Raw genomic sequence first — 56,392 nt, forward strand, 5'->3', positions numbered from 1 at the left:
TAAGGCCCCCTACAGACCATGGGGTTGATAGGCCAGAATTGGAAGCCAGGTAACTGGTGTAGGTGACTGGTACTAATAGGCCGAGGGCTTACTACAAAGGTGTTACGCGTCCACTGTGCGGTTTCTGAAACAACAGACACTGCAGCAAACCTGATCAACAGGTCCCATAGATAGATATGGGGTGTGTTGGTTGGGGAGCGCTGTCTAGTTTCATAGAGTTACGGTAGTTATAGCGGTGGGGAAACGCCCGGTCCCATTCCGAACCCGGAAGCTAAGGCCACCTGCGCCGATGGTACTGCACTCGACAGGGTGTGGGAGAGTAGGACACTGCCGGAACATCATTGCGAAAGGCCCTCCAACTTCGGTTGGAGGGCCTTTTTGCGTTCCCGGGAACCGCGAGGGACCACTCTGTGCGATTCCTGTGTGGGCCAGGTCACCCTGGAGTATGTTGTCGAGAACAACATTCGCTCCAGCTCAACCGCCTACAGGCGGTGGTTCCACGAAAGGCCCACGCTCATGCGTCAGGGGATCTTCGGCATCGCGGCCGTCTCGATCGCACTTCTCACTTCGCTCACCGCCTGCGGCGACGACACTTCGAACTCCTCGGGAGATGGCGGCGCCAAGATCGGCGTCATCCTGCCCGACAGCAAGACCTCGGCGCGGTGGGAGACGGCGGATCGCAAGTATCTTCAGCAGGCGTTCGACGCCGCGGGGATCAAGGCCGACATCCAGAATGCCCAGGGCGACAAGAACGCCTTCCAGACGATCGCCGATCAGATGATCACCAACGGCGCCTCCGTACTGATGATCACCAACCTCGACAGCGGTACCGGCAAGGCGGTCATCCAGAAGGCCAAAGCCCAGGGCGTGACCGTGATCGACTACGACCGGCTGACCCTCGGCGGCGGCGCGCCGTATTACGTGTCGTTCGACAACGTGAAAGTCGGACAGCTCATGGGCGAGGGCCTGGCGAAGTGCCTGGCCGACAAGCAGGCCGCCAAGCCGGTCGTCGCCTACCTCAACGGCGGTCCGACGGACAACAACGCCGCGCTGTTCAAGAGCGGGTACGACGGCGCGCTGAAGCCGAAGTTCGACGCGGGCGAGTACGTGAAGGGGCCGGATCAGGCTGTCCCGGAATGGGACAACACCAAGGCGGGCACCATCTTCGAACAGATGCTCACCGGCACGCCGAACCTCGGCGGCACCGTCGCGGCCAACGACGGGCTGGCCAACGCGGCCATCGCGGTGCTGAAGAAGCAGAAGCTGAACGGGCAGATCCCGGTGACAGGTCAGGACGCCACGGTCCAGGGTCTGCAGAACGTCCTGGCCGGTGATCAGTGCATGACCGTGTACAAGGCGATCAAGCTCGAGGCCGCCGCCGGCGCGAAGCTGGCGATCGCGCTGGCCAACGGGGAGAAGGGCGAGGCGCCGAGCACCGTCGACGATCCCGAGGCGAAGTCGAAGGTGCCTGCGGTGCTGCTCGAGCCGAAGGCGATCTTCAAGAACAACGTGAACGACGTCGTCGCGGACGGCTTCGTCGACAAGGCCGAGCTGTGCACCGGTGAGTTCACCACGCTCTGCGCGGACAACGGCGTCCGCTGATGACCGACACCCCGCTCATCGAATTACGCGGATTAGAGAAGAGTTTCGGTCCGGTCCATGTCCTGCACGATATCGACTTCTCCGCCTACCGCGGTGAGGTGACGGCTCTCGTCGGCGATAACGGCGCCGGCAAGTCGACTCTGGTCAAATGCATCGGCGGCACCCATGCGATCGATGCGGGCGAGGTGCTGTTCGACGGTGAGCCGGTGCAGATCGGCAATCCGAGAGATGCGGCCGAACTGGGGATCGAGATCGTCTACCAGGACCTCGCGCTCTGCGACAACCTCGACATCGTGCAGAACATGTTCCTCGGCCGGGAGAAGAAGCACGGCCTCGTGCTCGACGAATACGGCATGGAGGAGCTCGCGGGCGCGACCCTGGCCGGGCTGTCGGTGCGCACGGTGAAGTCCGTGCGTCAGAAGGTGGCCAGCCTGTCCGGCGGACAACGCCAGACCGTGGCCATCGCCAAGGCCGTGCTGTGGAACAGCAAGGTGGTGATTCTGGACGAGCCGACCGCGGCGCTCGGCGTCGCCCAGACTCAGCAGGTCCTCGAACTGGTGCGCCGCCTGGCCGACAAAGGTCTCGCGGTGGTGCTGATCTCGCACAACATGAACGACGTCTTCGCGGTCTCGGATCGGATCGCGGCGCTGTATCTGGGCCGGATGGCCGCACAGGTACGGACCGCCGATGTGACGCATTCGCAGGTCGTCGAACTGATCACCGCCGGCCGCAGCGGGAGTCTCGGAATCGGAGTGCAGGCATGAGCGCGGTTGTCACGGACAAGGCCACCGAGCCTGCCGCACCGGTGACCGAGCTGGTCACCGGCTATGTCGCGCGGATTCGTGGCGGCAACATGGGTGCGTTGCCCTCGGTCATCGCGCTGGTCGTGCTGTCGGTCGTCTTCTGGATCGCGCGGCCGGTGTTCATGACCCAGGGCAACATCGCGAACCTGCTCACCCAGGGCGCCGCCATCGCGGTGATCGCCATGGGCTTGATCTTCGTGCTGCTGCTCGGGGAAATCGATCTGTCGGCGGGCTTCACCAGCGGTGTGTGTGCCGCGGTGCTCGCGGTCCTGCTCACCGACAAGGGCTGGCCCTGGTACGCGGCGGTGTTCGTCTCGTTGCTCACCGGTGTGGTGATCGGGCTGACCATCGGCGCGATCGTGGTGAAGATCGGGGTGCCGTCGTTCGTCGTGACGCTGGCCGCGTTCCTGGCGCTGCAGGGCGTGGCACTGAAGATCATGGACAACGGCCGCAACATCTCCATCCACGACGAGACGATCCTGGCGATCGCCAACAAGAATGTCCCGCCGCTGCTCGGCTGGGTCATGTACCTGGTGCTGGTGGGCGGGTTCTCGTTGGTGCAGTACCGAAAGTTGCGGGCGCGCACGACGCTCGGGCTGACCGGTGAGACGGCACCGGTGGTCGCGTTGCGGATCGCCACTGTCGCGGTGGTCGCCGGGATAGCGGTGCTGGTGCTCAACGACGAGCGCAGCCGCAATCCGGAGGTCAACTCGCTACAGGGCATGCCGATCGTGGTGCCGATCATCATCGCGCTGTTGCTGTTGTGGACGTTCGTGCTCAATCGCACCTCGTTCGGCAGGCATGTCTACGCGGTCGGCGGCAGCGTGGAAGCGGCTCGGCGGGCGGGCATTCCGGTCGACCGGATCAAGATCAGCGCCTTCGTGCTGTGCTCGACGATGGCCGCTGTCGGCGGTTTGATCGCGGCCTCGCGGGCCAACTCGGTCGATCCGAACACCGGCGGTTCCGATGTCCTGCTCACCGCCGTCGGTGCGGCGGTGATCGGTGGGACCAGCCTGTTCGGTGGTCGTGGCCGGATGCTCGACGCGGTACTCGGTGCCGCGGTGGTCGCGGTGATCAACAACGGGATGGGCCTGATGGGCTACAGCGCGGGCACGAAATTCGTTGTGACAGGATTTGTCCTGCTGCTCGCGGCGGGGGTGGACGCGCTGTCGCGCAAGCGTTCGCTGCCAGGAAGTTGACCATCGACCGGGAAGGTAGGGCCGGATGAGGGCTGCACCCGCCCCGGACGAGATCCGAACACGCAATCTCGCCGTGCTGCTGCGCCACGTCCATCTGAGTGGCCCGGTCTCGCGAGCGGAGCTGGCCGAGCGAATGGGCCTGAACCGCAGCACAATTCTGGCGCTGACCACCGATCTGGCCGCCGCCGGGCTGGTGAGTGAGGAACTGCCACGCCAGACCGGGAAGGCCGGTCGGCCGTCGCTGGTGGTGCGGCCGGAGTCGGAGCGGGTGTTCGTGCTCGCGTTGGACGTCGGTGCGGACCGGCTCGCGGTAGCGCGGGTCGGTCTGGGCGGTGTGATTCTCGACCGGCGTGAAACACCGCGTGACAGCGCGGCTTTCGATCCCGACGAGGTGATCGAATCCCTGGCGGTGCTGGCCGAGACGATGATCGGCACGGCAGGACGCGACAGTGTCTGCGTGGGTGTGGGTCTCGCGTTCTGCGGGATGGTTCGGCAGGGCGACGGTGTGGTGCGGTACGGGCCGAACATCGGCTGGGTGGATGTGCCGGTGGGCGCGAAACTGTCCGAGCGGCTCGGCGTTCGGGTCGTGGTCGGCAACAACGCGAATCTGGGAGCCCTCGCCGAGCGTGAGCGCGGTGTCGGTGCGGGGGTGTCGGATCTGATCTACCTGCACGGTGAGGTCGGCATCGGTGGCGGCGTCATCATGGGTGGTGAGCTGCTCGGTGGTGAGGGCGGCTACGGCGGCGAGGTCGGGCACATGATCGTCAACCCCGGCGGGCGGACGTGCCGGTGTGGTTCACGTGGCTGCCTGGAGGCCGAGGCGGGGGAGCTGGCGTTGATCGCGCTGGCGGGGCGTGCCGGCCTCACCGGCCGGGCGGCGGTCGAGGCGATCGTCGACGCGGCGGCTCGCGGTGACGCGGTCGCCCGCGACGCGTTGCACCAGGTCGGGGACTGGCTCGGTTACGGGGTGGCCAATCTCGTCAATATCTTCAACCCCACGATGGTCGTGTTCGGTGGTGTCCTGCGCGAGATCTACCTCGCCTCGGCCGCGCAGGTCCGCAGCCGGTTGGCGGTGAACGGACTACTCGCCGTCCGCGAACGTGTTCGCCTGCGGACCTCCGCGCTGGCCGACGACGCTCCGCTGATCGGGGCCGCGGAACTGGCCTTCGCCGACGTGCTGACCGACCCGCTGCAGACACTGGCGCGTAGCTCCGGCAGGTGATCGATCGGCGCCGGTCTCGCGACTATCGTGAAGGAATGGCGACCACAAGGATCGGCACGCAGATCAATGCGCCGCGCTCGACCGTCTACCGCCTGATGCTGGACGCCGACGCGGTCGCGGCCTGGATGCCCCCGCCCGGGATAACGGCCGAAGTGCATCGGTTCGAGCCGAAGGAGGGCGGATCGTTCTCGATCACCCTCACCTATGACGAGCCCACGGCCACCGGCGAGACGCGGCCGCCGCACCGCGACGCCTGTTTCGGGACCTTCCGCACGCTGGTGCCGGACGAGCAGATCATCGAGGTGCTGGAATTCGTCACCGAGACCCCGGACATGACCGGTGCGCAGACGGTGACGTTCACCCTGACCGACGCCGACGGCGGCACCCACCTCGATACGGTGCACGAGGGGGTTCCGCCGGGACTGAGCCCCGCCGACAACGAGAGAACCTGGCACCAGTCGTTGTCGAAACTGACTGCACTGGCCGAGCGGGAATCGCGCGACTGACCGCGGACCGCGCGGAGACGTGCCCTTCAAATCATAGAAACGCTAATGGTGTTCGGGGGCGTTCGCGGTTGCTTGAATTCGTCTATGCACCGACCGAACACCTTTCGACCCGGCCTACGGGGCCGCGCCACCGCCGCACTCCTCGCGATGGCAACCGTTGCGACGCTCGGCCTGACCGGCTGCGCGCAGGGCAACGACGCACCGGTCGGCACCCCCGACGCGCCACTGCCGACCGAGGTTCCGCCGGGGACCACGCTCGTCGTCGCCGATCAGTCGGAACGCCTGCAATCGGCGCTGCGGCTGTCCGGCGAACTGGACAAGCTGCCGTTCAAGATCGAGTTCGCGAACTTCGTCGGCGGCCCGGCCATCCTCGAGGCCTTCCGGGCAGGCGCGGCCGACGTCGGTCAGGTCGGCGATGTGCCGCCGATCCATGCTCTGGCCGCGGGCCAGGACGTGCCGATCATCGGCTCCTATCAGACCAACCCCCAGGCACTGAAACTCGCTGTGGCGCCGGGCCGTTCGATCAGCAAGCTCACGGATCTGAAGGGCAGGAAGATCGCCTACGCCGAGGGCACCGCCCAGCAGGCGGCGGTGTTGAAGGCGCTCACCAAGGCGGGTCTGAAGCCCACCGATGTGGAGCTGGTCCGGCTGCAGCTGGCCGAGTTCCCTGACGCGGTCCGCACCGCTCAGGTCGACGTCGCGCCGCTGATCGAACCCAACGTGACCCGGTTCCTCCGCACCGAGGGCGCCTCGCTGATCCCGGACTCGGAGACCACGGGCATCTACAGCGGCCTCGCCTACCTGTACGCGCGCCGGGCGGTGGTCCAGGATCCGGCGAAGGCCGCCGCGACCCGTGCTCTGGTCGGCGCGTTCGTGCGGGCCTGGCAGTGGACCAACACCCATCGCGAGGAATGGGCCACCCGCTACTACGTCGGAAGCCAGAAGGTCAGCGCCGACGACGCCAAGCGGATCGTCGAATCGCTGGGCACCTACACCTTCCCGCACCTGGATCAGCAGTTGATCGCCCGGCAGCAGACCACCATCGACGCGATCGACGCCGTGGGCGAACTGCCGAAGAAGATCAAGGCCGTCGACGGGTTCGACCTGCGCTTCGACGCCGCGGTCACCGAGGCCGTCACCGCCAGCGGGGCCTCGTTCGCACCGGCGGCGAGCTGATGGCCACCATCGATGCCGGGGCACTGCGCAAACTCCGGACCAGCACGGCCCCGGTCGAAGCGCTCGCCCCGCGTGGCCGAGGCCGGCGCACACTGGGACCGGGCAAGCCGATCCCGTTCGGGTTCGCCCTCGGGCCGGTTCTGCTCATCGGCACCTGGGTTGTCGGCTCCGCGATCGGGGCCATCGACCCGGAGACCCTGCCCGCGCCGTGGACGGTCGCGCAGACCGCGGGTGAGCTGATCGCCGACGGCCGGTTGCAGTCCAACCTGCTGACCTCGTTGCAGCGTGCCGTGATCGGCCTCGTGCTCGGTGTGGCGATCGGCGTGGTGCTCGCGCTGGTCGCGGGGCTGAGCCGGATCGGTGAGGCCGTCGTCGACGGTCCGGTGCAGATCAAGCGGGCGATCCCGACGCTGGCACTCATCCCGCTGTTCATCGTCTGGTTCGGGATCGGCGAGCAGATGAAGCTGATCGTGATCACCACCAGCGTGCTCATTCCGATCTACATCAATACCCACGCCTACCTGCGCAGCGTCGACGCGCGCTACGTGGAACTGGCCGAGACCGTCGGGCTGTCGCGGTGGGGATTCCTGCGTCGCATCGCGTTGCCGGGCTCGTTGCCGGGCTTTTTCCTCGGACTGCGGCTGGCGGTGACCATCTCCTGGTTGGCGCTGGTGGTGGTGGAACAGGTCAACGCGACCAGCGGCATCGGCTACCTGATGACCCAGGCGCGCACCTACGGCCAGATCGACGTGATCGTCGTCGGCCTGGTGATCTACGGGCTGCTCGGACTGTTCGGCGACCTCGCCGTGCGGGCAACGGAACGAAAGGTGCTGGCATGGCGACAGACTCTGGGCGACTGAGCTCCGACGAGCGGGTCGTCGTACGCACCCGTGCCCTGACGCGCGGCTTCGGCGAGCGAATCGTCCTGAACGGCATCAGCATCGAGATCCGGCGCGGTGAGTTCGTCGCGCTGCTCGGGCGCAGTGGTTCCGGCAAGAGCACGCTGCTGCGGGCACTGGCCGAACTCGATTCCGAGGTGCCCGGATCCGGTGACCTGACGGTGCCGACGCAGCGCGCGGTGGTGTTCCAGGATTCGCGGCTGCTGCCATGGGCGCGGGTACTCGACAATGTGGTACTCGGGCTGACCGGGCGCGACGCGCAGCAGCGCGGGCGCTCCGCACTGGCCGAGGTCGGGCTGGCCGGACGCGAGAAGGCTTGGCCACGTGAACTTTCCGGCGGTGAACAGCAGCGGGTGGCCTTGGCCAGGTCGCTGGTGCGTGAGCCGGAACTGCTCCTGGCCGACGAACCGTTCGGCGCGCTCGACGCGCTGACTCGGATTCGGATGCACGCCCTGCTCCAGGCCCTGTGCGAGCGGCACCGGCCCGCCGTGCTGCTGGTGACCCACGACGTGGACGAGGCCGTGCTGCTCGCCGATCGGGTGCTGGTCCTCGACGAGGGCCGGATCACGATCGACCAACGCATCGAGACCCCGCGCCCACGCAGGCACGCGCACCCGGAGTTCGTCCGGCTGCGCGAGGTGCTGCTGAGCGGACTCGGTGTCGACACAACAGATTCAGAGAAAGTGAAACAGGCGTCATGAGTGCACCGCGTCAACTGAGTCTGAACGCGTTCATCTACCCGTCCGGGCACCATGAGGCCGCCTGGCGGCATCCCGACAGCAGGCCCGACCGCATCTACGACGTCTCCTACTACCAGGAGATCGGGCGCACCGCGGAGGTGGCGAAGCTCGACGCGGTGTTCTTCGCCGACGGTCCCGCCCTGCGCACCGATGTTCGTCACAATGCCGCGCCCGGCCTCGAGCCGATCACACTGCTCACCGCGATCGCCGCGGCGACAACACATCTCGGCCTGATCGCCACCGCCTCGACCACTTACTACGAGCCCTACAACCTGGCGCGGCTGTTCTCCTCGCTCGACCACATCTCCGGTGGACGCGCGGGCTGGAACATCGTGACCACCGGCACCGATCTGGCCGCGGCCAACTTCGGGCTGGAACGGCATCCGGATCACGCCGCGCGCTATGCCCGCGCACGCGAATTCGTCGACGCGGTGGTCGGGCTGTGGGACTCCTGGGAGGACGACGCGATCGTGCTCGACCGTGCCGCCGGTGTGTACGCCGATCCGGACAAGATCCATCCGATCGACTTCGTCGGCGAACACCTCAGTGTGCGTGGACCGTTCAACTCCGCGCGGACACCACAGGGGCGTCCGGTGCTGGTGCAGGCGGGTGCCTCGAACGAGGGGCGCGCCTTCGCCGGCAAGTACGCGGAGGCCATCTTCACCGCGCATCAACGGCTTTCGGATGCGCAATCCTTCTACGCCGACATCAAGTCCAAGGCCGCCGAGTTCGGGCGCACCGCCGATGAGGTGAAGATCCTGCCGGGCATCAGCCCGTTCATCGCCGACACCGAAGCCGCCGCGCTGCGTTTGGAACGCGAGTTCAACGAGCTGACAGTGCCCGAATACGGGCTCAAGCAGCTGGAATCGATCACCGGCACGTCGCTGCGCGGCCTCGCGCTCGACGAGCCGGTGCCGGTGGAAGTGTTCGCGGGGGCGGGCGATGTCACCGACAACGCGCGCAGCAGATTGCAGGTGGTGGCGGGAATCGTCGAGCGGGAACGGCCGACCTTGCGTGGGCTGCTGCACCGGCTGGCCGGCGCGCGCGGGCACCGGGTGTTCGCGGGAACGCCCGAGCAAGTGGCCGACACCATCGAAGAGTGGTTCACCCAGGGCGCGGCGGACGGCTTCAACGTGATGCCGCCGTACTACCCCGGTGGGCTCGAGGTATTCGCCGAAACGGTGGTGCCGATCCTGCAGGAGCGCGGGCTGTTCCGCACCGAATACACCGGCACCACGCTGCGCGATCACTTCGGGCTCGCGCGCCCGGAGAGCCAGTTCACCCGTAACGCCGCGCTCGCCGGATGACCGAGGGCTGTCGCGACCGGCACGTCGTTCGCCGGTCGGTGGTCACGTCGTGACTCAGCTGCGGTCGATGGCGCTGGCGGTGTTCGTGCCGTCCGCCATCTACGGAATCGGCTCAGGCGCAGCGGCTCCCATGTTGCCGCTGCACGCGCTCGAACTCGGCGCTTCGGTCGGCACCGCGGGTGTGGTGGTCGCCATGATGGGCTTCGGGCTCATTCTGGGCGATCTGCCCGCGGGCTGGCTGGTGGCGCGTACCGGGGAGCGCAAGGCCATCGCTCTCGGCTCGTTCACCTGTGCTCTCGGGCTGCTCGTGGCCATCCTCGCGCCGAATATCGCCGTGTTCGCGGTCGGGCTGCTGATCAACGGGGCGTCGGGGGCGGTGTGGGGTCTGGCCAGGCAGACCTACATCGTGGCCGTCGTGCCGAGTGTCGATCGGGGACGGGCCTTTTCGGCGCTGGCCGGGTGGATGCGGTTCGGGTTCTTCGCCGGACCCTTCCTCGGCGCGGGCGCGGTGCACTGGCTCGGCCCGGTCGGCGGGCTGTGGATCCAGCTCGTCGCCATGCTCGTCGCGGGTGCTCTGGTGTTCGCCATGCCCGAGACCGAAGGTTCGCCGACAGTGGTGAGCGACAACACGATTCGTTCCGTGGTGGTCGAACATCGCAGGCTGCTCAGCACGCTCGGACTCGGCGCCCTGCTCATGGGTGCGGCACGGGCGGCACGGCAATCGCTGCTGCCGTTGTGGGCGGTGCACATCGGCGCCGACGCGGCGACCACCAGCATCGTGTTCGGCATCGCGGGCGCGGTGGACGTGCTGATGTCGTATCCGGCCGGGATCTGGCTGGATCGCTACGGCCGCAAGGCGATCGGCGTTCCCGCGATGATCGCCTTCGCCGGGGGGTACGCCACGTTGCCGTTCGCGGGGTCGGTGGCCGGACTCACGGCGGTCGCCGTGCTACTCGGCTTCGCCAACGGGCTGAGCAACGGCGTGATCATGACCGTCGGCGCCGATGTGGCGCCGCCCGGCCAGCGCGCGGAGTTCCTCGGTGCCTGGCGGCTCACCCACGACATCGGGATGTTCGCGGGCCCGATCGCGGTCGGCGCGATCAGCGCGGTAACGGTGCTCGGCGCGGCGGCGGGAGCGCTCGCGGTGGCGGGGCTCGGCGGAGCGGCCGCGATGTATCGCTGGTTCCCCGGACGCCCGGTCGCCGCGGTGACCGGGTCGAGTCAGCCGGCCGCGAGTCCGAACGAAACCAGGGAATCGGTGGAGAGCAGTTGACGATGCCGCCGGGGTGGCCGGCGGTGCCAGGACAGAGCCTAGGGCCAGGCGGGGTCGCGTCCGGTGAGGCCGAGGTTGCGGTCGATCAGCGGGGCGGTGGCCGCGGGCCGCGGCCCAGTCGTCCGCGGTGAGATCGACAGCGGATCCGGCGGGTGCCACCGCTTCCTTGCGCGCGGCGCCGACCAGCGACGGTCCTCAGAACAGCAGGTGAGCGAGCAGTGCTGCGAGGTCGAACTCGGCACAGGGCGTCCGGTAGCGGCCTGCGGGATCGGGTAGTCGACGCGACAACAGTTGCAGGGAGTCACCGAGCGCCTCGCCGACGGCGTCGAGATCGACTGGGCCGTGTTCGCGGCAGATCTCGGCTACGCCGACCAACCGCACCTCAGCCGCGATTTCCGCAAGATCTTCGGCGAACCACCGACGCACTACGCGCAACGGTACGAGTCCTCGGAGCAGTGACAACCCGATCACGGGCCCGGCGTCGGTAGTGCACCGAGGTGGCTACTGCGCGGCGGTGCTCGCGACGGCGGCCGGAAGCGTTCGGATTCGACTGTCCCTACAGTGGAAGTATGTCGTCATTCGATCGGCATCCGTCCACCGTCGCGGACTTCGACGATGCGCGTCGGCGGGATCGGTTGCGCGAAACCCAGCTCGGACACACGTGGGGCGGTTGGCGCCGGACCAGACTGGTGCTGCTGCGAATTCTCGGGATCCTGCTGGTCGCGATGATCGTGTTCGGGCAGTACTGGGTTCACGATGTGGTTCCCGAACGTGAGCGGCTGGCACAGACCTCACCGGAGTTGCTGCCCGCGAATCTGCCTGCCGATGCCCGGGATTGGGATACCGCCGTCGTCGACATGGTCGGGCTCGGGGGAGTCAACGCGACGTCGACCGCCAAAGCCCTGCCCGCGCTCAGTCGCCTCGGGGTGGTGTGGGCCGTGCGCTACGACAACGCCGGTATCGACACCAAGGTCATCGCCGACATGATCGTGCGGGCCGCACGCTACGGCAATGTGCGCAATATCGTGCTGGTCGGGCACAGCATGGGCGGAATCATCGCGCTGGAGGTGGCGCGGCACATCCACCTGGGCAGCGATCGGCGATTGGTGGCCGTTCTGCTCGACTGCACGCCGATGAATCTGGACGCGGTGCGCCCGGAGAGTCGTAGTCGCGGCGCCGATCTGGTGCGGTGGCTGGGCTGGTTGCCCGGTGCCAGGGAGAGCCGGATCCTGCGGTTCGTAGTCGAGATGTCGGCTCGGCGTGAACGTTTCGCGCAGCGCGACGGGCTGTTCCTCGACATCGACTGGCGCGCGATGCGTGAGGCGTCGGCGCAGGTGTTGCGCGACAAGATCTTCTCGCGCGATGCCGCCGGCAACGGGTTGATCGAGGCGCAGTTCCTGGCGATCGTCGCCGGTGGTGGTACCGCGGATCTGCGGGCGCTCGGCAAGCCGAACCCGGACAAGCGGAACCCGGCGATCGTGTTCATCCGGCCGCGTGACGCGGCCCGCGACGGCGTGGTGGACGTGGAGTATTCGCACGAGGTATTGATCGAACAGTCCGGCGGTGTCGACGGCACCCTGCTGGTGGTGCGGCCGAACCAGATCGAGCACGCGAATCCGATTCAGCGACCCGCCGAGTACAACGCGGTCATCGAAGCGCAGGTACTGCCGTTCGTGCGGCGCTACCAGGAAGCCAATCGCAACGACCCGCCCTGATCAGCGCACCCGGGTCCCGAGGATGGTGCGCACGCCCGCGATGAACAGCTGCAAGCCGAAGTCGAAGCGCGCGGTGGGGTCGGGAGTGTCGAGCAACGGCGTGTTGTCCTCGGGCAGCGCGCCGACGGAATCCATCTGCATGCGCGACTGCTCGTCGACGGTCTGGCCGAGCACGTAGTAGAGCAGGGTGTAGGCCGTGAGATCGGCTTCCTCCCTGGTCATTCCGGCACGGATCACAATGCCCGCCAGGCGTTCACGCGCCTTGCTGGTGGTCAGGCGCGAGGCGTAGGTGGCCGAGACCAGCTCGGCGCCGTCGCGATAGGCGAGCAGACAGTCGCGCAGTCGATGCGCCAGCTCGGTGAGCTGCGCGGGCCATTCGGTGGCTGAGATCGGCTCGTCCATCGGTGCCAGAATCCGGTCGGCCACCGCGCCGAGCAGGGTCTGCTTGTCCTTGACGTGCCAGTACAACGCCCCCGGCTGCACCTGCAGCGAGCCCGCGAGCCGGCGCATCGTCAGATCGGCGAGCCCGTACTGATCGAGAATCGCGACGGCGGCATCGACCACATCCGTCTTCCGCAGTTGCACGCGCGTCCTTCCGACGATTTTGCGACCCGAGTGTCGTGGTTCACTCGTAGCCGCTACCCTATCCTGAACACCGTTCAAGTTGCACGGCCACGCCGGGTGGACCACACCCACGGCACGTGCGCACACCCCCGTCGAAGGGACATCACGTCGTGACGCAGGCACCCGTCCAGACCGATATTCTGGCTATCGCCCGTGAGCAGGTGCTCGAGCGCGGCGAGGGCCTCACCGAGCAGCAGGCCGTCGAGGTGCTCCGCCTGGGTGACGAACACCTGGAAGCGCTGCTCGAGCTTGCCCACGACGTGCGGATGAAGTGGTGTGGCCCCGAGGTCGAGGTCGAGGGCATCATCAGCCTCAAGACCGGCGGCTGCCCCGAGGACTGCCACTTCTGCTCGCAGTCGGGCCTGTTCCAGTCGCCCGTGCGCGCGGCCTGGCTCGACATCCCCAGCCTGGTCGAGGCGGCCAAGCAGACCGCCAAGACCGGCGCCACCGAGTTCTGCATCGTCGCCGCGGTGCGCGGCCCCGACGAGCGCCTGATGGCGCAGGTCGCCGCCGGTGTGGAGGCCATCCGCAACGAGGTCGACATCCAGGTCGCGTGCTCGCTGGGCATGCTCAACCAGGAGCAGGTCGACCAGCTCGCCGCGATGGGCGTGCACCGCTACAACCACAATCTCGAGACCGCCAAGTCGCACTTCCCCAAGGTGGTCACCACCCACTCCTACGAGGAGCGCTTCGAAACCCTGCGGATGGTGCGCGAAGCGGGCATGGAGGTGTGCTGCGGCGGCATCCTCGGCATGGGCGAGACCATCGAGCAGCGCGCCGAGTTCGCCGCGCAGCTGGCGTCGCTGAACCCCGACGAGGTCCCGTTGAACTTCCTCAACCCGCGTCCCGGCACCCCGTTCGGTGACCTGGAGGTGCTGCCCGCCGCCGACGCGCTGCGCGCGATCGCCACGTTCCGGCTCGCGATGCCGCGCACCATCCTGCGTTTCGCCGGTGGTCGCGAGATCACCCTCGGCGACCTGGGCGCCAAGCAGGGCATGCTCGGCGGCATCAACGCCGTTATCGTCGGCAACTACCTCACCACCCTCGGCCGTCCCGCCGAGTCCGACCTCGATCTGCTCGGTGAGCTGAGCATGCCGATCAAGGCGCTCAACGAAACCCTGTAAAACGCTGTGTACGATCGAGTATCGACCCAGGTCGGCAGGGATGGCGCGACCGTCGAGTCACACTTCACGGAGGCGGTAACCGCATTGGACGAGCGCTACAACCCGTTCACCGGCAAGCGGATCGTGGCCGGGATCGACGATGTCACGCCCGCGTCGGCGACGCTCGGTCTGGAACCACCGCGATTCTGCGAGCAGTGCGGCCGCCGGATGATCGTGCAGATCAGCCCGGATGGCTGGTGGGCCAAGTGCTCACGGCACGGCGTCATCGAATCGGCACAGTTGGAACGCCGGTAGTGCTCGGCGGCGGGGAGCGCCCCGAGGTGTTGCGGCGCGAGATCGTCGGCGTCGGGATCGTCATGGCCGTGGTGCTGGTGGCGAGTGCGGCGGCCGGAGTAGTGTGGGGTCTGCTCGCACCGACCGAGCGGTTGCGGGTGACTCAGCCGGGGCGCGCCGCGGTGCTCACCGGCGAGAGTCTGCACCTGTTCGACGCGGTCGGGATGTTCCTGTGCTTCGGCGCGGTGGTTGCGGTACTGAGTGCGGTCGGGGCGTGGCGGGTGCGGACCACGCGCGGGCCCGCGCTCGTGCTCGGCATGCTGCTCGCCTCGGGGCTGGGCGCCGCGCTGATGATGTGGATCGGGGAATGGGTTGCGGGCGTGCGTCATCCGCGTCCCGACGATCCGGCGATCGGACAGATCGTCGCGCTGCCGGCGGAAGTCGGGACCGATCTCGCGCTGCTGATCCAGCCGTTCCTGGCCGCCCTGGTGCTGTTGTTCCTCGCCGCGTTGCACCCGGCCGTCGATCTGCATTCCGGCGCGGCCGGGCTGCTCGGCGACCTGCGCCCGGCCGATTTCGGCGACGAGTCCGACGACTACCGCCTGCCCTACGGTGCCGAACAGTATCGGCCGAGCGGCGATTTCGATCCGAGTTCGCAACCACGCGGCTGAGCGGCCATACAGCGATACCATTTTCGCATAACAGCAGGTAGATACCGGCTGTCGCGCGAGAGGAACGGTCGTGGGATTCATCGGTGGTGGTCCGGTCGTCGAGGAACTGGACGCGAAATTCTGGCGGCTCACCGAACCGCTCACCTACCAGGGCGCGGTCGAAACCTTCACCGTGCCTGCCGGATTCCGCACCGACTTCGCCTCGGTGCCGCGCGCTCTGGTGTGGCTCATCCCGCGCTACGGTGCCTACACCAGAGCCGCGATCCTGCACGACTATCTGTGCCGCACAGGCGAAGTCGGCCCCGCCGACGCCGACGGGATCTTCCGGCGCAGCCTGCACGAGGCCGGGGTTTCGGTGCCGCGACGCTGGATGATGTGGACGGCTGTGCGACTCGGCAGCCGGCTTCGTGGGGCGCGTGCGGTCGATGTGCTCGGGTGGGTGTTGATCGCGGTGCCGTCCCTGGTCTTTCTCGCGATCCCGGTGCTGGTGGTGACCGCGGCGCTGCTGGTGTTCTGGGTGGTCGAGCTGGGGTTCTGGGCCCTGGGGCGGATCACCCGCCGCACCGCGGCGCCCCCGCCGAAACCGCAGATGAAGACCGCCTGATCGCGGATCTCACCCGGAATGGGGGAGGTGGCGGCGTCTTCGCGTGGTTACCGTTCGGCGCATGTCCGAGCCGAGCACCGACACCGCACCTCCGGTCCAATGGTCGATTCCACGCGGTCTGATCGTGCTCCTGTCGCTCGGAGCGGGAGTGGTCACCATCGGCGGTCTGAAGGCGTTCTCCGGCATCGTGGGACCGGTCTTCCTCGCCCTCATGCTCACCATCGCGGTGCAACCGATCCAGAGTTGGGCGCGCCGCAAGGGCTGGCCTGCCTGGCTCGGCATGGCCGCGGCGCTGGTGGCGGTGATCGCGATCCTGTTCGGCATCGGTGGCGCACTGGCACTGTCGGCGGTGCAGCTGGCCTCGCTGCTGCCCGAATACGCCGACAAGCTCAACGAATTGCTCGACCACGGGCGCAATTGGCTGTCGGATCTCGGGGTGAGCTCCGACCAGATCCACAAGGCGCTCAGCGGCATCGACGTGGGTAAGGCCGCGAGTGTCATCGAGGAGCTGGTCGGCGGGGTGCTCGGAGTCTTCTCGAATCTGTTCTTCGTCGTGGCGCTGCTGCTGTTCATGGCCGTCGACGGGATGACGATGGACCGCCGGCTGGCGATCGTGGCTCGCGAGCGGCCCGCGATCGCGCAGGCACTGGAGAATTTCGTCACCGGGACACGCAAATACCTCATCGTGTCCACGGTGTTCGGCGCCATCGTGGCCGTGATCGATGGTGGGGCGCTGTGGTTGATGGGGGTACCGCTGCCGATCCTGTGGGCGCTGCTGTCGTTCATCACCAACTACATCCCGAACATCGGGTTCGTCATCGGCGTCATCCCGCCCGCGCTGCTGGCCCTGCTCGACAGCGGTCCGGTGCTGATGATCTGGGTGATCGTGGTCTATTCGGTGATCAACTTCGTGATCCAGTCGATCATTCAGCCCAAGTTCGTCGGTGACGCCGTGGGCCTCGGCGTCACCATCACGTTCCTGTCGCTGGTGTTCTGGGCGTGGGTGATCGGTGCGCTCGGCGCACTGCTGGCGATTCCGCTGACGCTGCTGGTGAAGGCGCTGCTGTTCGACATCGACCCGACAACGCGATGGGCGGATGTGCTGATCGGTGCGCCGATCGACCAGAAACCGCCGCGCAAGGAATCAGGCAAGCCGACCGGGGCCCAGACGGCGGTGGACAAGGAATAGCGGGCGCCACGGATCGGTTCACCGAAAACCAGTGGAATGCGGTCGGACCCGCTCCCTATCCTGGCAGCATCGTATTTTCGGGGGAGGACCTTGACCATGAAGACCGCAGCCGGGCAATCCACCGAGCCGCCCGCCGAGCGACCCGATCTGGTCGCCTGGCGCCGCCGCCACGCCCTGCGCAGCTCGTCCGCTGCCACCGCGGTGCCCAGCGGACGAACCTACCGGCGTTCGCCGAAGCACCGCGATCGCCGCCAGGACGGCTGAACAGGACTTGTCAGGAATCGGTGGAATACCGGCGAATCGCGATGGGGACCGCGACCGCGAACAATGCGATCATCCAGGCGGTCGCCGCCGCGACGGGATGTTGCATCGGCCATGCGCTGCCGGCCGGGTCGGGCAGGCCGGCGCCGAGTAGCTCGCGCAGCGCCGCCACGAGACTGCTCACCGGATTCCATTCGGCGATCGCCGCGATCACCGTCGGCATCGACGACGTCGGCACGAAGACATTCGAGAACATCAACGTGCCGAAGATCAACGGCGCGGTCTGTTGCAGCATCTGCTCGTCGCGGACCGCCGCGCCGAGCGCGATGCCGAGCCAGGACAGCGCGCAGCGGAATGCGAGCAGTAGCACCAGCGCCGCCACGATCTCGCTCGGCGTCGCATCGATCCGCCAGCCCATCAGATAGCCGGCTCCCGCCATGAGTGCGATTGCCAAGGTACCGACGACGGTCTCGGCCAGCGCGAATCCTGCCGGTGCCGCCGCGGCCGACAGCGGCAGGGCTCGGATCCGATCGGTGAAGCCGCTGTGCAGGTCGGCATTCGCGGTCATCGCGGTCGATGTCAGGCCCATGGCCGCGACCAGGACGAGCACCCCCGGCACCAGGTAGGAACGGTATTCGCTCGCATCGCCGCCGCTGGCCAGCGCACCGCCGAAGACGAAGCCGAACAGGAGCATCATGCCCAGTGGCGCGGCCAGCGTGATCGCGAACAGACCAGGGGAATTGCGGTAATTCGTCAGAACCCGCCGAAACAGCACCCACGCGCCCGTGAACAGGGACACCGCACGAGTGTCGGTGGCGCTCATGCCGTGATCCGATCACGACCGGTGAGCGCGAGGAACGCGTCGTCGAGCGTGGTGACGCGGGCACCGATATCGCGGACGGCGATGCCCGCGGCGTCGAGCGCGCGCAGGACCGGCAGCAGGCCGGGAGCTTCGCCGGAGAACATGAACGACAATCCGATCGGCGAATGCTGTTGGTCCGGTGGGGGATCCGTCGGTGAGCCGCCGAATCCGTCGAGCACCGACAGCACTTCGTGGTATCGGAGTGGATCTTCGATGACGACGTCGAGACCGGCGGGTACGGTCGCCAGAATCTGTTCTGGTGTGCCGGCCGCGATCACCCGACCCGCTTGCAGGATGGTGATGGCGTCAGCCAGGCGCTGCGCCTCGTCGAGATACTGGGTGGTGAGCAGCACCGTGGTGCCTTCGGCGACGAAATCCCGGACGTAGCCGTAGATCTCGTTGCGGCTGTGCGGGTCGAGACCGGTTGTGGGCTCGTCCAGAAACAGGACCGCGGGACGCACGATCATGCCCGCGATGATGTCGAGCCTGCGGCGCATGCCGCCGGAATAGGTGCTCACCACGCGATCGGCTGCCTCGGCCAGTTCGAATCGGTCGAGCAGCTCGTTCGCGTGCTTGCGCGCCTTCGCGGCGTGGAAGCCGTTGAGGCGGGCGAGCATCACGAGATTCTGACGTCCGGTCAGGCGCGGGTCGACGGCGTGGAACTGGCCGACCAGGCCGAGTTGTCGCTTCGCGTCGTTCGCCTGACGGACGGTGTCGAATCCCCGGATCGCGGCGCGGCCAGAGGTGGGACTCGACAGGGTCGCCAGCATGCGCACAGTGGTGGTCTTGCCCGAGCCGTTCGGGCCGAGCAGCGCGTGTACCTGGCCGGGGGGTACCTGCAGGTCTACGTGGTCGACGACGGTGTTCTTGCCGTAGGTCTTGGTCAGTGCGGCCGATTCGATGGCGTGCACGGCGATCTCCCTCCATTGGGAACAGTGTTCGCAATGGAGCATACGCATCTGCTAACAGTGTTCGCAACTATTGTTCTGCGGCATGCTGGCAGGTATGACGAAGACCGGAGCCTCGTTGTGGTCGCGCGCCGCGGCGCCACGGCCGGGACCGCGCCCGGCGTACACGCTCGATCAGCTCGCCGACGCCTGTGTGCGGCGGGCCGATGACGGCGGATTGCGCGCGGTCTCGATGCGCGGCGTGGCCGACGAGCTCGGCACCGCCGCCGCGTCGTTGTATCGCTACGTCGACGGGAAGGACGACCTGATCGCGCTGATGGTGGACCGTGTCGCCGGCGAGTACGACTACCCGGAGCCGACCGGTGATGTGCGCACCGACGTGCTCACGCTGGCCGGACAATCCCGCACGCTGCACCGCCGGCACTCCTGGCTGGTGCAGGCCAAGCCGTCTGCCATGGGCCCGAACTCGGTGCGTTACCTCGATCGGATGGTCGGCGCGCTCGCACCGGCGGGGCTCGATGCGGGTGCGACCATGATGGGCGTGGCGATGCTGTCGGGCTGGGGTGCGAATTTCGGCGCGCAGGAAGCGGCGGGGCTGACGACCGGTGGCCTCGGTGCCGATCTCGCGTCCATGACCGGCGACTACCCGAATCTGCTCGCGCTGTTCGGTGCGGCGCCGACCGGGGAGACACCGCCTGACAACGACGCGGTGTTCGCCGCGGGTATCGACGCGCTGCTGCTCGGAATTCTGCCTCGCGCGTGAAGGGTGAGCCGTGAGCGGTCTAGCTCGGCGAGGTAGTTCTCGTCAGCACCACCAGCGGTAGCGGCTTGTCGACCTTGGCCTGGTATTCGGCCAGCAAGGAGTTCTCCGCCAGTGCCCATGCCGCGAACTCGTCGTAGCGCTCGCCGGTGAGCACGTCGGCCGTCGCCGCGAACTTCTCGCCGCCCAGTTCGATCGTCACCCGTGGGTCGGCCTTGGCGTTGTGATACCAGGCCGGGTACCGATCCTCGATGAACGAGCTCACATACATCAGGTCACCGCGATACAGCGCGCCGAGCGGAACCACATGCGGCTTACCGCTTTTGGCGCCCGTCGTCGTCAGCAACAGCAGGGTGGCACCCGCGTAGTCGCCCCCGACCCGACCCCGGTTCTCCCGGAACTCCGTGATCACCCCGTCGTTCCAGCCCGCCATCTCCTCCTCGGAGAACTCCTTGTTCCAGGGAGCATCCGGGTCGTCGTAGGAGGTGGTCTGCTTCGCGCCCGCCGCGTCGTTGTCCATGCTCGCAGTGTGGCACCGGCCACCGACAACTTCCGTCCGCCGACCGGCTGTCACCCCTGCGTGGTCTGCACGGTGATCCGGTAGCCGAGGGTGAGTCCTTTGCCGATGTGCGCGGCTCCGCCCAGATGCAGCCATCGGTCGGTGCCGCCGCGTGGATCGGCCAGATAGGCCGCGCGCACGTAGTCGACACCGGCGGGAAACCCGCCGGCGGCCGAGGACACGGTGCTCATGACATACGCCTCGGCCCACACCTGGGGTTCGGGCTCGTTGCCCGGCAGGGGTGCGACGTGCGGGACGAACGCGCCGAACTCGTCGGCCGGTGCTCGATGGGACTGCAGGAACCGGCCCGTCATGGCGAGTCGCACGATGCCGCTGTAGACGGTGCAGATCGGGGTCAGCCGCAACGGCGGGGCGGGCTGGATATCGCACTGCAATTCGCTCATAGGTGCAGTGTGCACTTCGGTCAGGTCGGCGGACGGAGGGCGGCGAACTCGTCGGTCACTCGCAGGCCGGAGTCGGTGAAGCGGTAGAGCGCCGCGGGACGGCCGCCTGCCCGGCCGGACGGGGCGGTGTCGCCGGTGGGGGTGATCACCTTGCGGCGGGTGAGGACTCGCTGGAGGTTGGTGGTGTCCACGTCGTAGCCGAGTGCGGCGCAATAGATTTCGCGCAGGGTCGACATGGTGAAAGTGTCGGGGGCCAGGGCGTAGGCGATGTTGGTGTAGGACAGCTTGGCGGCCAGGCGGGTGCGGGCGTGGTCGACGACGGTGCGATGGTCGAAGGACATGTCGGGCAGATTCGAGACCGGGTGCCAGGTGGTGTCGGAGGGGAGTTCGGGTTCGGTCGTGAGGGGGACCAGGCCGAGGTAGGCCGAGGCGATGCGGCGCGGGGCGGGGACGCGGTCGGGATTGCTGAACACCGACACCTGCTCGAGGTGGTGGAGGTCGCGCACGTCGACCTTCTCGGCGAGCTGGCGCCGGGCGGAGGTGTCGAGGTCCTCGTCGTCGCGCAGGCGGCCGCCGGGTAGCGACCACGTGCCTTTCTGCGGATCGAGCGCGCGTTCCCACAGCAGAACCGCCAACTCCGGGTGCTTGGCGCCTCTACCTGCGGAAACGCTCGAGGGGAAGCGGCGAACCTGGAACACCGCGGTGAGCGATTCGTGGATGGTGTTACTATGGGGCACGTTTTCGATTGTAAGTCGAAAACCTGGTTTGGTGCGAATCGCGGCGATGGAGCCGCTCGCACGATGAAGGGAGCCACCATGGCGACGACGACTGCACAGCGGACGCTGATGGATTCGGTCTTCGACGGACCCACGGGCTACGCGGGTGTCGAAGCGACGCCGGAATGGGCGCAGGAGGTGCGCCGCCTGGCGCGCGAACGCAATGCGACCATCCTCGCGCACAACTACCAGCTGCCCGAGATCCAGGACGTGGCCGACCACGTCGGCGACTCGCTGGCCCTGTCGCGCATCGCGGCCGAGGCCGAAGAAGGCACCATCGTGTTCTGCGGCGTGCACTTCATGGCGGAGACGGCCAAGATCCTCAGCCCGGCCAAGACCGTGCTCATCCCGGACCAGCGCGCGGGCTGCTCGCTGGCCGACTCGATCTCCGCCGACGAACTGCGTGCCTGGAAAGCCGAGCACCCCGACGCGATGGTGGTGTCGTATGTGAACACCACCGCCGAGGTGAAGGCACTCACCGACATCTGCTGCACCTCCTCCAACGCCGTCGACGTGGTCGACTCGATCGACCCCGACCGCGAAGTGCTGTTTCTGCCGGACCAGTTCCTCGGCGCGCACGTCAAGCGTGAGACCAAGCGCGAGAACATGCACATCTGGGCGGGCGAATGCCACGTGCACGCCGGCATCAACGGCGACGAGCTCACCGAGCAGGCCCGCACCCACCCCGATGCCGAGCTGTTCGTGCACCCGGAGTGCGGTTGCGCCACCTCGGCGCTGTACCTGGCCGGCGAGGGCGCGTTCCCGGCCGAGCGGGTGCACATCCTGTCGACCGGCGGCATGATCGACGCGGCGAAGGCGTCGCACTCCAACCAGGTCCTGGTGGCGACCGAGATCGGCATGCTGCACCAGCTGCGCAAGGCGGCCCCCGGGATCGACTTCCAAGCCGTCAACGATCGCGCGTCCTGCAAGTACATGAAGATGATCACCCCGGCCGCGCTGCTGCGCTGCCTGGTCGAGGGCGCCGACGAGGTGCACGTCGACCTGGCGATGGCCGAGGCCGGTCGCGCCTCGGTGCAGCGGATGATCGCCATCGGCAACTCCGGCGGTGGCGAGTGACCGGCACAGCGCGGCCGAGTCGGTAACGACCATGACGGTTCCTGTTTCCTGGGAGGCCGAGGTCGACCTGGTCGTCATCGGCGGCGGCGTCGCCGGGCTCACCGCCGCGCGCACGGCCTCGTTGCGCGGGCTGCGGGTGCTCATCCTGAGCAAGGGAGGCCCGACCGACACGTCGACCCAGTACGCGCAGGGCGGCATCGCGGTCGTCGCTCCGCTCGGTGATTCGGTCGACTCGCACGTGCGCGACACGGTCGAAGCCGGTGCCGGGTTGTGCGAGGTCGACGCGGTGCGTTCGATCGTCGAGGGTGGACAGGCCGCGGTCGCGGCGCTGACCGACCTCGGTGCGGTATTCGACCTCGGTCGCGACGGGCAGATCTCGCGCACCCGCGAGGGCGGGCACAGCACGCGTCGCATCATCCACGCCGGTGGGGACGCGACCGGAGCCGAGGTGCAGCGCGCGCTCAACGCGGCGGGATTGCCTGTGCTGTTCGGTGCCGCCGCGCTACGCGTGGTGACCGGTGCCGAGGGCGTACAGGGTGTGATCGCGGTGTCGGACAACGGGTTCGGCATCGTGCACACGCCCGCCGTACTGCTGGCGACCGGTGGTTTGGGGCAGCTCTACGCGCTGAGTACGAATCCGCCGGGGGCGACCGGTGACGGTGTGGCGCTCGCACTGTGGGCCGGGGCCGCCGTGGCCGATCTCGAATTCGTGCAGTTCCATCCGACGGTGCTCTACACGCCCGGCGGGGTGGGCAGGCGACCGTTGATCAGCGAGGCGGTGCGTGGCGAAGGCGCGATACTCGTCGATTCCCAAGGGAACTCGGTGACGGCCGGGCACCCACGTGGCGATTTGGCGCCTCGTGATGTGGTGTCGCGGGCGATCGCGGAGCGGATGCGGACGCTCGGATCCGACCATGTCTTCCTCGACGCCCGCGCCATCGAAGGGTTCGCGCAGCGATTCCCGACCATCACCGCCTCGTGCCTGGCGGCGGGTATCGACCCTGTGGCGCAACTGATTCCGGTCGCGCCTGCCGCGCACTACCAGTGCGGTGGTGTTCTCACCGACACGCACGGGCGGACCGGTGTCGCCGGGCTCTACGCGGCGGGCGAGGTCGCCAGGACCGGGCTGCACGGTGCCAACCGATTGGCCTCCAACAGCTTGCTCGAAGGGCTCGTGGTGGGTGAGCGTGCCGGTGTGGCGGCCGCCGAGCGGGTCGGGGTTCGTGCTCGGGTCGAGGAGATCTCCTCGTGGACAGTGGAATTCGCCGATCGCTCGGTGGTGCAGCAGGCGATGACCGCGCATGCCTCCGTCGTTCGTGACGGTGACGGACTCGCGCGGGCGCGCAGGCGGATCGACGGTGCGATGTCGGCAGTGTCGTCGCTCGACTCGGCTACTGCTGATTCACCGGCGGCGGCACAGCATCTGCGTCGTATCGAGGACGCGGCGCTCACCTTGACCGCGCGTGCGCTGCTCGACGCGGCCGCGGCGCGTACCGAGAGCCGAGGGTGCCACACGCGTGCGGAGTCGCCCGGCGCGGTCGAGGATCAGCGGCACAGCACGGCGATTCGGCTCCAGCCGGAGGGCACGCTCGAACTGTTCACCGTGCCCGCGGAATGCGGTGCGGTGCCCCTCGGCGTGCGTTGACCAGCGGCGTTGCCGGCCGAGTTCACTCGAATCGGGTGGGTCGCAGCTGGAAATCACAGTCGGACAAGCAATATCGGTGGAGTAGTGACCCGCTCCGCCGCTTCGACCGAGGCGCACTGTGCGCCCGAGAATTAGGAGTGCGGTGATGGCACTGGACGCCACTCTGGACCGTGACGAGCTGCTGGCGCTGATCGGCAACGCCCTCGACGAGGACCTGCGCTACGGGCCCGACGTCACCACGATCGCCACCGTTGCCGAGGACGCGGTGAGCAAAGCCTCGGTCGTCTCGCGCCAGCACGGCACCGTCGCGGGTCTGGACGTCGGGCTGCTCGTGCTCGACGAGGTCCTCGGCGCGGGCACCTACGAGATCACCGCGCGGGTCGCCGACGGCACCCGGGTGGAGCCGGGCACCTCGGTGCTGAGCATCGTCGCCCCCACCCGCGGCCTGCTCACCGCCGAACGAACCATGCTCAACCTGGTGTGTCACCTGTCCGGCATCGCCACCGCCACCGCCGCCTGGGTCGACGCCGTCGACGGCACCGGGTGCGAGATCCGCGACAGCCGCAAGACGCTGCCCGGCCTGCGCGCCCTGCAGAAGTACGCGGTCCGGGTCGGCGGCGGCGTCAACCACCGCATGGGGCTGGGCGATGCCGCCCTCATCAAGGACAACCACGTGGTGGCCGCCGGTTCGGTCGTCAACGCCCTGCGCGCGGTCCGCGCCTTGGCACCCGACATCGCCTGCGAGGTCGAGGTCGACAGCCTCGAACAACTCGATGCTGTCCTCGCCGAAAACGTCGAACTCGTCCTGCTGGACAACTTCCCCCTCTGGCAGACCCAGGCCGCCGTCCAGCGCCGCGATGCCGCGGCCCCCGCGACGAAACTCGAGTCCTCCGGCGGACTCTCACTCGACCAAGCCGCCGAATACGCGGGCACCGGCGTCGACTACCTCGCCATCGGCGCCCTCACCCACTCGGTCCGCGTACTCGACCTCGGCCTGGACATGTGAGGTCATCTCGAAGCGACGCAGACCCGCGGACGGCCTTCGTCAGTCAACCCCGCAGGGCGCTGATCGGTCGCGGCGTGCCCTTGGCGGCCGCCTAGGTCATCAGCCGAATCCATTCGGGCTCTTCAGCATTCACCGGACCATTGTGACGGACTCGTCTGCGCGGGTGGTGGGTGCGAAATGTGGGGTGCGGATGGGGAGCGTGCTGCTGTGGCAGGGTGGGTGGTGTGGTCGAGGAGAGTCGTGGGGTGTTGGTGACCGGTGCTTCGCGGGGGATCGGGCGGGCGATCGCGGTGGCGTTCGCGGAGCAGGGGGATCGGGTCGCGGTGCATTATTCGTCGCGGCGCGAGGACGCGGCTGCGACGTTGGCGCAGTTGCCCGGCGTGGGGCATGTGTCGATCGGTGGTGATCTCGGGACCGCGGAGGGTGCGGCGTCGGTGGTCGATGCGGCGATCGAAGGCCTCGGGACGGTGCATGTGCTGGTGAACAATGCGGCGGTCAACATCGCGCATCCGCTGGCCGACACCAGTTATGAGGAATGGCAGCGGGCTTGGCGTCGAACGGTGGACGTGAATCTGCTCGGCACCGCGAACACGTCGTACTGTGCGGCCAGGCACATGATCGAGCGTGGAGTTGCCGGGCGCATCGTGAACATCGGATCGCGTGGCGCTTTTCGCGGCGAACCGGATCACCCCGCCTACGGGGCGAGCAAGGCCGGGGTGCACGCACTCGCACAGTCTTTGGCGGTATCGCTCGCACCGCACGGTATTTCGGTTGCCGCGGCCGCGCCCGGTTTCGTCGCGACCGAACGTGTTGCCGAGCGGGTGACCGAAGCGGTCAAGGCGCAGAGTCCGTTCGGCCGCGTCGGCACCCCCGAGGAGATCGCCGCGGCGGTGCGGTTCCTGGCATCGCCCGAGGCGACCTGGGCATCCGGGACTGTGCTCGACGTCAACGGTGCCTCGTATCTGCGCTGACCAGGGCCCGGCCCGTTCGTGCCGTCTTGTCCGGTTTCGACTAGGCGCTGCGCCGCATCGGCAGGATATTGCCGAAATAGTTGTCGGTTCAGGCGGTGAGTTCGCGTTGTAGTGGGGTCCGGAAGCGGGGGATGGCTCGGATATCGCCGAACCAGGTTGTGGTGCGGTCTATTTCGGCGTCGATCAGCTTCTGTGTGTCGGTGTCCACGTCCTCGAGGAGGCGGGTGACCACTTCGCCGTCGGGGCGTTGGGCCCAGCCGCCTACTATGCGGCCGTCGGCCCAGATGGAGGGGCCGATGTTGCCGTTGGTGTCGAACAGGGCGGGGGCGTGGGGGCCGAGGAACCAGCCCCGGGATTGCCAGCCCATGGGGGTGGGGTCGAGGGCGGGGAGCAGGGCCGCCCAGGGTTCGGGGGTGGGGACGGGGGTGAGGTCGTCGGCGAGGATCAGGCCGGGGGTGCCGTCGAGGTCTACCTCGACTGTGTCGAGTTCGGCCAGGGCTTTCCGGACTTCACCGAGGGTCCAGCCGGTCCACCATTTCAGGTCGGTGATCGGGGCCGGGCCGAAGGCGTACAACCACTGACGTACCAGTTCGACGCGAGCCTCGGCGGCCGACAGCGGTGAAAACCCCTGGGGTAGCCAGGTTTCCACGGGCGCCCAGGTGTACTGGCTGCTGGTCCAGCTGCCGTTCGGGCGGCCGCGCACTATCCGGCCCTCGGCGCCGAGCACCACCAGCACCCAGGTGGTGATGCTCGTCGGTTTGGAATAGGACTTTCCGGGGGCGGTGTCGATCTGGGTGCGCAGCCGCGCCACATCTTTGCTCAGCTGGACACCGGTTGCCGCGCCACGGGTCAGCAGCGCCGCGTGCGTCTCGGCTTCTACCTCGGCCAGCCACGTCGAGATGTCACCGTCGACGACGCCCGCCTGCTCGATGAAGCGGCCGTAGGTGCGACGTTGCTTGTGGGCCAGCGCATCGCAGGTGGACGCCTGCAGAACCGGCAGCAACTCGGTCGGCGCGACGAACATCGTGCGGCGCATGGCCAGCATGCGAAGCAGTGCCCGGTCGTCGTACAGCGCCTTCTCGACATCGGCGGGAGTGAGGTCGATGCCCCGAGCACCGACCGACAGGTACACCGTCGCCGGATCGGTGGCATGCAGAACCACCATCGAACGGGCGATGTCCACGGGGTCGTTCGAACGGGCCGACGGCGCGAGGCGATGCCTGGTCGCGACTCGGGCGCGACGCTGCGCGGTATCGATCGAGAGCATGAGCGGATCGTAGGCGGGGGCACCGACAATCGCGGGGCAGGTCCGGTCGAGTGGGCAGTGATGGCCGAAGCGGGTTACGTCGGCGGTGGTGCGCAGGCGAGACCGTCGAGGAACGCCGCGGCCTCGCGACGGGTGCCCAGCCGGACGAAGGTGAGATCCCGGAATGCCGGATCGTCCTGTGCCGCGAGGTAGCTCGCCCGGTTCTTCGCATGGGTCGTCCAGGCCCACATGATCACCGATCGTGCCGGGTCGAGCGAGATCATCTCGCGCCAGCGCTCCCGGTTGCCGTTCCACAGCTCGCGTCCGGTCAGCGCCCGGCCCACCGTCCGGCCGACGATCTGGCGCATGACCAGCGACCGGGGCAGATCGAACCAGGCCACCGTATCGGCACGTCGCCACACCAGATCACCGAGTTTGCCTCGGTAGTTGCCGTCGACCACCCAGGCATCGCCGGCGATCCGCTCGGCGACCGCGGCCTGGAACTCGGGCGCGGCCATCGGTGTCCAGTTCGGCTGATGGTGGATCGCGTCGAGCTCGATGTGCGGGATGTCGAGCCGGTGCGAGATCTGTCGGGCCAGCGTGCTCTTGCCCGACCCCGAAGTCCCCACCACCACGATTCGTCGCATCACGGCCACCACGACATTATCCACGCCGGTTCGGCCTGGACCACGGGTTTATTCGGGCCGCCACGTGCGGACGAGGTCGAGGAGGCCGGGGAATCGGGCGTCGAGGTCGGCTACCCGGACCTGGCTGCGGCGTTCGAGGCCGTAGCGGTGCTGGCGGGTGATGCCTGCTTCGCGCAGGGCGCGGAAGTGGTGGGTGAGGGTCGACTTGGGGCGGTCGATGCCGAACCAGCCGCAGGGGCGGTCGAGGTCGGGGGATTCGGTGAGCAGCTTCCGCACGATGCCGAGGCGGAGCGGATCGCTGAGTGCGCCGAGGACGACATCGAGGCGCAGGTCGGCGCGTGCTGGTTCGGGAAGTCGTTCGGCTTCGGTCGTTGCCTGCATGGGACACCTTCAGGTCGGGGCTTGTACGAATCTTATCGTACTGAGTATATTCGACTTTTGTCGTACTTGTACGAGATAAGTCGAACCAAGGAGTGGGCATGACGATCCAGGCAGCGGCGCCACGGGTGCGAGATGGGGCGATCTGGGCGGCGGCGTGGCCGGTCCTCGCGGTGTTCGTGCTCTCGAACGCCGCCACGCCGCTCTACGTCGTGTGGCAGCGGGAGATGGGATTTTCCTCGGGCACGCTCACCCTCGTCTTCGCCTGCTACATCGCGGGATTGCTCGGGGCGCTGACCGTCGCCGGCGTGGTCTCCGATCGGGTGGGGCGTAAGCCGGTGCTGCTGCCCGCGATCGTGCTGGCGATGGTGGCCTGCGTGCTGTTCGCCTGCGCCGGTTCGGTTCTCGTGCTCGCGCTGGCGCGATTGCTCACCGGCGTCGCGGTGGGGTGCGCGGTCTCGGCGGGGATGGCGGCGGTGACCGATATCGCGGGCCGGGAGCGGTCGGCGAAAGGCGCGCTGGCGGCCTCGGTGGCCATGGTGCTGGGCGCCGGCCTGGGTCCGCTGCTGGCCGGGGTCTCGTCGGAGGCCGCGCCCGGTGCGACGGTGACTGTGTTCGCGGTCGAAATCGTGCTACTGGCAGTGGCTTTCGTGGTGGTGTTGCGAATGGATCTGCCGAGCGGTGCGGGCGGGCGCGGTCCGTGGATCCGGTTGCCCGCGGTACCGGCGCGGGGCAGGACAGCGATGCTGCTCGGGATTGTCGCCTTCGCCCCCGGCATCACGGCCACGTCTTTCGTCCTGTCGCTGGGCCCGTCGGTTCTCGGGATGCTCGGCTCGGCGAATCGGGTCGTGGCGGGTGCGCTGGCCTTCGTGATGTTCCTGGCCGCGACGGGGATCCAGGTCGCGATGCGGCGCAGGAGTATTCGCGTGATCCTGCTCGGCAGCTCGGTGGCGACGGTGGGGAGTGCGGTCGCGCTGATCGGCGCGGTCGCGACGACGGCGGTGCCGGTGTTCGGTGTGGCGGCCGTGCTGGCCGGGATGGGGCAGGGGCTCGGACAGCTCGGCGGTTTGACCGCGATCGGATCGGCGGTGCCGCCGGACCGGCTGGCCGAGGCCAACGCCGCGCAGAACGTGGGCGGTTATCTGCCCGCCGCGGTGTTGCCGCTGGCGACGGGTTTTCTCGGCGATGCGGCGGGGTTGGCCACGGCCACCACGGTTTTCGCGATCGTCGTCGCGGCCACCGCCTCAGCGGGCGCCACCTTCGCGCTGCGCCGGGGTGCGGAAGTGGATCGTGGGACAGCACAGCGGTGAGCGGCATCCGCGTACTGTCCATTTTGTGCAGACTGCACGGTTGTCGATTTCGTCACCGGCCGTGAATCTCGTTGCTATCGTCCGCTCATGAACGCAGCGCCACCGGTTGTCACTGCGGCTGAGCTGGGGGTGGACGACGAGGAGCGGCCCGCGCGGGTGCTCTCCGGGTTCCCCGGTCGGCTGGTCGGCGGCGTCGCGCTCGGGCTCGCGCTGCTGTCGGTGTGGCAGGTGTTTCGGCCGTTGGCGCAGGGCAGCCAGTACTACCTGGTCATCTTTCTGGCTGTCGCGCTGCCGCTGGTGTACCTGAGCTATCGGTCGTGGTGGGGTCCGCTCGATCGGGCCGACGGGCCTTCCGTGCTCGACTGGGTGCTGGCGGCGATCACCCTGGTGGTGTGTCTGTATCCGGTGCTGCCGATGCGAATCGGTGACGCGGGTGGGGGATACGACGCGTTTCTCGATCGGCAAGGGATGCTCGCGCCGCTCGATGTCGTGATGGGCGGGTTGCTGCTGGTGCTCGTACTGGAGGCGTGCAGACGCACCACCGGGGTGATCCTGCCGGTGGTGTGTCTGGTGTTCCTGGGGTACGGGTACTACGGCGGTCTGCTGCCGCAGGACTGGTCGATCGCGCACGCGGGCCTCGACGTCGATCAGATCGTCGACGCGCTGTACAACTCCGGCAGCGGCTTCTACGGCACGCCCCTCGACGTCGCCGCCAGCTACATCGTGTTGTTCACGCTCTACGGAGCGGTACTCGAATTCTCCGGTGCGGCACGGTTCTTCGTCGATCTGTCGGTGTCGCTGTTCCGGCGCTCGCACAGCGCGGCCGGGCGCACGGCAGTGGCGTCGGGATTTCTGCTCGGGACCGTCTCGGGCTCGGGAACCGCGACCGCGGTGAGCACCGGCGCGGTGACCTGGCCGATTCTGCGTAAGGCCGGTTACCGGCCCGAACAGGCGGGCGGGATGCTCGCGGCGGCGGGTGTCGGTGCGATCCTGTCGCCGCCCACGCTGGGAGTCGCGGCATTCATCGTCGCCGAATATCTCGACGTGTCGTATGTGACGGTACTGGGGTGGGCCCTGATCCCGACGCTGCTGTACTACCTGGGCATTCTGCTGTCGGTCGAGATCGACGCGCGCCGGATCCACGCGGACGGGCGGGCGCCCGCGGATCTGGCCGACGGCCCGCTGCCGACGCCGTGGTGGAAGCTGCTGGGGCGCTTCGGGTATCACTTCTCATCGTTGATCGTGATCGTCGTGCTCTTGCTGGCAGGGGTGAGCGCGACCCGGGCGGTGGTGTACGCGACGGTGCTCGCGCTGCTGCTCGCGATCCCGGACCGGATGCTGCGCAGTGCCGCGGCGACCGATGCGTCCGCGGCCGCGCCCACCGACCTCACGAAAACGCCCGCTGAACAGAGCAAGACGGAATCGGCTGAGGGCGTCTCGGTGCGAGCGGAGCGGCATCGCTGGACACGCAAGAGCGTGGGGCAGTTCGTGATCGAAGCCTTGCGCTCGCTGTCGTACGGGATGCGCTCGGCGCTGCCGGTGGTCGCGGTGTGTGCGGCGGCGGGCGTGATCACCGCGATGACCACCAAGACCGGCCTCGGTGCGCAACTGGCCGCGCTGCTGGTCAAGGCCGGATCGGCGCTGTCCGACGATCCCGCCGTCGTGCTGGCGACCACCGCGGTGCTGGCGGCGATCGCGTTGTCGCTGCTGGGTCTGGCGGTCCCGGTGACGGCGTCGTTCGTCATCGGCTGGGTGATCATCGGGCCCGCGCTGCTCGACCTGCACGTCGCCGCACCCGCCGCCGCCATGTTCGTCTTCTACTTCTCGGTGCTCTCGGAGGTGACGCCGCCGACCGCGCTGGCCGCCGTCGGCGCGGCCGCGGTGACGGGTGCGAAGGCGATGCCGACGATGTGGCACGCCCTGCGGTACGCGCTGCCCGCGTTCCTGGTGCCGCTGATGTTCGTGCTCACCGACTCCGGGCAGCACCTGCTCGGACGCGGTGCGGTGCTCGACGTGCTGTGGGTCAGCGCGGCAGCCTGCGTCGGCGTCGCGGCGCTGGCGGCGGCGACGGGCGGGTGGCTGTTCGGGATCGGCGCGATCGGCCCGATCCCGCGCGTCATCGCCGCCGCCGCGGGACTGATTCTGCTGTACCCGAATCCGGTCGCCACCGGGATCGGGCTCGGCGTGCTGGTCGTCGCCGTGGCGGCGGGCCTTCTCGGCCGGGCGAACAGAACATCCACGGACACACCGTGATCCGCGGAATCGGCAGGCGGCCTGGCCGTCGACGGAAGGGGACCTGATGGTCAGAACAATTGTCGCCGTGGTCGCGGCCGCCGTGTTACTCACCGGCTGCGGCGGCCGGCAGGACACCCCGACCGCCGACGCGGGCGGCGAGGTGACCTGTGCGGTGAAGCAGGACACCAGGATCGGCATCGCCACCGGTAACGCGACCGGCGTGTACTTCGCGCTGGGCAACGCCTACGCCGAGCAGATCTCCGCCGCCACCGGCGGGACCGTGAAGGCCACCGCGGCCGAGACCGGCGCGTCCGTGCAGAACATCCAGCAGGTGGTCGGCGGCACCTATCAGGTCGGCTTCTCGCTCGCCGACTCCGCGGCCGACGCGGTCGCGGGCACGGGCAGCTTCACCAGCGCGCAGCCGATCCGCGCACTGGCCCGGCTCTACGACAACTACACCCAGGTCATCGTGCGCACCGACGCCGGCATCAACTCCCTCGCCGACCTGCGCGGCAAACGGGTCTCCACCGGCTCGCCCAAATCGGGGACCGAGGTGATCGCCCAGCGCGTGCTGCAAGCCGCGGGACTCGATCCCGACAGCGACGTCGACGCCCAGCGCCTCGATCTGACCAAGACCGTCGACGGTCTCAAGGACGGCTCCATCGACGCGATGTTCTGGTCCGGTGGCCTGCCGACGCCGGGCATCACCGACTTGTTCACCACTGCCAAGGACAAGGTCCGCTTTCTCGATATCACCGGTGTGCTGCCGAAGCTGAAGGAGATCAACCCGGTCTACGAGACGGGCTCGATCCCGGCCGCCACTTACGGGCTGCCCGCCGACGCGCCGACCATCGTGGTGCCGAACCTGCTCGTGGTGCGCGACGATCTCGACGCGAACCTGGCCTGCGTGCTGACCAAGACGTTGCTGGATCGTAAACCCCAACTGGAGCAGGCGAATCCGGCCGCCAAGGGAATCAACGCCGACACCGCGAGCAAGACGGCGCCGGTGCTGTTGCATCGCGGGTCGGAGGTCGCACTGCGCTGACGGCACGGCGAACGGATCCACGTCGACACGGGATTTCCGGCGGTCCTCGCGATCCCTACACCGTGGGGTTGCGAGGACCGTGCCATGTCGGCGTGGGAACGCGCGACGATGTGCTGGACCCCCGTCCACCGGTGGCGGACAATCGCGACATGAAGCGGGTCGGGGTCGTCGTGGCGGTGTGCGCGCTGCTGGTCGCGATATCGGCCGCGGTCGGGCCCGCCCTGCACGGGCAACCGCCGTGCGCACCGGGCGTCGACCTGCGACAGGTCGCGATCACCGTGGACGGCGAGCGTGCGACCGGGCGCGTATACGAGCCGTTTCGCTGTGTCCCCGGCGATATCCCGGCCACGAAGCTGGTGGTCGCGGTGCACGGGCACGGTGGGTCGTCGGCCGATTTCGCCCCGTACATGTCCGCGCTCGCGCGCACGGGCAGGTCGCCGATTCTGCTCATGGACCTGCGCAGCGCCGACGGACCGTGGCGCACCGGCGACTGGAATCTGTGGGCGGGCTGGCACGACCTGGTGGCGGCAACCGAGTGGTATCGCGGCGAGCATCCCGCTATCGCGTCCACTGTCCTGTGGGGGTGGAGTCAGGGCGGCATCACCAGCGGGCTCGCGGTGGCACACGGGCCGCCCGGGCTGTTCGACTACTGGATCGACAACTACGGCCCCTCCGACGATTTCACGATGTGGGCGGCCGGCGGCTCGGCGGATCCCGCACTGCCACGCCAGATCGAACGTGACGCGGGCGGCTGCACGCCGATGATCTGCCCGCTCGCCTACATCGAGCGTTCGCCCGCGCTGCTCGCCGACCGGCTGACCATGCGCCGGGCCTTCCTGATCCACGGCACCGCCGACGCCATCGTGCCCTTCGCGACCAGTGTGGAATTGCGTGCGGCGATGACCGCGGCAGGCAAACCGTTCTCCTTCTACACCGTGGTCAGCGGGCGTGACCTGACCGGCGCGATCGTCCCGGGCGATCACTCGGTCGGACCGGCGCTGTTCGAGGGCGGGTGTGTGGTGTTGCGCCTGCTCGCGGGAACCGAGCCGCTCGCGCCGCAGGTCATCGACTATGTCGTCGATGTCGAGCACGGTTCGGTCACCGCGCCCCCAGCCCCCGTGGGCGTGAAGTGCGCGGCCTGAGACACGCGGGAACAAGGTCCGGCGAACCACGGTTGTGCGAGAAGACACCGACCGGAACGAGGATGCGATGACCGACGTAGTGCCCGACGATCACGGCTGGCAGGGTGCCGAGCTCGATCTGGACGCCTATCTGTCCAGGATCGGCTACGACGGGCCACGCACGGCATCGGTCGACACCCTGCGCGCTGTGGTGCGCGCCCACACGACCACCATCCCGTTCGAGAATCTGGAGATCATCCTCGGCCGGGGCATCCCGCTGGATCTGAACTCCCTGCAGGACAAGCTGATCCGTCGCAGCCGCGGCGGTTACTGCTACGAGAATGTGGGGATCTTCGCCGCCGCACTCGAACGGTTCGGGTTCGGCGTCGCGGGACTCAGCGGCCGGGTCACCTACGGTGTGGCCGACACCGGCGTCCTGCGGCCCGCGACCCACGCTTTGCTGCGCGTGACCACGCCCGACGACGATCGCGTCTGGATCTGCGATGTCGGTTTCGGTTTCGGCCCGTTGGCGCCGTTCGAACTGGTCGACAGCGAAGGCGAATTCACGCTCGGCGACTGGCGCTACCGGCTGGAACGCCGGGCCGGTGACCTGTGGGTGCTGTTCCAGTTCAGCCGCGACGGCTGGATCGACCGCTACACCTTCACCGAGAACCCGCAGTTCCGCATCGACTACGCGGTCGGCAACCACTTCGTGTCGACCTCGCCACGTTCGCCGTTCACCACGCGACCGTTCCTCCAGCGATTCCTGCCCGACGTCCACCACGTGCTCGATGACCTGACGCTGAGCTCGGAATACCCCGACGGCACTGCCACTTCGCGTGATCTCGATCCCACCGAGCTGCCCAAGGTGCTGGCGGAAGTGTTCGACATCGACCTCGACGAAGACGACGCCGCCACCCTGACGACCACACCCTGGCGAACCGGATAACACCCTCCCCACACGGCACGGCGGTTTGCTTCCTGGGTGGCGCTACGGCAAATTGATGGTTACTTGCCGGGAAACAATTCCTTTGTGGGGGCCGATTCTGTGGGGTCGTTGGTGCCGAATGTTCGGACCGCATCGCCGGGTGCGGCGGTCCGTGGCACCGTCGAACGCCGCCGGGATCTGGACGGGCTGCGCGGGATAGCGATCGCGCTCGTGGTGGCGTTTCATGTGTGGGCCGGCCGCGTATCCGGCGGTGTCGATGTCTTTCTGGTGCTGTCGGGGTTCTTCTTCACCGGCGCCGTGGTGCGCGGGGTGGAGCGGCGCGGCGGGGTGTCCGCGGCGGAGACCGCGCGACGGACCGCGCGCAGGCTGATGCCGTCGTTGGTGGTGGTGTTAGGAGCGATTCTGCTCGCCACGGTGGTGTTGCGGCCCTACACCCAGCTGGGCGAAGCCGCCGCGCAGACGTTGGCGTCGATGTTCTACGGACAGAACTGGTATCTGGCCACCGCCGAGCTCGACTATCTCTCGCCCGATCCGTCGGTGAGCCCGCTCCAGCACCTGTGGTCGATGTCGGTGCAGGGGCAGTTCTACCTGGCGATCTTCGTGCTGCTGGCGGGGTGGGCCTGGTTACGCAGGCGCGGTTCGGCCGGGCGGCTCACCTTGCTGATCGTGCTGGCCGGGCTGGCGTCGCTGTCGTTCTGGTACGCGGCATCGGGCACCGCGCAGCACCAGGCCTGGACCTACTACGACAGCATCGCGCGCGGCTGGGAGCTGCTGGCCGGTGCGCTGCTGGCCGTCGCGGCGCCCTGGCTGCGGATACCGGACCGGCTGCGTGGGTTCGCGGCCGCCCTCGGTCTGGCCATGGTGCTGTCGTGTGGGCCGCTGTTCGACGGCGCGAATCAGTTCCCCGGTGTCGCGGCGCTCTGGCCGGTGGCGGCCGCCTGCCTGGTGATCGCCTCCGGGTTCGGCGTAGCCGCGCGGGCGTGGCCGAACCGCCTGTTGGCCGGACGGTTCTGCACCGAACTCGGCGCGCTGGCCTATCCGCTGTACCTGTGGCACTGGCCGATCCTGATCTTCTACCTCGGCGAGACCGGGCGGGCGAATGCCGGCGTCGTCGACGGTGTGGTGGTGATCGGCGCCTCGCTGGTCCTGGCCTACGCGACCACCCGTCTGATCGAGACGCCGCTGCGCATGCCACCGCGCGGCCAGGAGGTCGAGAACCGCAGGCTGACCGGCGCCCTGGTCACCGCCACGGCGGTCGCGGTATTGATCGCCTCGCTGGGGTGGCAGGTGGTGCTGGTGGCCAACCCGGCGGTGCCGCCGCAGGCGCTGGACACCCACCGCTATCCGGGCGCCGCCGCTCTGCTCTCCGGCGCCGAGTACTCACCGGAACCCATGCGGCCCACCGTCTTCGAAGGACAGGCCGACACTCCGCCGCCGACCACCGACGGCTGCATCACCCCCAACCGGGAAGTCCGCGTCTGTACCTACGGCGACCCCACCGCCGCGCGCTCGATCGCGCTGGTCGGTGGGTCGCACTCCGAGCACTGGCTGCCCGCGCTGGAACCACTCGCCCTCGAACACGGGTTCCGGGTGGTCTCCTACCTCAAGGAAGGCTGTCCGGTTGTCCTCGCCGATCAGCCGTCCTACGCCGAGTGGCCCTTCCCCGAGTGTCACGAATGGTCGGTCGAGGTGCTCGACCGGCTGGCCGCCGACCCCCCGAACTGGGTGCTGACCCTGTCCACCCGCTACCGCCAGAACGGCACGGGCGACGAGGTGCCCAACGAATACCTCGAAGTATGGACGGCGTTGCAGGACCGTGGCCTCAACGTGCTCGCCCTGCGTGACACGCCTCGGTTACGCCGCGACGGCGTCCTCTACCGCGCCACCGACTGCCTCGCCCACCGCGGCGACCCCGACAGCTGCGGGCTCGATCGCGCCGACGTGCTCGACCCGCGCGATCCCGCCCAGGAGCCCGCGGCCGGCTACCCGAACGTCCATCCGCTCGACCTGTCCGACGCTGTCTGCCGACCGCTGCGCTGCCGGGTGGTCGAGGGCAATGTGCTCATCTATCGCGACGAGCACCACCTGACCGCCAGCTACGCCCGCTCGCTCGCCCCCGAACTCGGCCGCCAGATCGGGGCGATCACCGGCTGGTGGTAGCGGACGGGCTCGTCACAGCAGAAACGACAACCCCACCGGCACCACGGATCGAGCTAGTCTCGGACTCGTGCGCACACCACGGAAGGCATCGGTCCTGCTCGTCGCGCTCGCTGCGCTGCCCCTCGCGTGCTCCTCCGGACCCGACCAACCCCAGACCGTCGCCGAGTCCTTCGCCGCCGCTCTGACCAGCGGAGACGCGTCCGCCGCCGCCGCGCTCACGGACGCGCCGGAGCAGGCCCGGCCGGTCCTGACCGCGCTGTTCGACAACCTCGGCAAGAACGACACGGTCCGGGTGTCGTCCACCGACGGCAAGTCCTTCACGCTGGAATCCACCTGGAAATTCGGCCCTGACGGCCGCAACGCGTGGACCTACTCGAGCGCCGGGACCACCACCGGCGACGACGAGTGGAAGATCGCCTGGCAGCCGACCACCGTCGCGCCCGGCCTCGACCTCGGCCCGCTCAGCTACAGCCCGGTCGCGGCGAAACCGGCGCGGGTACTCGACGCCTCCGGCGGTGACCTGATGACCCAGCAGGTGGTGACGCTGGTCAACGTCGCGCCCGACGCCGACCTGCCCGCCGTCGCCGCGCTGCTCGCGCCGCAGGGCGTCACCGAGACCACCCTGCGGACCGATCTCGCTGCGGCACAGGGCAAACCGATCACCGCCGTGGCGCTGCGTGATGCCGACATCGCACCGGTGCAGCAGGCGCTGACGGGCGTGCGCGGGGTGACGCTCGCGCCACAGAACCGGTTGCTCACCGTCGACAAGACTCTCGCCGGGCCCACCATCGGGGGATTGGGCGAGATCTGGCAGGAACAGGCCGACACTGCCGCGGGCTGGGCGATTCGCGCGCAGACCGCCGAAGGCACTCAGCGCATCGCCGGACCCGACGCGAAGCCCACCGCCGACATCGCCAGCACCCTCGACATCGATCTACAGCACGCCGCCGAGGACGCACTCACCCCGATCGCCACTCCGGCCGCCATCGTCGCGCTGCGCCCCTCGACCGGGGAGGTGCTGGCCGTCGCCCAGAACGCGCCCGCCGACGCTCAGGGCCCGATCGCGCTCACCGGGCTCTACCCGCCGGGGTCCACGTTCAAGACCGTCACGGTCTCGGCGGCACTGCAAGCGGGCGGGGTCACGCCCGACACCGTGCTGCCGTGTCCCGGCCGCGCCACCATCGAGGGCCGCACGATTCCCAACGACAACGGCTTCGACCTGGGTATGGTGCCTCTGCACACCGCGTTCGCACGCTCGTGCAACACCACGATGGCCGAGCTGGGAGTGAAATTGCCTGCCGACGGACTCACCGCGGCGGCCCAGCAGCTGGGTCTCGGGGTGGACTATGTGACACCCGGCTTGACGACTGTCACAGGGAAAGTTCCACCCGCCGAAAGTCCGGCGCAACGGGTCGAATCGAGCATCGGACAGGGCACGGTGACGGCTTCGCCGTTCGGAATGGCGCTCGTGGCGGCCTCCCTCGCGCACGGTTCCGCGCCGGCTCCGAGCATCATCCGCGGCCGTCCCGGCACTCCCGACCGGCCTTCGGCGCCGGTGCCCGCGACGGTGACGTCGCAGCTAGAGACCATGATGGGGGAGACGGTGAGCGCGGGTACAGCCACCGCCCTGCGTGACATCCCCGGCCTGCTCGGCAAGACCGGTACCGCCGAGTACCTCGACGACACCCACGCCCACGGCTGGTTCGTCGGCATCGACGGTGACCGGGCGTTCGCGGTGTTCGTCGCGGACGCCGGAAGCTCCGGACCGGCGGTCGAGGCAGCGGGACGGATGCTACGTGTGACACCATGAGTCGTCTTTCCCCCCGCAGGCGAGCAATCCCCCCGCTGCCGCACGCGGTCATCACCCAGCCAGCTACACTCGGCGGCGGACCATACCCATGGTCAATACGCGGGATGTCACAATTTCGAGAAGGTTCGGAGTAGGCGCCATCGATACCGGTCAGAAGATCGCGGAGCATTACCGCCTGGTCGAGCGTATTGGTAGCGGCGGCACAGGCGTTGTATGGCGTGCTGTCGACGAACGCCTCCAACGCTCCGTGGCAGTGAAGCAGATCCACATCAAACCCAGCTTGCCCGAGGGCGAGCGGGATGTGTTGCGCCAGCGCGCGATTCGGGAAGCCCGCAACGCGGCACGCTTCCAGCACCCCAATGCCATCGTGGTATTCGACATCACCGAGCACAACGGTGATCCGTGCCTGGTGATGGAGTACCTCAAGTCGGTCAGCCTCGCGGGTGAGCTGGGCCAGAAGGGCCCGCTGCCGCTGCTCGAGGTCGCCCGCATCGGGGAGAAGGTCGCCTCCTCCCTGATCGCCGCCCACCAGGCGGGCTTGGTGCACCGCGACGTGAAACCGGGCAATATCCTGCTCGGCGACCACGGTGAGGTGAAGATCACCGACTTCGGCATCTCCCGCGCGGCAGGCGACGTGACGCTCACCGAGACCGGGCTGATCTGCGGTACCGCCGCCTATCTGGCCCCCGAGGTCGCGCGCGGCTCCGATCCGACCCCCGCCGCCGACGTATTCGCCCTCGGCGCAACGCTTTTCCACGCGCTGGAAGGCGAACCGCCCTACGGCGCCAACGCCAACCCGCTGGCGGTGCTCTACGCCGCCGCCAACGGACAGGTGCGCGAGCCCCACAACGCGGGCCCGGCCACCGACTTCCTGCTCGATCTGCTCAGCCCGGACCCCCTCGACCGTCCGACGATGACCGAGGCCCGCGACGCGCTGGCCGCGTTCGCCGAGGACGAGAACGCGGTGCCCGCCGGATTCGTCCCCGCCAGTGAGGCTTTCAACCGTCGCAACTCCGCGGCGACCACCCAGGTGATCCGGCAGTCCGGTCGCCGGGCCTCCCATGCGGGCGCGTCCACCGCCACGACCCGTCAGATCCGCTCGAACCCGCGTCCGCAGGTCCGTCAGGACACCGCCGCGCACCCGCGCACCCAGGCTCAGCCGATGCCGGCCCCGCGCAAGCAGGCGGGCAAGGGCCGTGCGGTGCTGATCGGGTCCGCGGTGGGTGCGGTGGTCGCGGCGGTCGCCGTGGCGTTCAGCGCGTTCAACAGCTCCGACTCGGATTCGCCGCAGGTGCAGGCCGGTCCGCAGACCTCGGCGCAGTCGTCGGCGGCACCGAAGCCCAGCGCGGCGGTTCCGCCGCTCGGGCAGGCCAGCAATGTCGGCACCGTCGATATCGGATCGGCGGGTCTGCTGGTCGAGAACTTCTTCAGTGACCCGGCCGGTTCGTGGTCGCTGCTCACCCCGGCCGCGCAGCAGGTCTACGGCAGCGAGTCCGCGTTCCGCGAGTACTGGAACGCCCGCACCGTCGACACCTTCGCCAGCATCACCGCGGTCAGCGGCAACAACGCCGACGGGTCCACGAATATGCGCCTGGCCAGCATCACCATCAACGGCTCGACCAAGGCCATGGTCATGCGCGTGGTGAGCTCGGGTGGCAGTCTGCGCATCGACGGAGATACCCGCTAGCTGGTGTCCGCGACGGATCCGCCGGTCGGGTCCGTCGCTTCGGCGGGATGTGGGTGGAAAAGCGATGGCGGGCGACCATTAGGCTGGTACCTGACCTGAGCCCCACCACAGAACAGGACCGTACCCCGATATGACTTCCCGCATCGAGCTCGCCCGCGTCGATCTGCGCGGTCGTACTCCTTCCGCTGCCGAGCTGCGCACCGCGCTGCCGCGCGGAGGGGTCGACGTGGACTCGGTGCTGCATCATGTGCGGCCGGTCGTCGAGGACATTCGGGACCGGGGCGCCGAGGCGGCGCTGGACTACAGCGAGAAGTTCGACGGAGTGCGGCCCGCCGTGGTGCGGGTACCGGTCGGCGAGCTGACCAAGGCGCTCGCCGAGCTGGACCCGGCGGTGCGCGCCGCACTCGAGGTGGCGATCGAGCGGACCAGGAAGGTGCACGCCGATCAGCGGCGCACCGACACGGTGACCGAGGTCGTGCCCGGTGGCACCGTCACCGAGAAGTGGCTGCCGGTGGAGCGGGTCGGGCTGTACGTGCCCGGCGGCAACGCCGTGTACCCGTCGTCGGTCGTGATGAACGTGGTGCCCGCGCAGGCCGCCGGCGTCGAGTCGCTGGTGGTGGCCTCGCCGCCGCAGGCGCAGTTCGGTGGGCTGCCGCACCCGACGATCATGGCGGCCGCCGCGCTGCTCGGTGTCGACGAGGTGTGGGCGGTCGGCGGTGCGCAAGCGGTGGCGTTGCTGTCCTACGGCGGTGTCGATACCGACGGTGGAGCCCTCGAGCCGGTCGACCTGATCACCGGGCCGGGCAATATCTACGTCACCGCGGCCAAGCGGCTGTGCCGTGGGCTGGTCGGCATCGATGCCGAGGCGGGCCCCACCGAGATCGCCGTGCTGGCCGACGCCACGGCCGATCCGGTGCACGTGGCCGCCGACCTGATCAGCCAGGCCGAGCACGATGTGCTCGCCGCCAGTGTGCTGGTCACCGATTCTCCCGCGCTGGCCGACGCGGTCGACGCCGCCGTGAACGCTCAGCTCGCCGTGGTCAAGCACCACGATCGCGTGCGGGAAGCGTTGAGCGGCAAGCAGTCCGGGATCGTGCTCGTCGACGACATCGCGCAGGGTCTGCGTGTGGTCGACGCCTACGCCGCCGAGCACCTCGAGATCCAGACCGTCGACGCCGCCGCTGTCGCCGCGCGGGTGCGCAGTGCCGGTGCGATCTTCGTCGGCCCGTGGGCGCCCGTCAGCCTCGGCGACTACTGCGCGGGTTCGAACCACGTGCTGCCGACCGCGGGGTGCGCGCGGCACTCCTCGGGACTGAGCGTGCAGACGTTTTTGCGTGGCGTCCACATCGTGGAGTACACCGAGGCGGCGTTGAAGGATGTCGCCGGACACGTTGTCGCCCTGGCCAACGCGGAGGATCTGCCCGCGCACGGGCAGGCCGTGCAGGCGCGTTTCGAGGCGCTGTCGTGAGTACTCCCACCGTGCCCGGCGCCTCGGCGACCCTGGACCAGCTACCGCTGCGCGACAACCTGCGGGGCAAATCGCCTTATGGCGCGCCGCAATTGACGGTGCCGGTGCAGCTCAACACCAACGAGAACCCGCACCCGCCCAGCAAGGCGCTGATCGACGATGTCGCCGAGTCGGTGCGCGCCGCCGCCGCCGATCTGCACCGGTACCCGGATCGCGACGCTGTGGCGCTGCGCCACGACCTGGCCGAGTATCTGACCCGCCAGACCGGGATCGCCGTCGACACCGCGAATGTGTGGGCGGCCAACGGCTCCAACGAGATCCTGCAGCAGCTGTTGCAGGCGTTCGGCGGACCGGGCCGCAGCGCACTGGGTTTCGTGCCCTCGTACTCGATGCACCCGATCATCTCGGAGGGCATCGACACCGAGTGGGTCGAGGCCAAGCGCAGCGGTGACTTCTCGCTCGACATCGACTACGCGGTGGCCCAGATCGCCGAACGCCGACCCGACGTGGTGTTCGTGACGAGCCCGAACAACCCGACCGGCCACAGCATCCCGATCGCCGAGCTCGAGCGGATTCTCGAGGTCGCGCCCGGCATCGTCGTGGTGGACGAGGCGTACGGGGAGTTCTCCGCGGCACCCAGCGCGATCACGTTGATCGACCGGTTCCCGACCAAGCTCGTGGTCACCCGCACCATGAGCAAGGCGTTCGCGTTCGCGGGTGGGCGCCTGGGCTACCTGGCCGCCTCGCCTGCGGTGATCGACGCGATTTTGCTGGTGCGCTTGCCGTATCACCTGTCGGTGGTCACCCAGGCCGCCGCGCGCGCGGCATTGCGTCACGCTGACGAAACCCTGGGCAGCGTCGCGGAACTGGCGGCCCAGCGTGATCGGGTCGCCGCCGCACTGGCCGCGCTCGGATTCGACGTGATCCCCAGCGACGCCAACTTCGTGCTGTTCGGCCGGTTCACCGACGCGGGCGCCGCGTGGCAGCACTATCTCGACGCGGGTGTGCTGATCCGCGATGTCGGCATCCCCGGGTACCTGCGCGCCACCATCGGCCTCGCCGCCGAGAACGACGAATTCCTGCGCGTGAGCCGCGATATCGCGGGCACCGACCTTACTCACTGAATCCACCTGTGGAGGAACACATCATGAGCAGAACAGCGCGGGTGGAACGCGTCACCAAAGAGTCCTCGATTCTGGTGGAGCTGAACCTCGACGGCACCGGGCAGACCGAGATCTCCACCGGGGTGCCGTTCTACGACCACATGCTGACCGCGCTCGGCGCGCACGCCGGGTTCGACCTGGTGGTACGGGCCGAGGGTGACATCGAGATCGAAGCGCACCACACGGTCGAGGACACCGCGATCGTGCTGGGACAGGCGCTCGGGCAGGCGCTGGGAGACAAGAAGGGGATCCGCCGCTTCGGTGACGCGTTCATCCCGATGGACGAGACCCTCGCGCACGCCGCCGTCGACGTGTCCGGCCGGCCGTACTGCGTGTTCACCGGTGAGCCCGAACACCTCGTGCACACCATCATTCCGAGCGCGGGCCCCGGCGCTTCGTACTCGACGGTGCTCAACAAGCACGTCTTCGAGTCGATCGCGCAGAACGCCCGCATCGCGCTGCACGTGCGGGTGCTCTACGGCCGCGACCAGCACCACATCACCGAGGCCGAATTCAAGGCTGTCGCGCGGGCTCTGCGCGCCGCCGTGGAAATCGACCCCCGGGTCAGTGGTGTGCCCTCCACCAAGGGAGTGCTGTGAAATCCGTTGTGCTGCTGGACTACGGCTCCGGCAATCTGCACTCCGCCGAACGCGCGCTGGTACGCGCCGGTGCGCAGGTGGAGGTCACGGCCGACCCCACCGCCGCCTTGGCCGCGGACGGCCTCGTCGTCCCCGGCGTCGGCGCGTACGCGGCCTGCATGGCTGGGCTGTTGTCGGTGCGCGGTGATCGCATGATCGGCCAGCGCCTCGCCGGCGGACGTCCCGTGCTCGGCATCTGCGTCGGCATGCAGATCATGTTCGACCGCGGCGTCGAGTTCGGTGTCGAGACCGAAGGCTGCGGCGAATGGCCCGGCACCGTCGCGGGACTGGACGCTCCTGTCCTTCCCCACATGGGCTGGAACACGGTCAAGGCACCCGCCGACAGCACCCTGTTCGCCGGCATGGACGCCGACACCCGCTTCTACTTCGTCCACTCCTACGCGGCCCAACAGTGGGAACTCCCCGGCAACGAGCACATCGCCCCCCCGAAGCTCACCTGGGCCGAACACGGCGTCCCCTTCCTGGCCGCCGTCGAGAACGGACCGCTCTCGGCCACCCAGTTCCACCCGGAGAAGTCCGGCGACGCGGGTGCGCAACTGCTGCGCAACTGGATCGGCTCGCTGTAAGCCGGTCACGGACTCTGCACAGGATCGGTCGCGATTCTGGTGGGGCGGCGACAATCGACCCGCCCAGGGTCGCGTGGCGTCAGCTGGTCACGTCGGGGTCGCCGCTGTGGGCCAGGGCAGCACCGTCAACTCGGGCCACTGACGGCGCCAGCGGTCGGCCTTCGCCTCGTAGACGTGGCGCGGCGCCAGGACCGGATTGGGACGCACGACGAGGTTGAAGACATCGGACAGCCCGTGCGGCGCGTAGACGCGCCAACGATCGCCGGGTTGCTCGACGCGAACCCCCAAGCAACACGTGGTCGCGGCGAAGGAGTCGATCGCGTCCTCGGTCGACCTGTGAGCAGGACACGGCGTGCCGAACTTCTCCTCGTACCAGAGGTGGACCCGCGCCTCGTTGCGGATCTCCACGTCGGCGGGGATGTCGGCGAATACTTGTTTCGCCGACTGGATGACCACGTCCTCCGCCTCCCAGGACAGGTCGGTGGCGTCGAAATAGAACAGGTCGTAGTCCTTGATGCCCTCGCCGGGGGCGCGGCCGGTGACTGCGTTCCAGACGGTCTGGAACAGACAACCCGCCGTCAGATACCAGCCGGGCAGTTCCAGGGACGCCGACCGGGACAGCACCTCCGTCAGTACCTCGTTGCGCGAGAGCGCGTCTCGGAAGGCGCCGAGTTGTTCGTCGAGAGGCAGTTTGCTGATCACCGCCTGTGCCTACCACTACGCCGGGATACCGGGGCGACCGTTCTCGCGAACGGCGATCGGGTCAGGGGTTGCCGAAGTGGGCTCGGTCGGCGGCTTCGGTGCCCGCGGTCCAGCCTTCGGCGCTGCGGATGGTGATGCCTCGGGTGCGGGCGGTGGGGAAGTAGGTGGCGAAGGCCTTGTCCACTCGTTGTCGGTGGGTGGCGAGGGCGGGGAGCAGGTGGGTGGGGTCGGGGGAGTCGGCGATGGTTGCTTCGGCGGCGTCGGCGAGGCGTTCGCCGACTCGCGTGGCATAGGCGGTGAGGTAGGCCTTGCGGTAGTGGCGGGAGCGGGATTCCTCGGTGGTGGCGTTGTCGATCATGGTGCGGGTGGCTTGGACGAGCAGGGAGGTGGACAGAATCTCCACGGCGTCGAGGTCGGGGTCGTCGCCGACGATCGTGACGAATCCCCAGTCGGCGGCGAAGATCGCGCGGCAGCGGTTGGCTCGGGTGACCATGTCGATGAGCAGGGCTTTGGCGTCGGTGTAGGGGGTTTCCAGCCAGATGCGGCGGGCGGCGGGGAGGTCGGGGTCGGTGCGCTGGGTGTCGAGCAGGGCGCGGTCGATCGCGTACTTGGTCATGAGTTCTTGTGCCTTGGCGGACAGCGTTTCCGCTTCCTCGGCGAAGGACGTCGATTCGGCCTTGGCGAGCAGGCCGCGCACTCGGCCGAGGGTCTTCTCGTCCACATGGTGATGGGTGGCGCTCTGCCTGCGGGTGCCGGGGAGCGCGACGATCTGTTCGAGTTTCGGGAGTTGGACGAGCAGGGCGAGGGCGGTCAGGGCTGCGGTGAGAGCCTCTTCACGGGTGAGGAGTGCCCGGTCGGCCCATTGATCGAGGTGGGGGTGCTCGGATGTCCACCACACCGTGGCGCCCAGCTCGTCCAGTTGCGCCTGCCAGATCTCGTCGACGGACTCGGCGGAGAAATCGGACCGGTGCTCGGCCATCAGATCGGTCAGGTAACTCACTGCGAACTCGTCCACCCGTCTGCGCGCGGCCTCGTGAACATCGCGAGGCAACCAGCCGAACTCGAAGGCGCGAAGAATGATTCGCTGAGCGGCGAGCTGAACTCCGGCGCCCGATTCGGCGCCCGCGACCTGTTCGGCGAATCGCCCGATGGCGTTCTTGTCGCCCTGGGCGGCGAGGAAGGCCACGGTCGCGATCGCGTCGGCCACCTGCGACCGGTCGCCCGACCACGCGGCATCGATCGGAAGTCCGGGAGCGGCTGCCGGTTTACGGCCAGTCCGGCGCCGACGATTCTGCTTGGCCAAGGGTTGCGCCGATCCTGTTCGTGGAGGTAGTACCCGCAACGGGGGGTAGGTAGTGTTCGCGGCGTCCATTGTCGCGCATCGGTCCTGTGCGGCCGCGGGGTCGTCGGCCTGCGTCGAATTGTCGAGGCAGGTCAGCGACTCCTGGTTGATCGTGCGGTCGTAATCGCTACTTGCCCAACGGAACTGCGGGAAGAGGGTTTCGGAAGTCGGTCGGTGAGCCTAGGCTGGCGGGATGAGTTATCGGGGGATGGTGCTCGACGAACGAGCGGAACTGGTCGAACTGCTGCGGGGGCTGAGCGAGCACGAATGGGAGACGCCGTCGCTGTGCGCGGGGTGGCGGGTTCGTGACGTCGTCGGGCACCTGTTGCAGGACACCCTCAGCCCGCTGGGCTACGCGGCGGTCGTGGTGAAGAGCCGGGGCTCGGTCAACCGCACCAACAGCGCGCTCGCGCAGGCGTTCTCGGGGCTGACGACCGCGCAGCTGGTGGACAAGCTCGACACCGAGTCGGGTCGCCTGTCGAAGTACTCACCGCGGCTGATGCTCTCCGACCTCGTCGTCCACCACCAGGACATCCGCCGTCCCCTCGGCCGCCCGCGGACGATTCCCGCCGACCGTCTCATCGCGGTCCTGAACTACCCCGACCCCTTCGCCTTCCCGGCCAGGTACGCCAAGGGTCTGCGTTTCGTCGCCACCGACGTCGACTGGTCCTCCGGCGACGGCCCGGAAGTGCGCGGCCCCGGCGAGGCCATCGCCCTGGCCGTCGTCGGCCGCACGGCCGCGCTCGACGACCTCACCGGCGGCGGACTCCCCGAACTCCGCCGCCGCCTCGGCTGACTACTACAGAAGCGGGGAATCGAGTTCGCGCACGAGCCAACGACCCCACACATTGGTCAGTTCGACGTTGATGACCATGTTCAGGCGCTGGGGTTCGGGAGCGCTCGCGTTGGAACGGATCTGTGTCATCGTCACCAGAACCTCCGCGTTGAGGAAATCGCCGTTCACCACGCCGCAGGTGATGTTCTCGGCGGTGGAGCGCACCTCCGCTTGACGCATGGCCGCTGCCAGTGCGTCCCTCGACTCACTGAACTCGGCGTGGAATGCGCCCGTGCTGCGGTCGAGGACACGCTGGAAGTAGCCGTCGAGGTCGTGTGCGTGGTCGTAGGTCGATACCTCACGGCCGAAATCGCAGCCGGCCAGCCGCGCCGCATCCGGGGGGCCTGCTGCCGCGTTCGGCGCCACGATCACCGCCGCCATGGCGATCGAACCCAGCAAACTACCCAGTACACCTGTACGGAACACAATTTTCCTTTGATCGGTCGAACCGACGCGAATCCGCGCGCCGGGACGAACTGTATCCAGAAACACCGACAAGAGCTGTAATCGTCGACCGCTCAACAGGATTCGATGTAGCAACGGCGTCGTGGCGAGGGTTGACCAGGTCACCGTCGCAGCGTGGTCGCGGTATCGGTCCGCGACAGTTTGTCGGGGTTGCGCACGGAGTAGAGGCCGGTGACGAGGCCGTCGTCGACGCGCACCGCGAAGACTGTGTCGATGACGCCGTCGAGGCGCAGGATCAGGGCCGGGTGGCCGTTGAGCTGTGCCGATTCGACAGTCATCGCCGCGCCGATCCTGGGCACACTGGCGGTGAGCAAGGCGGCGACCAGGTCGGCCCCCACGATGGGCGACAGTGCGGCCTGCTTGATTCCGCCGCCGTCGCCGAGGAACACGACATCCGGTGCGAGCAGGTCGAGCAGGTCCTGGAGATCGCCGGTTTCGATCGCCCGCTGGAACGCCGCCAGCGCATCGCGGGATTCGCTCGCCGACACGATGCCGCGCGGTCGGCGGGCTGCGACGTGGGCGCGCGCCCGGTATGCCAGCTGGCGGACGGCGGCCGGACTCTTGTCGACGGCCTCGGCGATCTCGTCGTAGTCCAGATCGAAAACCTCGCGCAGCACGAACACCGCCCGTTCGATCGGCGTCAGCGTCTCCAGGACGAGCAGCATCGCCATCGAGACGCTCTCGGCCAACTCGACATCGTCGGCCACGTCGGGCGTGGTCAGCAGCGGTTCGGGCAGCCAGGGGCCGACATAGGACTCCCGGCGCCGGCCCAGCGTGCGCAACCGATCGAGGGACCGGCGGGTCGTGATCCTGACCAGATACGCGCGCTGGTCGCGCACCGCGTCGAGATCGACGCCCACCCACCGCAGCCACGTCTCCTGGAGGACGTCCTCGGCGTCGGCAGCCGAGCCGAGCATCTCGTAGGCGACCGTGAACAGCAGATTGCGATGGGCGACGAACACCTCCGTCGCCGGGTCCTTCGCTGTGCCCTCGGGCTGTGGCGCCATGGGTAGCTCCTTTTCCACTCGGATGTGACGCACACCAGACGCCGGCCGAGGCCGTCGCGTAACACCGATCCGCAGTGGCGTGGATCACGTCGGCGAGCTGTTACGGAGGTCCGATCGCCGCCGTCTCATGGTCGTTCGATTCAGCACCAGCAGTGAGGAACACGTCATGGAACCCCGATTCAACCTTTTCGGCACCGAGGTCGGCGCCGAGTTCGGCAAGCGGTTCGGCAACGCCAGCCTGGCACTGATCCGGTCGACCCTGCCGAAAGCCACCCAGGACCTGGTGATGCTGCGCGTCAGCCAGATCAACGGCTGCGGCTACTGCACCGACGCGCACAGCAAGGATCTCGCCCACTCCGGGCAGTCCGCGACGCGGATCAATCTCGTTGCCGCGTGGCGTGAGTCGGCCGTGTTCACCGACGCGGAACGGGCGGCGCTGGCGCTGGCAGAGGAAGGGACCCGCGTCGCCGACGCCGCGCGGGGCGTGTCCGACGAGACCTGGGCCCAGGTGCGCGAGCACTACGACGACGAGCAGCTCGCCGCCCTGATCGCGGTGGTGGCCCAGATCAACGCCGCCAACCGGCTCGGTGTCATCCTGCGCCGGCAGGGCGGTGCCTACGAGCCCGGCGCGTTCGACACCGCGGCAGGCTGAGCGAATCGTGGTCGGCCCGGGTCGTCGGATCCGGGCCGACCCGCTCGACGCGCCGAGCGTCTGTGCGCGGGGTTCGCGTGACACGGGCCTCACCGTCGCGGACCGTTGCGGGAACGGCGACACAGACCTACTAGTCTGAATGCGTGAGTCTTGTGCTGTTGCCCGCTGTCGATGTCGCCAATGGTGAGGCCGTGCGCCTTGTGCAAGGGGAGGCCGGTAGCGAAACGAGCTATGGGTCGCCTCGGGACGCGGCGTTGGCGTGGCAGCAAGCGGGGGCCGAGTGGGTGCATCTGGTCGATCTCGACGCGGCCTTCGGCAAGGGGAGCAATCGCGAACTGATCGCTCAGGTCGTCGGCGAACTCGACGTGAAGGTCGAGCTGTCCGGTGGTATCCGCGACGACGATTCGCTGAAGGCGGCACTGGCGACCGGGTGCGCGCGGGTGAACATCGGCACCGCGGCGATCGAGAATCCGCAGTGGTGCGCGCGAGTGCTCGGCGAGTACGGCGACCGGATCGCGGTGGGGCTCGACGTCAAGCAGATCGACGGACAGTGGCGGTTGCGCGGTCGTGGCTGGGTGACCGACGGCGGCGACCTGTGGGAGGTGCTCGAACGCCTCGAGCGTGACGGTTGCGCGCGGTATGTGGTCACCGACGTCTCCAAGGACGGCACGCTGACCGGCCCCAACCTCGAGCTGCTGAGCGAGGTCGCCAACGCCGCCGAGGCACCGGTGGTCGCCTCCGGCGGCATCTCGGTGCTCGACGACCTCGTCGCCATCGCCGGCCTGGCCGACGACGGTGTGGAGGGCGCGATCATCGGCAAGGCGTTGTACGCGGGCCGCTTCACGCTGCCCGAAGCTCTGGCCGCGGTGCGCTGACACCGCCGATGACCGCCGCGCCGAGCACCGCCGAACTGACCGACCTGCTGACCGTCGCCACCCAGATCCTGGACGGCGTGGTCCCGCGTTTCGTCGAAGGACTCGGCGCGCCGAGCGCGGTGACCAAGGGCCGCAACGACTTCGCCACCGAACTCGATCTCGAGCTGGAACGCACCATCTCCGCCGAACTCCAGCAGCGAACCGGCATCGCGGTCCACGGCGAGGAATTCGGCGGACCGGCGCTCACCTCGGGCACGGCCTGGGTACTCGATCCGATCGACGGCACCTTCAACTACTCCTCGGGCCACCCGATGTCGGGCACCCTGCTGGCACTGGTGCACGAGGGCGAGCCGGTGATCGGCCTGACCTGGCTGCCCATGCTCGGTCGCCGCTACGCCGCGGTGACCGGTGGACCCTTGTATCTCGACGGTGTGGCCCTGCCACCGCTGGAACCGGGCAAGCTCGCCAACTCCATGATCGGATTCGGCGCCTTCAACCTCGACTCGGCGGGTCGTATCCCCGGCCAGTTCCGGTTCGACCTGCTCGGTGCGCTGAGCAGGTTGTCCTCGCGGGTGCGGATGCACGGCGCCACCGGCATCGACCTGGCGTTCACCGCCTCGGGGGTGCTCGGAGGCGCGGTCGTGTTCGGGCACCATCCGTGGGACAACGCGGCCGGGGTCGCGCTGGTGCGCGCCGCGGGTGGCGTGGTCACCGACCTGGCGGGCGCGCCGTGGACGATCACCTCCGGTTCGGTGCTGGCCGCCGCGCCGGGCGTGCACGAGGAACTGCTGGAAATGATTTGCACCGTCAGCGAAGAAGAACGAGGGTGAACCCCATGACACCGCGCACCGACGAACGACCCGGCACCACCGCGCCGAGCACCTTGGCGGTCCGCGTGATCCCGTGCCTGGACGTCGACGCGGGTCGCGTGGTCAAGGGCGTCAACTTCCAGAATCTGCGCGACGCGGGCGATCCGGTGGAACTGGCCGCGACCTACGACGCCCAGGGCGCCGACGAACTGACCTTCCTCGACGTCACCGCCTCCACCGGCGACCGCGGCACCATGCTCGACGTGGTGACCCGCACCGCCGAGCAGATCTTCATCCCGCTCACCGTCGGCGGTGGCGTACGCACGGTCGAGGATGTCGACCGGCTGCTGCGCGCCGGCGCCGACAAGGTGTCGGTGAACACCGCCGCCATCGCACGCCCCGAGGTGCTGTTCGAGATGTCGCAACGCTTCGGCGCCCAGTGCATCGTGCTCTCGGTCGACGCGCGCACCGTGCCCGACGGTCAGCCCGACACCCCGTCCGGCTGGGAGGTCACCACCCACGGCGGCAAGCGTGGCACCGGCATCGACGCCGTCGAATGGGCTATCCGCGGCGCCGAACTCGGTGTCGGCGAGATCCTGCTGAACTCGATGGACGCCGACGGCACCAAAGCCGGTTTCGACCTGCCGATGATCGCGGCGGTGCGCGCCGCGGTGCGCGTTCCGGTGATCGCCAGCGGCGGCGCGGGCGCGGTCGAACACTTCCCGCCCGCTGTCCACGCCGGCGCCGACGCGGTCCTCGCCGCGAGCGTCTTCCACTTCGGCGACCTCACCATCGGCCAGGTGAAGAACGCGATGCGCGCGGACGGCATCACCGTCCGCTGACATCAGTCAGGTGTCGAGCCGAATTCACCTGGCGCCGAACCGATTCGGTGTCACAGCACGATGATCCGGCGGAACGCATCGACCGAGTGCCGACGGTGAGCTGGTCGCCGGCATTGGAATCAGCGTGCGTGGATCGCGATGATTTCCGTTGTCGCCGACGTTGGTGCGGGGATGAGCATCGGAATCGCGTTGTCCCCGTTCGTTCTCGACAACTCCGCCAATGCCGTGGACACGGCCGTCGATCTGGGCGCAGTCGCCGCCGAGGTGGGGCTGAGTTCGGTGTGGTTGGGGCAGACCTTCAGCAGTGACGCGATCGTGTTGGCGGCGTTGATCGGCCGGGCGGTGCCCGGAATCGAAGTGGGGACCTCGGTCGTTCCGGTGCCGGGCAGGCATCCGCTGCTGGTGGCCGGTCAGGCGCAGACCGCGCAGGCGGCGACCGGTGGACGGTTCGTGCTCGGGTTGGGGCTCGGCGCCCGGTCGCTGTCCGAACGCGCCTTCGGTGGGCCGTTCGACCGGCCCGGCCTCCGGCTGCGTGAATTCCTCACGGCGCTGCGGTCGATTCTCGACACCGGTGCGGTGGACTTCCGCGGTGAGACGGTGACCGCCGCCAGTCCGATGCCCGCGGCGGTGGCGGGTGCCGACCCGACGGTGCCGGTGCTGGTCGCGGCCATGGGGCCGCAGGCGCTGCGAGCCACCGGCGAACTGGCCGACGGCACGTTGCCCTTCCTGGTCGGTCCCGAGGCGCTGGCCGAACACATCGTCGCGCCGCTGACCGCCGCCGCGACGGCCGCGGGCAGGCCGTATCCCCGCATCGTGGCGATGGTGCCCGGCGTCGTGACCGCCGACGTCGCCGCGGCGCGGAGCATCGCCGAGGCGAAAACCGCCTTCTACGACACGATTCCGTCGTATCAGCGCGTGGTCGCGCTGTCGGGCGCGCAGCGGGCCGCCGAACTCGTGGTGATCGGTGACGAGGAGGCGGTCGCCGCCCGCGTGGCCGACTACTTCGCCGCGGGCGCCACCGATGTGGTGTTCTCCCAGACCGACCTCACCACGCCCGAGGACCAGCAGCGCACCTGGCGGCTGCTCGGTGAGCTCGATCGCGCCCGCCGATCCGGCGTCACAACCCCATCTCGGCGGCGATGATGGTGCGCAGCACTTCGCTGGTGCCACCCACGATCCGATCGATGCGGTGGTCGGCGTAGAGGCGGGCGATGGGGGAGTCCGCGAGATAGCCGACCCCGCCGTGCAATTGGAGGCAGCGGTCGATCACCCGCCCGGCAGACTCGGTGCAGAACAGCTTCGCCGAGGCCGCGTCCGCGGGGGTCAGGTCGCCGCGATCGTGGGCGGCGAGCGCGCGATCGACCACCGCCTCGATGGCGTCGACCTCGGCGCGGCAGGCGGCCAGCTCGAACGTGGTGTTCTGGAAGCTCGTCACCGAGTGGGTGAACGCGGTGCGCTCGGCGGTGAAGCGGTGCGCGAAACGCACCGCGGCCCTGGCCTGCGCGTGGGCGCCGACGGCGATGGTGAGCCGTTCCCGTGGCAGCTGTGCGGCGAGATGGTCGTCGCCACGGTGCGCGGCACCGAGCCGATCGATCACCGGCACCCGCACATCGGTGAAGGTGAGCTGAACTATGTCGCAGACTTTTCGGCCGAGGGTGTCGAGGGCGCGCCCGACGCGGTAGCCGGGGGCGGCGCTGTCGACGACCAGTAGCGATAGGCCGTAGGTGGGGTCGTCCGCGCTCGGTGGCGCGGTACGCGCGCACACGATGACGCGGTCGGCGTGCGCGCCCCCGATGACGTAGGTCTTCGAACCGTTGAGCAGGTATTCGCTGCCGTCCAGCGACAGGGGTGCGGTGGTACGCATGTCCGACGGCTCCGAGCCGGTGCCCGGTTCGGCGACCGCGAGCGCGAACATCGTTTCGCCGGTGACGAATCCGGGCAGCCAGCGCTGCCGCTGTTCGGCGGTCGCCAGGTCGTTGATCAGGGGCAGACAGCGCGACACATGAGCGCTGGAGCCGCCGAAAGACACCGCGGCGCGCGCGATCTCCTCGGTGAGCACCGCCCGGTACCGGAACGAGTCCAGGCCGGATCCGCCGTGTTCGACGGGCACCTCCATGCCGAGGATCCCGAGTTCGCCCAGCCGGTAATAGAATTCGCGCGGCACCAGTCCGTCGTCGTACCACTTGCCGAAACTCGGCACGACCTCGGCATCGATGAACGCGCGCATCGTCGCGCGGAAGGCGCGGTGCTCGGCATCGAAAACTGTTCTGCGCATGGGAATCCTTACCGGCCGGAAACGGCCACGAGCCGGCCCGCCCGACGCGGTGATCGGGTGGGCCGGCGAGACGGCGGTGCGTACTACTTCGGCGGTGTGGGGACCGCGGGGTCCTTGCAGTAGGCGCCGAGCTCGGCCGGGCACGGCGCGAGAATGGTCGAGAAGTACTGGTAGGCCGAGAACAGCGCCAGCGGACCGCCGACGGTGACCAGACCGATCATCGTGCCGACCGCACCGAGCGTGGCCGCGCCGAGCACGCAACCGGCCACGGTGGCGCCGACCCACGGCACCAGCAGCACGATCACCGGGCTGGCGATGGTCGCGCCCGCGGCACCGCCGACCAGGCAACCGATGCCGCCGCCGACCACCGCGCCGACGATGGCCGCCACGGCGCCACCGACGCCGAGGCGCTGGCTGAGGACGCCGAGCGCGGCCTGATCACGCGGGGTGAAGGACTCGGCGATCTGCTGCGCGGCCACGTCCTGGGTGATCAGGTTCGTCGCCGGGGCCACCGCAGTGCCGCCCTCCTTGGACGGGGTCAGCGTCGCGGTGCCGCCGTCGATGGTGGCGGCGATCGGGAACACCTTGTCGTCCATGCGGTAGGTCAGCGGCAGTGCGGCGACCGGGGTGTCGGCGCCGGTGGTGAGCACCAGCTGGCCGTCGACGACCTGCAGTTTGCCGTCGGTGGACAGCACCGCGGAGTCACCCTGCCTGCTCACCTCGTAGCGCACCTCGGTCTGTGGTGCGGGATCGGCGTTGCCGGTCCCGGTACCGACACACAGGGCGAGCGCGGTCATGGCCGCCGTGGCCAGAGTGGTTGACATCTTCATCTGTGATCCTCATCGATCGGGGGTACTTCGGACGAGCCGCGCACGCTGGGATGCACTGCGCAACGAGGGAGGGGCAGCGACTACTTGCCGGTGGTGTCGATCAGACCGCCGTCGGTCAGCGACCAGTGCTCGCCGACGAAGGTCTGGATACCGACGGCCTCGAGCGGATAACCGTCGCCCGCACCGGTTTTCATCGCGATGCCCGGCAGCATCAGGTCGGCGGAGACGTTGTCCAGCGAGCGCATCGCGTCGCGCAGGCCCTCTCGGGTCGGGCACTTCGACGCTTCCATGGTCTTGCGGAAGCTCTCGGCCATCGTCCATCCGGCCATCGCGTGCTGGTTCTCGGGATCGGCGCCGGGGGCGTACTGAGCCAGCTTGGATCGGTAGGTCTGCATGCCCGCGTCCGTGGCCCAGCGCGGGTCGGCGGCGTCCTTGAGGAACGCCGCGGTCACCGTGCCCTGCACGTTGGGCAGCCCCACCGGGCGCAGGGTGGCCATGGTGTTGGAGACCACGGCGAGCACGTGCAACGGATTCCAGTCGGCGTTGCGCACGTCGGCGGCCAGCGCCTGCGAGGCGAACTTCGGGGTCGAGAAGTTCAGCAGCACATCGGCTCTGGAATTGGCCAGGTTGCGTACCTGGGCATCGACGGTGGGGTCGGTGACCTCGAAGCTCTGCTCGGCGATCACCTTCACCCCGCTGCCCGCGACACCCTCGGTGAACGCTGCCAGCAAGTCCTTGCCGAAGTCGTCGTTCTGGTAGAGCACCGCCACGGTCGCGTTCGGCCGCTGCGCTTTCACGTACTGCGCGTAGGCCAGCCCCTCGGTGCGGTAACTGGGTTGCCAGCCGATGGTCCAGGGGTGCTCGGTGCCGGAACCGAACTTGTTCGCCCCGGTGGCCACGAAGATCTGGGGCACCTTGCGCTGGTTGAGATAGTCCGCCACCGCCGAAGAGGTCGCGGTGCCCAGGGTTTGGAAGACCGCGAACACCTGATCCTGTTCGACGAGTCGACGGGTCTCCTCGACGGTCTTGGGCGGCTGGTAGCCGTCGTCGCGCACGATGTACTCGACCTTGCGTCCGTCGATGCCGTCCTGCTCGGCGTTGATGTAGTCGAAATAGGCCCTGATGCCCTTGGGCACCTCGCTGTAGGCCGAGGCCGGG

57 protein-coding genes and 2 rRNA genes (1 of these 59 cut by a window edge) are annotated in these 56,392 nt (G+C 68.6%); 43 read left to right on the forward strand and 16 right to left on the reverse strand.

The genetic code is table 11. The features are described 5' to 3' along the window. The 14 genes from ACFULV_RS25890 to ACFULV_RS25955 all read left to right on the forward strand — a co-directional run. Positions 1 to 96, forward strand: a 23S ribosomal RNA gene (locus ACFULV_RS25890); the annotation flags it as partial. A 123-nt stretch (positions 97 to 219) separates the two neighbouring features. Beyond that, positions 220 to 336, forward strand: a 5S ribosomal RNA gene (gene rrf, locus ACFULV_RS25895). Positions 337 to 516: 180 nt separating this feature from the next. Beyond that, the gene (locus ACFULV_RS25900) at positions 517 to 1,602 is read left to right on the forward strand and encodes a sugar ABC transporter substrate-binding protein (protein ID WP_378661001.1); all 1,086 of its coding nucleotides are present in this window, start codon (positions 517 to 519) and stop codon (positions 1,600 to 1,602) included. Further along, positions 1,602 to 2,366, forward strand: coding sequence for an ATP-binding cassette domain-containing protein (locus tag ACFULV_RS25905; RefSeq protein WP_378637333.1), 765 nt, complete (start codon positions 1,602 to 1,604; stop codon positions 2,364 to 2,366). Before ACFULV_RS25900 ends, ACFULV_RS25905 begins: the two co-directional genes overlap by 1 nt. Next, the gene (locus ACFULV_RS25910) at positions 2,363 to 3,604 is read left to right on the forward strand and encodes a sugar ABC transporter permease (RefSeq protein WP_378637330.1); all 1,242 of its coding nucleotides are present in this window, start codon (positions 2,363 to 2,365) and stop codon (positions 3,602 to 3,604) included. Before ACFULV_RS25905 ends, ACFULV_RS25910 begins: the two co-directional genes overlap by 4 nt. A gap of 25 nt (positions 3,605 to 3,629) precedes the next feature. After that, positions 3,630 to 4,826 carry an ROK family protein gene (locus tag ACFULV_RS25915; RefSeq protein WP_378661004.1) on the forward strand — a complete coding sequence of 399 codons (1,197 nt, stop codon included), beginning with the start codon at positions 3,630 to 3,632 and terminating at the stop codon, positions 4,824 to 4,826. A gap of 35 nt (positions 4,827 to 4,861) precedes the next feature. Beyond that, positions 4,862 to 5,332, forward strand: a complete 471-nt coding sequence (locus tag ACFULV_RS25920; RefSeq protein WP_378661007.1) for an SRPBCC domain-containing protein — start codon at positions 4,862 to 4,864, stop codon at positions 5,330 to 5,332. Positions 5,333 to 5,416: 84 nt separating this feature from the next. Next, positions 5,417 to 6,508 (forward strand): ABC transporter substrate-binding protein, encoded by a 1,092-nt coding sequence (locus ACFULV_RS25925; protein ID WP_378661010.1) that lies wholly within the window; start codon positions 5,417 to 5,419, stop codon positions 6,506 to 6,508. Then, a complete protein-coding gene (locus tag ACFULV_RS25930) occupies positions 6,508 to 7,368 on the forward strand; it encodes an ABC transporter permease (RefSeq protein WP_378637320.1) in 861 nt (286 codons plus the stop codon). Before ACFULV_RS25925 ends, ACFULV_RS25930 begins: the two co-directional genes overlap by 1 nt. Then, positions 7,344 to 8,108, forward strand: a complete 765-nt coding sequence (locus tag ACFULV_RS25935; protein WP_378661012.1) for an ABC transporter ATP-binding protein — start codon at positions 7,344 to 7,346, stop codon at positions 8,106 to 8,108. The genes ACFULV_RS25930 and ACFULV_RS25935 overlap by 25 nt, the downstream gene beginning before the upstream one ends. After that, a complete protein-coding gene (locus ACFULV_RS25940) occupies positions 8,105 to 9,454 on the forward strand; it encodes an LLM class flavin-dependent oxidoreductase (RefSeq protein ID WP_378661014.1) in 1,350 nt (449 codons plus the stop codon). The genes ACFULV_RS25935 and ACFULV_RS25940 overlap by 4 nt, the downstream gene beginning before the upstream one ends. 49 nt (positions 9,455 to 9,503) lie before the next feature. Beyond that, positions 9,504 to 10,727, forward strand: coding sequence for an MFS transporter (locus tag ACFULV_RS25945; protein ID WP_378661017.1), 1,224 nt, complete (start codon positions 9,504 to 9,506; stop codon positions 10,725 to 10,727). Positions 10,728 to 11,018: 291 nt separating this feature from the next. Beyond that, positions 11,019 to 11,186, forward strand: coding sequence for a helix-turn-helix domain-containing protein (locus ACFULV_RS25950; RefSeq protein ID WP_378661019.1), 168 nt, complete (start codon positions 11,019 to 11,021; stop codon positions 11,184 to 11,186). Between the two features lie 110 nt (positions 11,187 to 11,296). Further along, positions 11,297 to 12,442: an alpha/beta fold hydrolase gene (locus tag ACFULV_RS25955; protein WP_378661022.1), complete on the forward strand. Its 1,146-nt coding sequence runs from the start codon at positions 11,297 to 11,299 to the stop codon at positions 12,440 to 12,442. Here ACFULV_RS25955 and ACFULV_RS25960 read toward each other — a convergent pair whose 3' ends face one another. Continuing rightward, a complete protein-coding gene (locus tag ACFULV_RS25960; protein WP_358115294.1) occupies positions 12,443 to 13,027 on the reverse strand; it encodes a TetR/AcrR family transcriptional regulator C-terminal domain-containing protein in 585 nt (194 codons plus the stop codon). Between the two features lie 149 nt (positions 13,028 to 13,176). On the opposite strand from ACFULV_RS25960, the gene bioB reads away from it, so the two are divergent. The 6 genes from bioB (at position 13,177) to ACFULV_RS25990 (ending at position 17,191) form a co-directional block, all read left to right on the forward strand. Continuing rightward, positions 13,177 to 14,190 (forward strand): biotin synthase BioB, encoded by a 1,014-nt coding sequence (gene bioB, locus ACFULV_RS25965; protein ID WP_378637307.1) that lies wholly within the window; start codon positions 13,177 to 13,179, stop codon positions 14,188 to 14,190. A gap of 84 nt (positions 14,191 to 14,274) precedes the next feature. Beyond that, complete coding sequence (locus tag ACFULV_RS25970) at positions 14,275 to 14,484, forward strand: hypothetical protein (protein ID WP_378637366.1); 210 nt, start codon at positions 14,275 to 14,277, stop codon at positions 14,482 to 14,484. Beyond that, on the forward strand, positions 14,484 to 15,134 hold the full coding sequence (locus tag ACFULV_RS25975) for a DUF2567 domain-containing protein (protein ID WP_378661025.1): 651 nt from the start codon (positions 14,484 to 14,486) through the stop codon (positions 15,132 to 15,134). The genes ACFULV_RS25970 and ACFULV_RS25975 overlap by 1 nt, the downstream gene beginning before the upstream one ends. A gap of 70 nt (positions 15,135 to 15,204) precedes the next feature. Beyond that, positions 15,205 to 15,738 (forward strand): DUF1353 domain-containing protein, encoded by a 534-nt coding sequence (locus ACFULV_RS25980; RefSeq protein ID WP_378661028.1) that lies wholly within the window; start codon positions 15,205 to 15,207, stop codon positions 15,736 to 15,738. A 61-nt stretch (positions 15,739 to 15,799) separates the two neighbouring features. Further along, complete coding sequence (locus tag ACFULV_RS25985; protein ID WP_378661031.1) at positions 15,800 to 16,927, forward strand: AI-2E family transporter; 1,128 nt, start codon at positions 15,800 to 15,802, stop codon at positions 16,925 to 16,927. Between the two features lie 96 nt (positions 16,928 to 17,023). After that, positions 17,024 to 17,191: a hypothetical protein gene (locus ACFULV_RS25990; protein WP_378637297.1), complete on the forward strand. Its 168-nt coding sequence runs from the start codon at positions 17,024 to 17,026 to the stop codon at positions 17,189 to 17,191. Positions 17,192 to 17,201: 10 nt separating this feature from the next. Here ACFULV_RS25990 and ACFULV_RS25995 read toward each other — a convergent pair whose 3' ends face one another. Beyond that, positions 17,202 to 18,011, reverse strand: coding sequence for an ABC transporter permease (locus tag ACFULV_RS25995; RefSeq protein ID WP_378637295.1), 810 nt, complete (start codon positions 18,009 to 18,011; stop codon positions 17,202 to 17,204). After that, positions 18,008 to 18,961, reverse strand: coding sequence for an ATP-binding cassette domain-containing protein (locus tag ACFULV_RS26000; protein WP_378661034.1), 954 nt, complete (start codon positions 18,959 to 18,961; stop codon positions 18,008 to 18,010). The genes ACFULV_RS25995 and ACFULV_RS26000 overlap by 4 nt, the downstream gene beginning before the upstream one ends. A 94-nt stretch (positions 18,962 to 19,055) precedes the next feature. On the opposite strand from ACFULV_RS26000, the gene ACFULV_RS26005 reads away from it, so the two are divergent. Next, positions 19,056 to 19,721, forward strand: a complete 666-nt coding sequence (locus ACFULV_RS26005; RefSeq protein WP_378661037.1) for a TetR/AcrR family transcriptional regulator — start codon at positions 19,056 to 19,058, stop codon at positions 19,719 to 19,721. A gap of 19 nt (positions 19,722 to 19,740) precedes the next feature. Here the strand turns inward: ACFULV_RS26005 and ACFULV_RS26010 are convergent, their stop codons facing one another. From ACFULV_RS26010 to ACFULV_RS26020, 3 genes are read right to left on the reverse strand one after another with little or no spacing between them, the layout of a single operon-like run. After that, positions 19,741 to 20,238, reverse strand: a complete 498-nt coding sequence (locus ACFULV_RS26010; RefSeq protein ID WP_378661038.1) for a nitroreductase/quinone reductase family protein — start codon at positions 20,236 to 20,238, stop codon at positions 19,741 to 19,743. Positions 20,239 to 20,288: 50 nt separating this feature from the next. Next, positions 20,289 to 20,681, reverse strand: coding sequence for a hypothetical protein (locus ACFULV_RS26015; RefSeq protein ID WP_378661041.1), 393 nt, complete (start codon positions 20,679 to 20,681; stop codon positions 20,289 to 20,291). Positions 20,682 to 20,701: 20 nt separating this feature from the next. Beyond that, complete coding sequence (locus ACFULV_RS26020; RefSeq protein ID WP_378637282.1) at positions 20,702 to 21,418, reverse strand: NUDIX domain-containing protein; 717 nt, start codon at positions 21,416 to 21,418, stop codon at positions 20,702 to 20,704. Between the two features lie 78 nt (positions 21,419 to 21,496). Between ACFULV_RS26020 and nadA the strand changes: the two genes are divergently transcribed. From nadA to ACFULV_RS26040, 4 genes are all read left to right on the forward strand, one after another. Next, on the forward strand, positions 21,497 to 22,534 hold the full coding sequence (gene nadA, locus ACFULV_RS26025) for a quinolinate synthase NadA (RefSeq protein ID WP_378661043.1): 1,038 nt from the start codon (positions 21,497 to 21,499) through the stop codon (positions 22,532 to 22,534). Positions 22,535 to 22,565: 31 nt separating this feature from the next. Then, positions 22,566 to 24,179, forward strand: a complete 1,614-nt coding sequence (locus tag ACFULV_RS26030) for an L-aspartate oxidase (protein WP_378661044.1) — start codon at positions 22,566 to 22,568, stop codon at positions 24,177 to 24,179. Positions 24,180 to 24,324: 145 nt separating this feature from the next. After that, positions 24,325 to 25,185, forward strand: coding sequence for a carboxylating nicotinate-nucleotide diphosphorylase (nadC, locus tag ACFULV_RS26035; protein ID WP_378637274.1), 861 nt, complete (start codon positions 24,325 to 24,327; stop codon positions 25,183 to 25,185). Between the two features lie 224 nt (positions 25,186 to 25,409). Further along, entirely contained in the window at positions 25,410 to 26,156 is a 747-nt protein-coding gene (locus tag ACFULV_RS26040; RefSeq protein WP_378661048.1) for an SDR family NAD(P)-dependent oxidoreductase, read from the forward strand. 88 nt (positions 26,157 to 26,244) lie between these two features. On the opposite strand, the gene ACFULV_RS26045 is transcribed toward ACFULV_RS26040, so the two are convergent. The 3 genes from ACFULV_RS26045 to ACFULV_RS26055 all read right to left on the reverse strand — a co-directional run bounded on the left by ACFULV_RS26045 (position 26,245) and on the right by ACFULV_RS26055 (position 28,430). Continuing rightward, positions 26,245 to 27,423, reverse strand: a complete 1,179-nt coding sequence (locus tag ACFULV_RS26045) for a winged helix DNA-binding domain-containing protein (protein WP_378661050.1) — start codon at positions 27,421 to 27,423, stop codon at positions 26,245 to 26,247. A gap of 74 nt (positions 27,424 to 27,497) precedes the next feature. Continuing rightward, positions 27,498 to 28,049 (reverse strand): hypothetical protein, encoded by a 552-nt coding sequence (locus tag ACFULV_RS26050; RefSeq protein ID WP_378661053.1) that lies wholly within the window; start codon positions 28,047 to 28,049, stop codon positions 27,498 to 27,500. Between the two features lie 48 nt (positions 28,050 to 28,097). Then, positions 28,098 to 28,430, reverse strand: a complete 333-nt coding sequence (locus ACFULV_RS26055; RefSeq protein ID WP_378637265.1) for an ArsR/SmtB family transcription factor — start codon at positions 28,428 to 28,430, stop codon at positions 28,098 to 28,100. 98 nt (positions 28,431 to 28,528) lie between these two features. Here ACFULV_RS26055 and ACFULV_RS26060 point away from each other — a divergent pair, with 98 nt between their 5' ends. The 12 genes from ACFULV_RS26060 to hisH all read left to right on the forward strand — a co-directional run bounded on the left by ACFULV_RS26060 (position 28,529) and on the right by hisH (position 44,600). Next, a complete protein-coding gene (locus tag ACFULV_RS26060; RefSeq protein WP_378661056.1) occupies positions 28,529 to 29,737 on the forward strand; it encodes an MFS transporter in 1,209 nt (402 codons plus the stop codon). 87 nt (positions 29,738 to 29,824) lie between these two features. After that, complete coding sequence (locus tag ACFULV_RS26065; RefSeq protein WP_378637260.1) at positions 29,825 to 31,990, forward strand: TRAP transporter permease; 2,166 nt, start codon at positions 29,825 to 29,827, stop codon at positions 31,988 to 31,990. 46 nt (positions 31,991 to 32,036) lie between these two features. Then, entirely contained in the window at positions 32,037 to 33,017 is a 981-nt protein-coding gene (locus tag ACFULV_RS26070; RefSeq protein ID WP_378661058.1) for a TAXI family TRAP transporter solute-binding subunit, read from the forward strand. A gap of 92 nt (positions 33,018 to 33,109) precedes the next feature. Next, positions 33,110 to 34,159 carry an alpha/beta hydrolase family protein gene (locus ACFULV_RS26075; protein ID WP_378661061.1) on the forward strand — a complete coding sequence of 350 codons (1,050 nt, stop codon included), beginning with the start codon at positions 33,110 to 33,112 and terminating at the stop codon, positions 34,157 to 34,159. A 67-nt stretch (positions 34,160 to 34,226) separates the two neighbouring features. Continuing rightward, the gene (locus tag ACFULV_RS26080; RefSeq protein ID WP_378637252.1) at positions 34,227 to 35,087 is read left to right on the forward strand and encodes an arylamine N-acetyltransferase; all 861 of its coding nucleotides are present in this window, start codon (positions 34,227 to 34,229) and stop codon (positions 35,085 to 35,087) included. Between the two features lie 111 nt (positions 35,088 to 35,198). Beyond that, complete coding sequence (locus ACFULV_RS26085; RefSeq protein WP_378661062.1) at positions 35,199 to 37,247, forward strand: acyltransferase family protein; 2,049 nt, start codon at positions 35,199 to 35,201, stop codon at positions 37,245 to 37,247. A gap of 67 nt (positions 37,248 to 37,314) precedes the next feature. After that, positions 37,315 to 39,057 (forward strand): penicillin-binding transpeptidase domain-containing protein, encoded by a 1,743-nt coding sequence (locus ACFULV_RS26090; RefSeq protein ID WP_378661065.1) that lies wholly within the window; start codon positions 37,315 to 37,317, stop codon positions 39,055 to 39,057. A 187-nt stretch (positions 39,058 to 39,244) separates the two neighbouring features. After that, positions 39,245 to 40,744 (forward strand): protein kinase, encoded by a 1,500-nt coding sequence (locus tag ACFULV_RS26095; RefSeq protein WP_378661187.1) that lies wholly within the window; start codon positions 39,245 to 39,247, stop codon positions 40,742 to 40,744. 130 nt (positions 40,745 to 40,874) lie between these two features. Further along, complete coding sequence (gene hisD, locus ACFULV_RS26100) at positions 40,875 to 42,212, forward strand: histidinol dehydrogenase (RefSeq protein WP_378661068.1); 1,338 nt, start codon at positions 40,875 to 40,877, stop codon at positions 42,210 to 42,212. After that, entirely contained in the window at positions 42,209 to 43,336 is a 1,128-nt protein-coding gene (locus ACFULV_RS26105; RefSeq protein ID WP_378661071.1) for a histidinol-phosphate transaminase, read from the forward strand. Before hisD ends, ACFULV_RS26105 begins: the two co-directional genes overlap by 4 nt. A 23-nt stretch (positions 43,337 to 43,359) precedes the next feature. Next, entirely contained in the window at positions 43,360 to 43,974 is a 615-nt protein-coding gene (hisB, locus tag ACFULV_RS26110; protein WP_056824871.1) for an imidazoleglycerol-phosphate dehydratase HisB, read from the forward strand. Beyond that, on the forward strand, positions 43,971 to 44,600 hold the full coding sequence (hisH, locus tag ACFULV_RS26115; RefSeq protein WP_378661072.1) for an imidazole glycerol phosphate synthase subunit HisH: 630 nt from the start codon (positions 43,971 to 43,973) through the stop codon (positions 44,598 to 44,600). The genes hisB and hisH overlap by 4 nt, the downstream gene beginning before the upstream one ends. An 87-nt stretch (positions 44,601 to 44,687) precedes the next feature. On the opposite strand, the gene ACFULV_RS26120 is transcribed toward hisH, so the two are convergent. Together ACFULV_RS26120 and ACFULV_RS26125 are read right to left on the reverse strand one after the other, a co-directional pair. Further along, positions 44,688 to 45,302 carry a nucleotidyltransferase family protein gene (locus ACFULV_RS26120; protein ID WP_378661075.1) on the reverse strand — a complete coding sequence of 205 codons (615 nt, stop codon included), beginning with the start codon at positions 45,300 to 45,302 and terminating at the stop codon, positions 44,688 to 44,690. A 61-nt stretch (positions 45,303 to 45,363) separates the two neighbouring features. Next, positions 45,364 to 46,605: a DUF2786 domain-containing protein gene (locus ACFULV_RS26125; protein ID WP_378661078.1), complete on the reverse strand. Its 1,242-nt coding sequence runs from the start codon at positions 46,603 to 46,605 to the stop codon at positions 45,364 to 45,366. 232 nt (positions 46,606 to 46,837) lie between these two features. Between ACFULV_RS26125 and ACFULV_RS26130 the strand changes: the two genes are divergently transcribed. Next, a complete protein-coding gene (locus tag ACFULV_RS26130; RefSeq protein ID WP_378661081.1) occupies positions 46,838 to 47,440 on the forward strand; it encodes a maleylpyruvate isomerase family mycothiol-dependent enzyme in 603 nt (200 codons plus the stop codon). Positions 47,441 to 47,443: 3 nt separating this feature from the next. Here the strand turns inward: ACFULV_RS26130 and ACFULV_RS26135 are convergent, their stop codons facing one another. Both ACFULV_RS26135 and ACFULV_RS26140 read right to left on the reverse strand, forming a co-directional pair. Beyond that, positions 47,444 to 47,905, reverse strand: coding sequence for a hypothetical protein (locus ACFULV_RS26135; RefSeq protein ID WP_378661083.1), 462 nt, complete (start codon positions 47,903 to 47,905; stop codon positions 47,444 to 47,446). A 140-nt stretch (positions 47,906 to 48,045) separates the two neighbouring features. Beyond that, entirely contained in the window at positions 48,046 to 48,951 is a 906-nt protein-coding gene (locus tag ACFULV_RS26140; RefSeq protein ID WP_378661086.1) for an RNA polymerase sigma-70 factor, read from the reverse strand. Between the two features lie 166 nt (positions 48,952 to 49,117). Here ACFULV_RS26140 and ACFULV_RS26145 point away from each other — a divergent pair, with 166 nt between their 5' ends. From ACFULV_RS26145 to ACFULV_RS26165, 5 genes are all read left to right on the forward strand, one after another. Then, complete coding sequence (locus tag ACFULV_RS26145) at positions 49,118 to 49,603, forward strand: carboxymuconolactone decarboxylase family protein (RefSeq protein WP_378661089.1); 486 nt, start codon at positions 49,118 to 49,120, stop codon at positions 49,601 to 49,603. Positions 49,604 to 49,746: 143 nt separating this feature from the next. Then, complete coding sequence (gene priA, locus ACFULV_RS26150) at positions 49,747 to 50,478, forward strand: bifunctional 1-(5-phosphoribosyl)-5-((5-phosphoribosylamino)methylideneamino)imidazole-4-carboxamide isomerase/phosphoribosylanthranilate isomerase PriA (protein WP_378637223.1); 732 nt, start codon at positions 49,747 to 49,749, stop codon at positions 50,476 to 50,478. 8 nt (positions 50,479 to 50,486) lie between these two features. Continuing rightward, positions 50,487 to 51,308, forward strand: a complete 822-nt coding sequence (locus ACFULV_RS26155; protein WP_378637220.1) for an inositol monophosphatase family protein — start codon at positions 50,487 to 50,489, stop codon at positions 51,306 to 51,308. A 5-nt stretch (positions 51,309 to 51,313) separates the two neighbouring features. Continuing rightward, the gene (hisF, locus tag ACFULV_RS26160) at positions 51,314 to 52,129 is read left to right on the forward strand and encodes an imidazole glycerol phosphate synthase subunit HisF (protein ID WP_378637218.1); all 816 of its coding nucleotides are present in this window, start codon (positions 51,314 to 51,316) and stop codon (positions 52,127 to 52,129) included. A gap of 171 nt (positions 52,130 to 52,300) precedes the next feature. Further along, positions 52,301 to 53,272: a TIGR03564 family F420-dependent LLM class oxidoreductase gene (locus ACFULV_RS26165; protein WP_378661092.1), complete on the forward strand. Its 972-nt coding sequence runs from the start codon at positions 52,301 to 52,303 to the stop codon at positions 53,270 to 53,272. Here the strand turns inward: ACFULV_RS26165 and ACFULV_RS26170 are convergent. The 3 genes from ACFULV_RS26170 to ACFULV_RS26180 form a co-directional block, all read right to left on the reverse strand. Beyond that, positions 53,247 to 54,404, reverse strand: coding sequence for an acyl-CoA dehydrogenase family protein (locus tag ACFULV_RS26170; protein WP_378661095.1), 1,158 nt, complete (start codon positions 54,402 to 54,404; stop codon positions 53,247 to 53,249). The two genes, ACFULV_RS26165 and ACFULV_RS26170, sit on opposite strands and share 26 nt — an antisense overlap. A gap of 83 nt (positions 54,405 to 54,487) precedes the next feature. After that, a complete protein-coding gene (locus tag ACFULV_RS26175) occupies positions 54,488 to 55,234 on the reverse strand; it encodes a hypothetical protein (RefSeq protein WP_378661097.1) in 747 nt (248 codons plus the stop codon). An 80-nt stretch (positions 55,235 to 55,314) separates the two neighbouring features. Continuing rightward, a protein-coding gene (locus tag ACFULV_RS26180) for an ABC transporter substrate-binding protein (RefSeq protein WP_378661100.1) crosses the window boundary here: on the reverse strand, positions 55,315 to 56,392 show its 3' portion. The gene runs 179 nt beyond the window's last position; the window shows 1,078 of its 1,257 coding nt (coding positions 180–1,257); its start codon lies off the right edge, out of view; the stop codon is at positions 55,315 to 55,317.

This window comes from Nocardia sp. NPDC057272 (assembly GCF_042668615.1).
In the GTDB taxonomy this organism is placed as follows: Bacteria; Actinomycetota; Actinomycetes; order Mycobacteriales; family Mycobacteriaceae; genus Nocardia.

Bases quoted from the DNA above. Each gene is read 5' to 3' on its own strand.
- ACFULV_RS25905 (WP_378637333.1), top strand. From the start codon at position 1,602: ATGACCGACACCCCGCTCATCGAATTACGCGGATTAGAGAAGAGTTTC.
- ACFULV_RS26070 (WP_378661058.1), top strand. From the start codon at position 32,037: ATGGTCAGAACAATTGTCGCCGTGGTCGCGGCCGCCGTGTTACTCACC.
- hisB (WP_056824871.1), top strand. From the start codon at position 43,360: ATGAGCAGAACAGCGCGGGTGGAACGCGTCACCAAAGAGTCCTCGATT.
- ACFULV_RS25915 (WP_378661004.1), top strand. From the start codon at position 3,630: ATGAGGGCTGCACCCGCCCCGGACGAGATCCGAACACGCAATCTCGCC.
- ACFULV_RS25940 (WP_378661014.1), top strand. From the start codon at position 8,105: ATGAGTGCACCGCGTCAACTGAGTCTGAACGCGTTCATCTACCCGTCC.
- ACFULV_RS25925 (WP_378661010.1), top strand. From the start codon at position 5,417: ATGCACCGACCGAACACCTTTCGACCCGGCCTACGGGGCCGCGCCACC.
- ACFULV_RS25935 (WP_378661012.1), top strand. From the start codon at position 7,344: ATGGCGACAGACTCTGGGCGACTGAGCTCCGACGAGCGGGTCGTCGTA.
- ACFULV_RS25955 (WP_378661022.1), top strand. From the start codon at position 11,297: ATGTCGTCATTCGATCGGCATCCGTCCACCGTCGCGGACTTCGACGAT.
- nadC (WP_378637274.1), top strand. From the start codon at position 24,325: ATGGCACTGGACGCCACTCTGGACCGTGACGAGCTGCTGGCGCTGATC.
- nadA (WP_378661043.1), top strand. From the start codon at position 21,497: ATGGCGACGACGACTGCACAGCGGACGCTGATGGATTCGGTCTTCGAC.
- ACFULV_RS26130 (WP_378661081.1), top strand. From the start codon at position 46,838: ATGAGTTATCGGGGGATGGTGCTCGACGAACGAGCGGAACTGGTCGAA.
- ACFULV_RS26055 (WP_378637265.1), bottom strand. From the start codon at position 28,430: ATGCAGGCAACGACCGAAGCCGAACGACTTCCCGAACCAGCACGCGCC.
- ACFULV_RS26015 (WP_378661041.1), bottom strand. From the start codon at position 20,681: ATGAGCGAATTGCAGTGCGATATCCAGCCCGCCCCGCCGTTGCGGCTG.
- ACFULV_RS25990 (WP_378637297.1), top strand. From the start codon at position 17,024: ATGAAGACCGCAGCCGGGCAATCCACCGAGCCGCCCGCCGAGCGACCC.
- ACFULV_RS26080 (WP_378637252.1), top strand. From the start codon at position 34,227: ATGACCGACGTAGTGCCCGACGATCACGGCTGGCAGGGTGCCGAGCTC.
- hisF (WP_378637218.1), top strand. From the start codon at position 51,314: ATGACACCGCGCACCGACGAACGACCCGGCACCACCGCGCCGAGCACC.
- ACFULV_RS26030 (WP_378661044.1), top strand. From the start codon at position 22,566: ATGACGGTTCCTGTTTCCTGGGAGGCCGAGGTCGACCTGGTCGTCATC.
- ACFULV_RS25930 (WP_378637320.1), top strand. From the start codon at position 6,508: ATGGCCACCATCGATGCCGGGGCACTGCGCAAACTCCGGACCAGCACG.
- ACFULV_RS25900 (WP_378661001.1), top strand. From the start codon at position 517: ATGCGTCAGGGGATCTTCGGCATCGCGGCCGTCTCGATCGCACTTCTC.
- ACFULV_RS26170 (WP_378661095.1), bottom strand. From the start codon at position 54,404: ATGCGCAGAACAGTTTTCGATGCCGAGCACCGCGCCTTCCGCGCGACG.
- ACFULV_RS25920 (WP_378661007.1), top strand. From the start codon at position 4,862: ATGGCGACCACAAGGATCGGCACGCAGATCAATGCGCCGCGCTCGACC.
- ACFULV_RS25910 (WP_378637330.1), top strand. From the start codon at position 2,363: ATGAGCGCGGTTGTCACGGACAAGGCCACCGAGCCTGCCGCACCGGTG.
- ACFULV_RS26060 (WP_378661056.1), top strand. From the start codon at position 28,529: ATGACGATCCAGGCAGCGGCGCCACGGGTGCGAGATGGGGCGATCTGG.
- ACFULV_RS26010 (WP_378661038.1), bottom strand. From the start codon at position 20,238: ATGGACAACGACGCGGCGGGCGCGAAGCAGACCACCTCCTACGACGAC.
- ACFULV_RS26065 (WP_378637260.1), top strand. From the start codon at position 29,825: ATGAACGCAGCGCCACCGGTTGTCACTGCGGCTGAGCTGGGGGTGGAC.
- ACFULV_RS26155 (WP_378637220.1), top strand. From the start codon at position 50,487: ATGACCGCCGCGCCGAGCACCGCCGAACTGACCGACCTGCTGACCGTC.
- ACFULV_RS26005 (WP_378661037.1), top strand. From the start codon at position 19,056: ATGACGAAGACCGGAGCCTCGTTGTGGTCGCGCGCCGCGGCGCCACGG.
- ACFULV_RS26165 (WP_378661092.1), top strand. From the start codon at position 52,301: ATGAGCATCGGAATCGCGTTGTCCCCGTTCGTTCTCGACAACTCCGCC.
- ACFULV_RS25985 (WP_378661031.1), top strand. From the start codon at position 15,800: ATGTCCGAGCCGAGCACCGACACCGCACCTCCGGTCCAATGGTCGATT.
- ACFULV_RS26140 (WP_378661086.1), bottom strand. From the start codon at position 48,951: ATGGCGCCACAGCCCGAGGGCACAGCGAAGGACCCGGCGACGGAGGTG.
- ACFULV_RS26145 (WP_378661089.1), top strand. From the start codon at position 49,118: ATGGAACCCCGATTCAACCTTTTCGGCACCGAGGTCGGCGCCGAGTTC.
- ACFULV_RS25995 (WP_378637295.1), bottom strand. From the start codon at position 18,011: ATGAGCGCCACCGACACTCGTGCGGTGTCCCTGTTCACGGGCGCGTGG.
- ACFULV_RS26045 (WP_378661050.1), bottom strand. From the start codon at position 27,423: ATGCTCTCGATCGATACCGCGCAGCGTCGCGCCCGAGTCGCGACCAGG.
- ACFULV_RS26175 (WP_378661097.1), bottom strand. From the start codon at position 55,234: ATGAAGATGTCAACCACTCTGGCCACGGCGGCCATGACCGCGCTCGCC.
- hisD (WP_378661068.1), top strand. From the start codon at position 40,875: ATGACTTCCCGCATCGAGCTCGCCCGCGTCGATCTGCGCGGTCGTACT.
- ACFULV_RS26050 (WP_378661053.1), bottom strand. From the start codon at position 28,049: ATGCGACGAATCGTGGTGGTGGGGACTTCGGGGTCGGGCAAGAGCACG.